Source organism: Desulfovibrio sp. SGI.133, assembly GCF_050313955.1.
Classification (GTDB): Bacteria; Desulfobacterota; Desulfovibrionia; order Desulfovibrionales; family Desulfovibrionaceae; genus Desulfovibrio.
Window position 1 is genome coordinate 1 of record NZ_JBNPMK010000011.1, and the last position, 49,409, is coordinate 49,409.

Sequence of the window (49,409 nt, forward strand, 5' to 3'; positions counted from 1 at the left end):
GACCGGATGGCGGCCGGAGGCCGTACCCGTTGGCGACGAAGGGAGCCTTACGGGCATCGACAGCAACGCGCGACCGAAAGGCGGCCCGCAGAGGGCTTGTATTGTCGTTTACAGATAGGGCGAAAACAGCCAGCAGGCGGCGTCACGCAATTTGAGGATCAAAAGGCGTTCCTGCAGGTCCTTCAGGGTCACTTCGCGGCTGCGGGCGATGGTCATGTCCATGTGCAGGGCCATGGCGGTATGGAATTCGGGATCGAAGACTTCCATGTTCAGCTCAAAGTTCAGGCGCATGCTGCGGGCGTCCAGGTTGGCGGAACCGATCTGGCAGTAATAGCCGTCTACGGCCAGCAGCTTGGTGTGGGCAAAGGGCGGCGGCTGGAACCACACGCGCACGCCCGCTTCCAGCAGGACGGGCAGCAGGCGGAAGCTGGCCCAGTGGACGAAAGGCAGGTTGTTTTTGCCGGGCAGGACCACGCGCACGCTGACCCCGCGCTGGGCCGCGCTGCGCAGGGCGGCGATAAGCTCGTGCGACGGCAAAAAATAGGGCGTCATGATGCGCACCGTATGCTGGGCGCTGCCGATGACCCCGCAATACAGGTCATTGAGCGGATCGGCTTCGGTACCGGGGCCGTCCAGAACCATGCGGCACAGACTGTCCCCGGACATGATGTTGCTGCTGGGCAGCAGACTGCGCTGGTCGAATTTGCCGGTGGCAAAGCCCCAGTCCAGCAAAAAGGCCCGGCGCAGCTGGTCCACGATGGGACCTTCGCAGCGGAAGTGCAGGTCCTGCACACAGCCGGGATGCTTGCTGAGGATGTGGTTGTCCGCGATGTTCATACCGCCGGTAAAGGCCGTATCATCGCAGATGAGCAGCTTGCGGTGGTTGCGCAGGTTCAGGCTGAGGCTGGGCGGAAAAAGGCGGGGCGGCAAAAAGCGGGCCAGCTGGCCGCCGGCCTGGGGGATGCGCTTCCAGGGTTTGCGCAGCGAATAGACGGCACCGCCGAAGCCATCCACCAGCAGGCGCACGTCCACGCCGCGCCGGGCGGCATGGCACAGGGCTTCGGTAAAGCTTTCACCCACGCTGCCGCCGCGAAAGATATAGGTGGAGAGGAAGACTTGCTTGCTGGCCCGGTTGATGGCGTGCAGCATGGCCGGATAGGCCTCGTTGCCGTTGCGCAGGGGCAGGATGCCGTTGCCGCTGCACAGGGTCTGGCCTGTCAGGCGGCGGCCCAGGATCTCCAGGGGCCATTCCTGCGGCGGCGCGATGGCCGTGCGGTGGCAGACGACTTCGGGATGATGGGCGTAGTCAGGTTCGATGGCGGCCATCTTGCGCATAAGGCGGGCCGCCAGGCTTTCGGCACGGCTGATGCCGAACAGGCAGTACAGCACGATGCCGACGCCGGGCAAAAAAAGGACCGTCACGATCCAGCCCAGCGCCGAGCGCGGGTCGCGCTTGTGGAGCAGGGCATGGCAGACGGCCCCCCAGGACAGAAGGTGCGCTGCCACAAGGCCTAAAGTTCCCAGTGTCAGCACGGCGGATCGCTAACGGCGGACAGCCAGCAGCGGAATGTCGGTATTGCGCAGCACGCGCTCGGTGATGGAACCGATGAGCATGTCGGCCAGGCCGTCACGGCCGTCGGTGTACATGACGATCATGTCCACGCCTTCTTCATGGCCCACGGTGACGATGGTGTCGGCGGCCAGGCCTTCACGCACGATATAGCGGCAGGCCACGCCTTCCTTTTGCAACGCATCGGCCAGCGGAGCCAGCAGGGTCTCGGCCTTGGCGGTATTGGAACGTTCCAGTTCGGTATGGGCAGCGCCGCCCACCAGGTTGGGCAGGGCTTCGGTCACATGCAGCAGGATGATCTCGCCGGAGCACAGGGTCTTGGCATGGCGCAGAGCCTTGGCAGCGCGTTCGCCGGAATTTTTGCCGCTCACGGGTACGAGGACACGTTGGTAGATCATGTGGGCTCCTTGGATTGGAATGACATTGCCCCAGAGGGCATCTCAGCGGACTATTTTCGCACGACAGGACGATTTGTGCAAGCCTGCCGGGACACCACGCCGCCACCAAAAAAAGCCCGTTCCGGGGAACAGGCTTTTTTGATGGCGATGGGGCGGCAAAGGCCTACTGGCGGACGACCAGCACGGGCAGCGGCGTGCTGCGCAGCACATGCTCGGTGATGGAACCGAACAGCTTGTCGGCCAGGTCGTCATGACCGTCCGAGAACATGACGATGGCTCCGGCGTCCATTTCCTGGGCTGTCCTGACGATGGTCTCCACAGGCAGTCCGTGGCGGATGACGGTCTGATGGACGATGCCGGCATTGTCCAGCTCGGCGGCGAGAGGCGCCAGGAGGGCTTCGGCCTTGACGGTGACGTCCTGCTTGTCGCTCGTGAGGTTGGGCATGGGGGATCCCACGCTGGGCGCCACAGCGTGCAGCAGGATGATCTCCTTGGGATCCAGCTTCCTGGCCTGGCTCAGGGCCTTGAGGGCGCGTTCTCCGGAATGCTTGCCGCTCACGGGCAGAAGGACACGTTCGTAACTCATGTGGACTCCTTGCATAAAATAAGAGATGGCCCTTGTGGGCGTTGAAGATTTAGTCTGGCACGACTTGCCCCTTTGTGCAAGGGGGGCCTGTTGCGGCCTCCGCGCCGGGGCCGGAACGAAAAAGGGCCGGTCAGCAGGACCGGCCCCGGTAAACGTATCAGGAACCCATGGAGATGCGGTGGCGCTCCACCGCCGTAGCCAGTTCGGGCAGCAGGTCGGTCACGGCCTGCAGATCCTTGGCGCGTCCGGCGCTCTCCACACAGCGGGCCATGCGGCCCAGTACCCGGAAACCGTAGCTTTCGGCCTCGGCGGCCAGGCGCCCGGCGGCGTCGGCCACCAGATGCAGACGCCGCTGTTCCAGGGCATAACCGGCCTCCGCCAGATATTTGTCCATGCGCCACATGAGGGCGGGCAACGGGTCCTCGGGGTCGTCCGGGGGCTGGGGCCGCTGGGGCATGGGCGGCACGGGCATGCGCGGCGTGGGGGCCACGGGCCGGGGCGCTGTGCGGCGCTCGATCCAGGGATTGGCCGTGGCGGGGATGTCCGCCGTGGTCCCCGGCGTCTCTTCCCGCGGTGCTTCCTTCTTGGGCATGGGGCGGGGGGTGCCCTGCCGTTCCTGCGCGGTCGCGGCCGGAGTCTGCGGGCTCGTGGCTTCTTCCTTGTCCTGGGGCTGGCTGTTGCCCGTGTGGAAACGGGAAAGGAAGCGCATCAGGGTATTGGCCGCAGCTCTGGTCCGGCTGGTTTCTTCCCGGCCGCTGGCAAGAAGCGTGGTGCTGTCCGGCGTCATGTCCGGCAGGCTGGAAACGTCCTTGCTGCCGGGTACGGCCTGGGGCGTCTCTTCCACAGGCGCGCCGGGGAAGGCAGGCTGCGTTCCGGCGGCGGGGCCGGTATTGCTGCTCTTGCGGGGCTGCGGCGTGATGAGGGCCGATTTGTCCGTGGGCACCAGGCTGGGCTTGCCCAGCTTGCGGGCGATCTCGTCCGGGCTGACATCCCGGCGCAGGGGGCGGACCGTGACGACGGTCTCCACCGGAGAGGATACCGTTTCCTCCTGCCGGGGGGCAGGACGGCTGACCGGGGTGCCGATGGGCATGGGCTCTCCGACCCATTCACCGGCATGGCGCAGGCTGGGACTTACATAGCCACCGGCAAGGGGACTGGCGGTCGCCTCGACAGACGGGAAGGCAGGGGCCCTCGTGGCAGAGGCGGCCTGTGCATCGGAGACCGGAGCTTCCGTGCGTTCCTTTTCGTCGACCGTGGATCCCGTCGCGTCATCGGCCGGGGCAGCAGCGGCTGCATCCGCCGTTTCCTGCGGGAGCAGGGGCTCTTCCTGCGTCATACCGGCTGCCGATGCGGTGGTCTCTTCTTCCTTCGCCGGGGTTTCCGACATGGCAGTCTCGTTCGTTTCCGCCGTTTCCGCCACCGGCACGGACGGGAAGTCCGGTGCCGCAGGCGCGGGGGCCGGGACGACGTCTTCGGCCGCCTCGGGAGCATTTTCGTTTTCCTGCACAGGGCTGTCCGCGGACGCGGCTTCCTCCGGCTGCGCAGCATCGGACACCGGCGCTTCGGCAGCATCCGTACGCGCGTCGCCGGTCTGTACGTCGTCAGCGGGCAGGGCCTGTTCGGCCGCAGCCTCCCGGGCCGGAGCCGGGGACACCTCGGCGGCCTCGTCCTGTGCGGCGGGCGTCACGTCAGCGGCATCATCCGCATCCGCACCAGCTTCATCCGTGCTGTCCATTTCATCGGACAGGGCTTCAGCAGCGGCGTCGGCCGGGGCAGCGGCTGCATCCGCCGTTTCCTGCGGGGGCAGGGGCCTTTCCTGCGTCATACCGGCCGCCGGTACGGCGGTCTCTTCTTCCTTCACCGGGGCTTCCGACATGGCAGTCTCGTTCGTTTCTGCCGTTTCCACCGTTTCCGCCACCGGCACGGACGGGAAGTCCGGCGTCGCAGGCGGCGTGGGAGCCGGGACGACGTCTTCAACCGCCTCGGGAGCATTTTCGTTTTCCTGCACAGGGTTGTCCTCGGACGCGGCTTCCTCCGGCTGCGCAGTATCGGACACCGGCGCTTCGGCAGCATCCGTACGCGCGTCGCCGGTCTGTACGTCATCAGCGGGCAGGGGCTGATCGGCCGCAGCCTCCCGGGCCGGAGCCGGGGACACCTCGGGGGCCTCGTCCTGTGCGGCGGGCGTCACGTCAGCGGCATCATCCGCATCCGCACCAGCTTCTTCCGTGCTGTCCATTTCATCGGACAAGGCTTCAGCAGCGGCGTCGGCCGGGGTATCAGCCGCCGCTTCCTGCTGGGGCAGGGGCTCTTCCTGCGTCATACCGGCCGCCGGTGCGGCGGTCTCTTCTTCCTTCACCGGGGCTTCCGACATGGCGGCATCGTGCGTTTCCGCCGTTTCCGCCACCGGCACGGACGGGAAGTCCGGCGTCGCAGGCGTGGGGACCGGGACGACGTCTTCGGCTGCCTCCGGAGCGTTTTCCTGTACGGAACTGACCGTGATGGCAGGCTCCTCCGGTCGCACAGCATCGGTCGCAGGCCGGGCGGTCTGTGCTGCGGGCGTATCGAGGCGCATGTCGTCCGTCAGGGTGAGGGGGGCCGCCTGGGCCGTACCCGCTGCAGCGGCCGCCGGAGCGGCGAACAGATCCGGCAGATCCTCGCTTGCCGCGGCAGGAGCGGCCGGGGCCGTCCGCTGCGGGATATCATCGGTGGACAGGAGCAGGTCGGCCACATCGTCATGGCTGCCCAGGATCTCGAGCACGGTCTCGCGCAGGGCATCTTCCGAGACGGGCAGGGTCAGGGCATGACTGAAACCGGCGTGGGCCAGCGCATCCCACTGGCTCTGATCGGGTGTCAGGGCCACGGCGCCGAAGGGGCCGGTCCTTTCGGCAAGGCTGTGGTAGCGGCGCAGCAGCGGCGCGGCATCCACGGAAGCCTCGGGGCCGCAGATCAGCAGCACTGAGGCAGGTGTCCGGCCCTTGCGGGCCCCGGCAGCCAGGCCGTGGGCCAGGGTGCCTGTCTCGTGGCAAGTGCAGGGCAGGTCACGCAGCATGGCGCCCAGTTCGTGACGGGTAGCGGCATCGGGAGCGCAGACCAGGACCGTGGGCAGGGCCTCGTCGTCAGAAGCTTCCGGGAGATGCAGCTGCAGGGTGAAGATGACGGACGTGCCGCGGGGGCCGCTCTCCACGCCCAGGAAACCGCCGTGGGACGAAGAGAGTTCCCAGATACGGGCCAGGAGCTGCGCGGAACGCTGTTCAGGGGGCAGGCCCGTGCCCGTGTCGCGCACCTGGAAGAGCAGATGTCCGGGGTGCTTGCTGTCCGGTACGTGGCGCACGGCAAAATGGATTTTGCCGTCCTTGGTAGCCCGTATGGCATCTTCCAGCAGCAGGCGGAGGACGTCTTCCAGTTCCCCGGCGGGACCTTCATAGAGCTGTTCGAGGTCGGCCGGGACATGCCAGCCCAGGGCGATGCCGGATTTTTCCGCCAGCGGGCGGCAGGTGTCATGGGTCTGCCGCAGGGTCTTGGGCAGATCGAAGACACGCTTCGTCGCGCGGGCCGCAGCCGCGGGAGCCGGTGCCGCAGGTCCGGCGGCATCCCCGGCCGGGTCGTGCAGCAGGCGCAGGGCCTGCTGGGCACGGCGGCCCATGCTCTCCACACGGGAGCGGACATCATGGGGCAGGGAGCCCTGTTCCAGCTGATGGATCTGTTCCACGATCTCGCGCAGGGGCGCGGCAAGGGCCTGTTCCAGACACCGGATGGCCGTGGCGGAGGCGCTTTCGGCTTCCACTGTGGCCGGTGCGGGGGCAGGCTGGCTGAGGCCGGTCATGAGCGGCAAGGTGTTGCCGTCGGTATCCAGCAGGCGCAGGTTGGGGTCCGTAATGGTCTGGTTCTGGGCGGGGCGGCCCGGTGCCAGGGGATCGGCCGGGGCGGCGGAAGTGCCCGTTTCACGGCCGGGGGCCGTCATGCCCGCGATGATCAGGGCGCTGAGGGCCGTCCCCCACAGGGGCAGGGTGCCCTGGACGAAGGGCGGGAGCAGCGTCCCGAGGTCAAGGACGGCCAGACCGGCCCCCAGTGCGGCCACGAGGCAGCCCAGCAGAAAACGGCGGGCTCCCGGCACGCCCATGAGCCAGGCGCCGAGCGTGGTAGGCACGAAGATCAGGGCCAGCATGGGCCAGAGCGGCAGGAAGCGCCCCAGCCAGCTGAAGTCGGGCCAAAGAGGCAACAGGGCCAGCACGGCGCCGGGCAGGGAAAGCAGCAGGTACTGGATGTCCAGCAGGCGGGAATGGCTGGCGGTCTGCATCAGGTGCCGGGCCAGATGGGCCAGGAACATGAGGGCCAGGCCGGGGGCCATGGCGCTGACGGCATCGGCGGGCGTGATGTTGCCGGCACCCAGGTCAGGCCCGCCCAGCACGGCATGGGTCAGGGCGGCGCCCACATACAGGGCCGTCCAGAAACGCCACTGGCCGCGTTCGGTGATGCCGCGCAGCAGGGCCAGCAGCATGACCACGGCCAGGGCCAGCATGACGCCGGGGCCGAGCAGGCTTTCCGGCGCGCTCGCCAGATTGTCCAGGCTGCGCAGGGTGGGCGCGAACCAGAGGGGCGGCTGTCCGTCCAGACGGATGAAACAGACCTGCGGTGTTTCCGCGGGCAGGGGCAGCGGCAGCAGGTTGCGCCAGTTGGCCTGGCTCTCCCGCCAGGTGGTCTGGCGGGAAAGCGGGTCGATGTCGGGCGTATAGAGGACGGCTCCGGCCGGGACACCCTGGCCGAGGTCGAGCATCAGGGATTCGGCGCGCTCCGTCCCGGCGGCGGGGATCTCCAGACGCAGCCAGGTCACGCCGCTGCTGCGGGGCAGGGTCCTGGGATGCAGCGGCTGGAAAGAGGGCATCATGTCCTGCGTGGCCACTTCTTCCACGCTCATGTCGCCGTCCGTATCCAGAAAAGCCGAAAGGTAGGGCAGGATGCCCAGCTGTCCCGCTGCGGTGCCCTGGGGCGTCGCGGACAGGCTCACGGGCAGGGCGGGCGTGGGCGCGGGGGCCGGGGGCGGTGTCGGGACCGCCGGACAAGTGGCGGCCAGGCACAGGACGAGCAGGAGCGGGATGACGATCAGGGCCAGCCTGCGGGAGCCGGCCTGTAGGGGAAGAAGGGGGTACGTCATGCTTTTTTACCTTGAGGGACATCTCCGCCACGGGGGAGACGGCCCGGAAAATACCGGGACAGCAGCGGGGACGGGAAGAGCGGACCGGTGGTCTGCGGACCACGGAAGGCACAGGGGCCGGTGGGCTGCCCCGGCCCGGGGGCGGGGCAGCCGGAACCGGATCAGTGCAGATGCTTGATCAGCTCCGAGACGGGCGTCCCGTCAGGGGCGTGGGCGTTGGGATCGGCGGCCAGCAGCTTGCGCCAGGCGGCTTCGGCCTCGTCTTTGCGCTTGAGGTCGTAATAAAGGACGATGCCCTGATTGAACAGGGCGTTCCTATGCCCGGGCTGGACGCGCTCCGCCTCGCGGAAGGCCTTGAGGGCATCCTCGAAGCGGTGGAGCTCGCGGTACATGATGCCCAGATCGGTCAGGACGTTGGCATTGCCGGGCTTCAGGCGCAGGGCGTTCTCATAGGCCGTGACGGCCGCGGAGGGGTTCTGGTTGTCGAACTGGAAGTTGCCCAGCTTGATCCAGTTCTCCGCTTTGTTGGGTTCCTTGACCACGGCTTCCTGCAGTTTGAGCAGGGCGCTGTTCAGTTCGGGGGAAAGGCTGGCCTTGGCCTGCTGCCGGGGCGCCGCCTGCTGTTGCGGTGCGGGCTGCTGGGCCGGGGCGGCAGCCTGGGGCCGGGGAGCGGGGGCCTGACGGCTGTCCATGAAGCCGGGCAGCATGCTGCCGATGCACAGGCCCAGGGCAAGGGCCACCACCACGCTGACCAGACAGGTGGTGAGGGAAACGGTGGTGACTCGGGCCGGGGCCGCCGTCTGGGCCTGATCCTGTGCGGGGGCCTGGGGCTTGTCCTTGACCGGCGCGGGCTGCTGGGAAGTCTTCTTCTTGGCCATGATCGCTCCTCTGCGTGCATGAAAGTGCCGCCGTCACGGCGGCTTCGTCCTGTGCGCTGTTCCTTGCGCTGTGAAAGTGGGGGCAAGAGTAGCCGCAGGCAGGTAAAGAGGCAAGTCTGCCCTGCCTGCGGCCCTGTCCGGCATTTGTGCCGGGCCTAGTTGAAACTGAGGGTCGCCCGGCCCTGTTTGAGCATCATCCGGGCCAGCGGCAGGTCGCGCCACCACAGGGCGGCCTCGTTGCCCGCAAGGCCGGTCTGGCGGCTCTGGCCGCTGAGCAGGGCCGTGATGTCGCTGATGTCGTCCAGTACCAGACTGTGCGCCGGGTCGGGGACGGCGGGCAGCAGGCAGCGCAGACGGGGCGCCATGTGCAGGCGGCCGCCTGCCATGCGGCCCAGCAGGGCGCCCTGCCAGGTAAAGCCCTGCGGCAGCAGCAGATCGGCATGGGCCGGGATGAAGCGTACCTGCTCGCCGTAGATGCGTGCCTCACCGGCGGGCAGACGGTCGGGATCGCAGCAGGGCCCGGCCAGGGCGCTGCGGGGCACCACCTGGCCCTGGGGCAGGGCCGGACGGGCATCGCGACGGTTGCGGCCGCGGGCCGCGTTGCGGGCGGCCGTGCGGGCATCGGGCTCGGCGGAGAGGGGCGGCAGTTCGGGCAGGGGGGCGTCCGCTGGCTTGCGCAGCAGGGCCACATAGAAACCCTGGGCCGCCGAGCGTTCGCCGTCCACGCGCAGGGTGCCCTCGCCGCCGGGGCGCTGTTCCCAGACGAAGCCCTCGAAGGGAGTCAGGTGCTCGCGCACCAGTCCCAGTTCTTCTTCGGCAAAGCGCACTTGCGCTTCGTTCTCGTCATCGTTGGTGGTGCAGGTGGAGAAGACAACGCGGCCGCCGGGGCGCAGCAGGCGCGCGGCATGAGCCAGCAGCAGCTGTTGCAGGCCCACTAAGCCCTTGAGCTTGTCGCCCTGCCAGAGCTTGAGGACCTGGGGGTTCTTTTCCACCGTGCCCCAGCCGGAGCAGGGGGGATCCAGCTGGATGGCGTCCCAGGTGCCGGGCGTCAGGGGCAGGGCCTGGCCCTCGAAGGAGCAGGTGCCCACATGCGGCAGGTTGCAGGCGTGCAGGTTGGCCCGCAGGGTGGCCAGACGGGCGCGGGAAAGCTCGTTGCCCAGCACGAAGCCCTCCGGGCCGGTGAGCTGGCCCAGGAAGCCCGTCTTGCTGCCCGGGCTCGCGCACATATCCAGCACGGCCTCGCCCTGCCGCGGAGCGAGGGCCAGGGGCGGCAGCATGGAAGACCTGTCCTGGATATAGATGTAGCCGAAAAAGGCGGCCAGCGAAGAGCCCAGCGGCCGCGGTTCGCACAGCAGGCGGCGGCAGAAGGGCGAGAACGGCTCGGGTTCGAACTCATAGCCCTGGGCGCGCAGCAGGCTCTCCACCTGCGGCATCTGCTCCGGCGGGCAGACCAGACGAAAAGAACGCCCCGTGGGGCGGGAAGGATTGGCGGTACTCATGGGCCTTTCTTATCTGTTCCGTCTGGAGGGGGCAAGAGCGTCCGCGTAAGGGAAGCGCAGGCCCGCGCCGTAACAGCGGATACGGCTTTCAAGTTGCGCGGCAGGCCAAGTGTCGCTATAGTTCCGGTGCCGCAGGCTGTACGGTCCCCGCCGCGACAGCGGCAGATCCTCCGGCCGGGGCAGGCCCTCCTTTGTGAGGGCGGTCGACGTACGCAGAGAACTGCAAGGAGATTTTGAATGAAATTTGCCATGAAGCTGGCGTTTGCCGCCTGCCTGATGCTGGTGATGGGCCTCCAGGCCCAGGCTGCCCAGGCAAAGTCTTTCGTGCTGCTGCCTTTTGAGGTGCATGCGCCCCAGAACTACAGCTACCTGTCCAAGGCTGTGCCTTCCACGCTGATGGGTCGTCTCAGTGCCACGGGCGCTACGGGCACCATGGGCCCCCGTGCGGCCGGCTCTGCCGCCGAAGCCCGCAAGTTCATCGGCGGTGCCGACTATGCCCTGTGGGGCACGGTGAGCGTCATGGGCAATGACTGCACCATCGTCCTCAACAGCGTGGACAAGAAGGGCGCCACCTGGACCAATACGGCCCAGGGCCCCATGAGCGCCCTGAACGCCACCGTGCAGCGTCTTGCGGGTGCCTTCTCTTCCGAGGTGCTGGGCGTCGCCGGTGCCGCTGCTGCCAGCCGTGGCGGCCGTTCGGACATCATCCGCAACGAGACCGGCCAGACGGAATCCTACCTGAACCCCCAGTTCCGCTATCAGGGCAACTCCGCTGACGGCTCCCGCATCCGCAGCCAGCGCCTCAAGGACGAGATGGTGGACATGGCCGTGGCCGACTTCAACGGTGACGGCCGCAACGAGATCGCCATCCTGCACGACCACCGTCTGGTCATCTACAAGTGGGGCAATGACGGCCGCCTGGGCAAGCTGGGTGAGATCACCGTTTCCCGCAGCAACCTGAACTTCTCCATGCGTGCCATCGACCTCAACCGCGACGGCGCCAAGGATCTGGTGGTGGCCACCTTCGAAGAAGAGAGCAACCGCCCCTACACCTACTTCTACGGCTTCCGCGGCAACAAGTTCACGGAAGTGGCCAAGCGCTGCTCCTACTTCGCCAGCGTCGTCAACCTGCCGCCTTCCTACCAGCCCACGCTGGTGGGCCAGGGCTGGGACTCCATCAAGCTGTTTGCCCCCGGCGTGCATGTCATGGTCAAGCAGAACGGCACCTATGTGCTGGGCCAGCGCGTCAACCTGCCCAGTGGGGCCAACGTCTTCAACGTGGCCTGGATCCCCGGCAAGAACGGTGACCAGCTGGTCATGCTGACCGACGACGAACGCCTGAAGATCTTCCAGGGCGCCAACCAGACCCTGATCCACACCACCATGGAACGCTTCTCCGGTTCCGCCACCGGCATGGAACATTACAAGGGCATGCCGGGCCTGGGCGTGGACCGCAACTACCAGATGCCCAGCAAGTACTTTGCTCCCATGCGTCTCATCGTGGCCGACATCGGCCATACCGGCGAATACACCCTGCTGGTCAACAAGCCTATTTCCACGGCGGCCCAGATCTTCGACCGCTACCGCTATTTCCCCCAGGGCGAAGTGCACGCTCTGTTCTGGGATGGCGTGGGCCTGGGCCTGAAGTGGAAGACCCGCCGCATCCGCGGTTCCGTGGCGGCCGTGGACCTGGCCGACTTCAACAACGACGGTATCCTGGACCTGGTGGTGGGCCTGAACACCTCGCCCGACCTGGGTGTGGGCAGCCGTCAGTGCCTCGTCACAGCCTATCCGCTGGACGTGTCGCAGATGAACCCCAACGCTCCTGCCGACCTCAGCGACTTTGAAGTGACCCCCAACTACTAACATGTAAGAGGGTGCAGCCCCGTTCCGTGTCGCAGCGGCGCGGGACGGGGCTTTTTCAGCAGCTCCGGCTGCCGGAAAGTTTTCCGTATGTCTATTTTTCAGGGAGGAGAGGTTGTGCGCATCCTGGTTATCGGTTCTGGCGGGCGTGAGCACGCCCTGGTGTGGAAGCTCAAGCAGAGCCCTCGGGTAAGTGAAGTTTTTGTGGCCCCCGGCAACGGCGGTACGGCCCGTGAGGGCGCCATCAACGTGGCCGTGGACGCCGGAGACCTGGACGGTCTGGTGGAACTGGCCCGCAAGGAAAAGATCGACCTGGTGGTGCCCGGTCCCGAACTGCCCCTGACCAAGGGCATCACCGACCGCATGCGTGAGGCCGGCATCCCCTGCTTCGGCCCGGATGCCTACTGTGCCCGTCTGGAAGGCAGCAAGGCCTTCGCCAAGGACGTCATGAACCGCGCCGGTGTGCCCACGGCCCACAGCCAGGTCTTCACCGATCCCGATAAAGCCAAGAACGCCGTGGTCAAACTGGGCGCTCCCCTGGTGGTCAAGGCCGACGGCCTGGCTGCCGGCAAGGGCGTGGTGGTGGCCATGACCACCCAGGAAGCCCTGGATGCCGTGGACGACATCATGTGCAAGCGTGCGCACGGTGCCGCCGGCGCCAAGCTCGTCATCGAGGAATTCCTCGTGGGCGAGGAAGCTTCCTTCCTTTGCCTGTGCGACGGCAAGACCGCCGTGCCCCTGCCTTCCGCCCAGGACCACAAGGCCGCCTATGACGGCGACCAGGGCCCCAATACCGGCGGCATGGGCGCCTACAGCCCCGCCCCCATCCTGCCCTACAACGAGGCCGAAGCCATGGCCGATACGGTCATCCGTCCCATCCTGGCCGCACTGGCCAAGGACGGCCATCCCTTCGTGGGCGTGCTCTATGCCGGTCTGATGATGACCGAGAACGGTCCCAAGGTGCTGGAATACAACACCCGTTTCGGTGACCCCGAATGCCAGCCCCTGCTGATGCGCCTGGAAGGCGATCTGGTGCAGATCATGCTGGACTGCATCGAGGGCAAGCTCCGTCCCGAAAGCCTCACCCACACCTCCCAGACCGCTCTGGGCGTGGTGGTGGCCGCCGAAGGCTATCCGCACGCCTATCCCAAGGGCATGGTCATCGAAGGCCTGGATGAGGCCGACGCCCTGCCCGGCGTCAAGGTCTTCCACAGCGGCACCACCATGGACGGCGACAAGACCCTTTCCAGCGGCGGCCGCGTACTTTGCGTGACCGCGCTGGGCGATACCCTGGCCGACGCCCAGGCCCGTGCCTATGAAGGCGTGAAGGCCATCCGCATGGACAAGAGCTTCCACCGCAGCGATATCGGCCAGAAGGGCATCCGCCGTCTGGAACAGCTGGCGCAGGAAGAAAAGTAAGCAACCGCGGCCCCGTGCCGCCATAAAGGAACATCTATGGCTCAAGTCGTCATCATGATGGGCTCCAAGTCCGATGAAGAAAAGGTCAGCCCCTGCGTGGACGTGCTGCGTTCGCTGGGCATCTCCTATCTCTTCACGGTCAGCTCCGCCCACCGTACCCCCGAGCGCACGGAGAAGATCCTGCGCGAACAGGAAGCCGCCGGCGCCAAGGTCTTCATCTGCGCCGCCGGCATGGCCGCGCACCTGGCCGGTGCCGTGGCCGCCCGCACCACCCGTCCCGTCATCGGCATCCCGGTCTCCGGCGGCCTGATGGGCGGCATGGACGCCATGCTCGCCACTGTGCAGATGCCTCCCGGATTCCCCGTGGCCACCGTGGCCATGGACAAGGCCGGTGCCCGCAACGCCGCCTGGCTGGCCGCCCAGATCCTGGCCGTGGCCGATCCCGCGCTGGATGAAAAGATCCGCGCCGCCCGCGCCAAGATGCAGGCCGGTGTGGAAGAAGCCGCCGCCGAGATCGAAGCCAAGTACGGCTGCTAGCCGGCCGGTACATCAGCAAACAAAAAGCCCTCCGTTCGCGGAGGGCTTTTTGTTTGGCAGCGGTCTGGCTGCGTCACATATCCTGAAAAAGAAAATCCCGGAGACGGGGACCTGTCTGCTTTCCATACCTGGCCGTTATACCGAATCAACCCTGTCCATGCCCGGATGTCGGCTCCTCCCAGTCAGTGACGGGGACCGGCCGGTCAGACCGGGAAAAGGTTTTTTCGGGGTGGGGGAGAGTTTGAAAGGGGTAGGGGCAGTTTTTGCCCAAAAAACGCCCCTCCCCCTCTCAACTCCTAAAAACAGCACTTGCCGTCCAGACCGCAGGCAGCCCCCTGGGCGACGGGGCTTTCGCGGACACCGCGCAGGGCATCGTCCAGCTTGGCCCGGACGCCGGCGTAGTCGCTGTAACCGCGGGCCAGCAGGGTGCGCTGGCCGTCGTGCTCCAGATACAGGGTCGGATACAGGAGAAATTCGCCCATGACCTCCTCGGCTTCGGCGGCGTCATGCCGGGCGGCGCTTTGGATGGCGGGATCCGCCATGGCGGCGGCCAGGGCGTCGGCGGGCGTCCCTGCAGGCAGCCAGGCGGCCGCGATGGCAGCCTGTTCTCCGGCGGCCATGACATCACGGCCCTGGGCATAGAAGGCCATCTGGAAGGCCTCCATCTGTTCCAGCTCGTGGCCGGGGGCCAGATGGCGCAGGGCAGCCAGGGGCAGGTTCATGGCCGGGGAATGCATGAGCAGATCCGGGCCCGTACCGGCCACAGCCTGTTCCAGTGCCTGACGGAAATGTTCCGTGGACTGGCCGGTGGTCTCCTGCAGGCGGGCGAAGAATTCCCGGATGGTGGGGTATTCTTCCAGCATGCCGGTGAGGGTCTGGGGCTCGTCCATAAGGTTGCCGCCCAGCACGCGCACGGGCAGTTCGGGATGTTCCGCAGCCAGGCGGCGCATGACCGGCGCGAAGCCGTAGCACCAGGGACAAAATACGTCGGTGAGATAGAGGAGGTTCATGGCCGCAGCATACGCTTTTGGCCGGGGAAGGAAAGTCCGGCCGGGAGCCGTGCGGGCAGGGAAGGAGGGTGGCCCTTTGCCGTGGTGGGGAGATGAAAAAACTTTTTTGATTTTTTTGTTGACAGAGGGGCTGCTTTTTGGCAATGTGCCTTCTTGCCGAGGGGCTGTAGCTCAGTTGGGAGAGCGCTTGAATGGCATTCAAGAGGTCAGGAGTTCAATTCTCCTCAGCTCCACCAAAAAGGGAATCAGGGTTTGCGGAAACGCAGACCCTTTTTTCGTTTCTGGCCACGGAAGCACAGACAGCAAAAAAGCCGGGGCTCATCAGAGCCCCGGCTTTTTCGTATCCGGCTGAAAGCGCCTTCCGTACGCGTATGCGCTACAGCGCATGGCAGTTCTTGTCTGATACCCTTTGCAAGTCCATCGGCAACCCGGCAGAAGGGGGTAGAGTGTGCGTGCGCGCACACTTGATTCATGCGGCTTTGCTGGCCTATCAGGAGCGATTCTTACTTGTCAAAAAAACAGGGCTGTGCTAGGGTATGCAGCAGCTTCGTGCCGGGAAAGGCACGTTCTTTCATGCAAGGAGACCCCATGCCCCGCAAGAAAAATACCTGTATGTATCTCGTGGCCGCCCTGCTGTTCCTGGGTGGTCTGGGCTATCTGGTCTTTTCCGGCCTGTCGGAGAATACCGTCTATTTCCTCAACGTCTCCGAAGCCCGGGCCGCCACGGCCGACAAGTTGCAGGCGGCCCGCCTGTTCGGCACCGTGGCCCCCGACAACCTGCTCAAGAACGTGGACGGCCCCGGGGCCAGCTTTTTGCTGCAGGACAAGGACGATGCGGGCCTGACCCTGCCCGTGGTCTACAAGGGCGCCGTGCCGGATACCTTCAAGGCGGGCGCCGAGGTCATCGTGGAGGGGGGCCTGCAGCCCGACGGCCGTTTCATGGCCAAGACCCTCATGACCAAGTGTCCTTCCAAGTACCAGAAGGAAAACCGCAAGAGCTAGGGCGGCGCAGGCCGTACCCTTCCTGACGCACGGCCGGGCCTCATAGGCCGGTCGCGTCCTCACCGGAAATGTGCCGCCATGGCTGGTCGTGGCGTGCCCAAAGGAGCCCCATGTATTTCATTGCCTATGCCATGCAGCTGCTGACCCTGATCTGTGCTCTGGGCGGCAGTGCGCTGGCGCTTCTGCAGCTCTGGCAGCAGCGCGGCGACGCCCTGGCGCTGATCGAAAAGGTCCACTGGGCCATCACCGGCGCCCTTTCCCTGGCGGCGGCCCTGCTGCTGCACGCCCTGTTCTGGAACGACTTCAGCCTGGTCTATGTGGCCAGCTACACGGACCGTGTGCTGCCCGCCTTCTACCGCCTGACGGCCTTCTGGGCCGGGCAGCCGGGCTCCATGCTGTTCTGGGCCTTTTCCGTGGCCATCAGCGGCAGCATCTTTGCCCTGACGCCCGCCTACAAGCGCCTGACGCCCGCCACGCGGCTCTGGTACTGGGGCTTCTTCTACGCCATCATGGCCTTCTTCGCCCTGATCCTTTCCTGCTGGAGCAATCCCTTCGAGATGCAGTCGCCCGTGCCGCCGGACGGCAACGGCCTCAATCCCCTGCTGCAGAATCCCGGCATGATCTTCCACCCGCCGCTGCTTTTCCTGGGCTACGGCGGCTTCACCGTGCCCGCCTGTCTTGCCCTGGCCCAGAGCCTTTCCGGCGGTGAGGGCGAGGACGGCTGGCACCGTGTGACCCGCCCCGTGACCCTGCTGGCCTGGGCCTTCTTGACCGCGGGCATCATCCTGGGCATGTGGTGGGCCTACATGGAACTGGGCTGGGGCGGCTACTGGGCCTGGGACCCGGTGGAGAACGCCTCCCTCATCCCCTGGCTCATCAGCACGGCGGCCCTGCACACCCTCATCGTGCAGGAGCGCCGCAACAAGCTGCATCGCGTGAACGTGGCCCTGATGTGCCTGACCACCATCTCCGCCTTTTTCGCCACCTATCTGGTGCGCAGCGGCGTGGTGCAGTCCGTGCATGCCTTCGGTGACGGCAGCGTGGGCACGCCCCTGACGGTCTTCGTGCTGGGGGGCCTGCTGATCTCCTTCTGGGCGGCCTTTTCCGTGCCTGCGCGCGGGCGCGAGCTGGCGGGCATCGTCAGCCGCGAAGGTTTTTTGGTGATGGTCTGCTGGCTGCTGCTGGCCCTTTCGGTCATCATCCTCGTGGGCACCATGTGGCCGGTCATCAGCCTGCTCTGGACGCCGGAGCCCCACGGCCTGGACGCCAATTTCTACAACCGCGTCTGCGTGCCCCTGGGCATGCTCATCATGCTGCTGCTCATGGTCTGCCCCTGGCTGCGCTGGGACGGCGGCCTGCGTGACGCGCCGCGCTTCTGGCTGGCTCTGGGGGCCTTCGTGGCCTCGGGCGCCGCTTTCTTCTTCCTGGGCTACCGCCAGCCCGTGGCCCTGCTGGCCGCGGCGGGCTCCGTGGCCTGTCTGGCCGGGCTGCTGGCCAGCCTGCCTTCCCTGCCGGGCAAGGGCGGCTGGCGTGCCGTCGGCGCCGCGGGCCTGCATGTGGGCCTGGCGGTGCTGGTGCTGGGCATGGCCTTCTCCGGCCCCTACAAGCAGGAATACGACCTGCTCTTCCAGAACGGCAAGGGCGTGCAGCAGGCCGGTGCCTACCGCGTGGAGCTGCTGGAGGCCCAGCAGGGCCGCGCCGTGGACCATGACTATCTGGAAGCGCGCCTCAAGATCTATGAAGGCGACACGCTGCTGGGCGAGCTCAAGCCGCAGCGCCGCATGTACGACAAGTTCGGTACCATGCAGTTCTCCGAAGTGGACGTGGTCCCCGGTCTGGGCAACGAGCTGTATGCCTCCTTCCTGGGCCTGGACGAGAACGCCTCGGTGCTGATCCGCTTCAGCGTGGAGCCTCTGGTCAACTGGATGTGGATCGGCGGCACGCTCATGTGCATGTTCCCCTTCCTCATGCTGGCCCGCGGCCGCAAAAAGCAGACGCCCGAAGCGGGGAGCGACGCTCCCGCCGACAACGGGCCGCAGGCCTGAGGCCGCCATCATGCTGCGTCTTGAGAACCTGGCCAAGCTCTACGGCCTCAAGGTGGTCTTCAAAGGGGTGAGCTGCCGCTTCACGGCGGGCAGCATCACCCTGCTGGCCGGGGGCAACGGCGCGGGCAAGAGCACGCTGCTGCGCATCATCGCCGGCCTGTCCCGTCCCTCGGCGGGCGAGGTCATCTTCGACGGCACGGGAGCGGGCGGCGTCGCCCGTGAAGACGGGCCGCGTCTGGCCTATCTGGGGCACGCCACCTTCGTCTATCCGGGCCTGAGCGCGCTGGAGAACCTGCAGTTCTGGGCCCGGGCCCACGGCCTGCGCCCCTCGCGGGCGGAGCTCCTGGCCCTGCTGGAGCATGTGGGGCTGGCCGCTCATGCCGAAGAGCGGGCCGGGGTGTTCTCGCGCGGCATGGCCCAGCGTCTGAACCTGGCGCGGGTGCTGCTGCTGGACGCGGACCTTGTTTTGCTGGACGAGCCCGGCACCGGCCTGGACGTCAACTCCATGGCCCTGGTGCGGCGCGAGATGCTGGCCGCCCGGGAGCGCGGGGCCTGCGTCATCGTGGTCAGCCACGATTTGGCGGGCGACAGCCCCCTGGCCGACCGCCTGCTGCTGCTGGAGAACCGCCGCCTGGCCTATGACGGACCGCCGCAGGGCCTTGCCGCCGTGGATTCCGTGCTCAACGCGGCCACGGGGGATGTGGCCGCGCCCACTGCCGGGGAGGTTCCCGCATGATATCCTTTGCCTTGACCGTGGCCCGCAAGGACCTGCTGCTGACCTTCACCCGCGGCAGCGGGCTGGTGCAGGGCCTGCTGCTGGGCCTGTTGCTGCTGTTCGTGTTCAGCCTGTCGCAGGGCGTGGGCGAACGCATGAGCCCGCAGGGCGCGGGCGCCGTGTTCTGGCTGGGCTCGGCCTTCTGTCAGGTGCTCATCTTCAATACGCTCTATGCGCTGGAAGAGGCCAACGGCGCGCGTCTGGGCCTGTTGCTGGCCCCGGCCCCCATACAGGCCGTGTGGCTGGGCAAGGCCCTGGCCGGGCTGCTGCTGTTGCTGGTGGCCCAGATGTTCTTTTTGCCCGCCGCCGTGGTCTTTCTGTCGCAGGAGATCGGCGCGCTCTGGCCCGTGGGCCTCGGCATGCTGCTGCTGGTGGACGTGGGCATGTGCGCCCTGGGGTCGCTGTTGGGCGCGCTCTCGCAGGGCGGCGCGGCGCGCGAGTCCCTGCTGAGCATCGTGCTCTTCCCCCTGCTGGTGCCCCTGCTGCTGGCGGGGATCGGCGTGGCGGCCCAGGTGTTTGGTGCGCCCGCGCCTGACGGCCCGGCCTCGTGGATAGGGCTGGCCGCCGCCTTCGACGGTGTCTTTCTGGCTGCCGGACTGCTGCTGTTCGGCTTCATGTATTCGGGAGACGAATGATGCAACGCGCCTTTTCCGTGTGGCCCCTGCTGCTGGTGTTGCTGGGCGGTGCGGCCCTGGCCGTGTGCCAGTGGCTGATCTTTTTCTATGCCCCTGTGGAAGCCCAGCTGGGCCTGATGCAGAAGGTCTTCTATACCCATCTGCCGCTGGCCTGGTGGGCGCTCATCAGCTTTCTGGTGGTCTTCGTGGCTTCCATCGTCTACCTGATCCGGCGTTCCCCGGCCGCTGACCGCGTCTGCGCGGCCGCCGCCGAGGTGGGCGTGCTGCTGGCCGGTCTGGCCCTGGTCACGGGCATGATCTGGGCCCGCCGCTCCTGGGGCGTCTGGTGGACGTGGGATCCCCGCCTGACCACCACGCTGGTCATGTGGTTCATCTATGCGGGCTATCTGGTGCTGCGCGGCCTTGACCTGCCGCCCCAGCGCAAGCGCATGATCTGCGCCGTGGTGGGCGTGGTGGCCTTTTTGGACGTGCCGCTGGTCTTCCTTTCGGCCCGGCTGTGGCGCTCCATCCATCCGGCGGTGTTCGCCTCCAAGGGCGGCGGGCTGGAACCGGAGATGAAGCTGACCGCCATCGCCTGTGTGGCGGCCATGGGCCTGTTCTGGGCGGGCCTGGTGTGGCTGCGCACCCGCCAGCTGGGCCTGCGCGACCGGCTGGACAGCCTGCGCCTGCAGGCGGAAGACTGATTTTCGGTCCCCGGCCTGTCCTGCCCGCTGCGTGCGGCGGGATGACGGCCGTGGATGCGCCGCTCCCGGGGAGCGGACAGGCGGAGCCGTGCTCCGTCCGGGCTCGATGAGCCCTGTTTTCAACGGATACAAGCGGGATCCCCGCTTTCAAGGAGTGCCCTATGGACAGCAATTTCCTGTGGCTGGTGGCGGCCGGTGCCGCCGTCTGGCTGGGTCTGGCCGCGTACCTGGTCTTCATGGGCTGTGCCCAGCGGCGTCTGGATGCCCGTCTGCGCCAGATGGAGATCCTGCATGACTGATAGCCGTCTTTCCTTCACCGCCCGCGCCATCATCCTGCTGCTGGGCCTGAGCCTGCTGGTCATGCTGGGCGTCACCATCAAGGAACGTGTCAGCAATCCGCACTTGGTGACCGAACGTCCCACGGCCCCGCAGGGCATGGGACAGGAACAGAACCTGCTGGCCAGCCTGATGCAGAAGGTGGCCGCCGAGCCCACCAACAAGGACGCCCTGATGCATCTGGCCGAACACCTGATGGCCACTCAGGAATGGGACGCCGCGGCCACCTTTGCCCAGCGTGCCGTGGCTCTGGACGTCAACGATCCCCAGCCCCTCTACATGCTGGGTGTCATCCTGCACAACCAAGGCAAGCCGCAGGAAGCGGCCGCGACCCTGGAAAAGGTGGTGGCCCTGCGGGACGACGCCACGGTGCGTTACAGCCTGGGCGTGCTTTACAGCTACTTCCTGCAGCAGAAGGACAAGGGGCGTGCCCACTGGGAGGCCGGCCTCAAGGATCCGAAGATCTCGCCCGAGATGCGGCAGGCCATCGAAGAAGAACTGAAAAAATAACTTTCCCCGACAAAACAGCAAAGGGGCGCCTTTGGGCGCCCTTTTTTCATGACCCGAGCCCGGCAGGGAGGCAGGTCCGTTTGAAGGAAATCCCTCCGTACGTCTCGGTTACTGTCCGCCGCTCCCGCCTCCCTTCTCGCCCCATACCAGCCGAACGGCCCTTCATCCCCCGCCTTTTCCCGGTGTCCACCACGAAAAAAGCCGCTCTTCATGGAGCGGCTTTCCGTCTTTTTTTGCTGTCCTGTCCCTATATCCATGCCGAAACCCCATCGTCCTCCCAGCCCTCCAGACAGCGACGGAGACAGGCGACATCACCAGAACAAAAGTTTTTTCGGGGATGGGGGTGTGGGGGAAGGGGCAGTTTTTCCCAAAAAACGCCCCTTCCCCCACAACTTTCCCAAAAAACTTCCTCCCCGCCCGGCACTTAGCCGCGCAGCCAGTGGCCGGGATGGACCTCCCGCCACGTGCCGTCGCTTTCGTCATCAGGACAGGGCAGGATCTCCTTGCGCTGCTCGAACAGGGGATCCGGCACGGGCATGGCCGAGAGCAGGGCCCGGGTGTAGGCATGCAGGGGCCGGGCGAACAGCTCTTCCGTAGGGGCCAGCTCCACCAGACGGCCGTGGCGCATGACGCCCACGCGGTCGCAGAGGTAACGCACCATGGCCAGATCGTGGGCGATGAACAAAAAGGTGAAATCGTGCCCCTGCCGCAGATGGCGGAACAGGGCCATGATCTGGGCCTGGATGGAGACATCCAGCGAGGCCACGGGCTCGTCGGCCACGATGAAGCGCGGCTCCAGGGCCACGCTGCGGGCGATGGCCACACGCTGGCGCTGGCCGCCGGAGATCTCGGCCGGATAGCGATCCAGGAAACCGGCATCGAGGCCCACATGCCCCAGCAGACGGACGACTTCTTCCCGGCGCTGGCGGGCATCGCGGAAGACGTTCTGGATGACGAAGGGCTCGGCGATGATGTCTTCCACGCGCATGTGCGGGTTCAGGGCCGCGGAGGAATCCTGGAAGATGATCTGCATCTGGCGCCGGCGCTCCTGCCGCAGATGCGGGGCCGGGTCATGGATGTCGTGCCCGTCGAAGAGGATGCGGCCCGTGGTAGGCGGATACAGGCCCATGACGGCGCGGGCCAGCGTGGACTTGCCGCAGCCCGACTCCCCCACCAGACCGAACATCTCGCCCCGGCGGACGGCAAGGTCGAGCCCGTCCACGGCCCGGACGGTCAGGCCCCTGCCGGGACGGAAATGCAGACGCAGGTCCTGCAATTCCAGCAGGGGGCGGCCGTCATCGTCGGGGACGTGGCCGTGCGCATGGTCCTTTGTGGCTGCCGCGGCTGTTCCCTGCTGGGCGGCCAGACGGTCATGCAGGCGCTGGTGGCCCTCCCCGAAGGCATAGCGGCTGTCGGACATTTCCAGCGCATGGGCGCTGTCGGTCCAGCACAGGCTGGCACTGCCCCGGCCCGGCGTGATGTGCAGGGGGGGCTCCACTTTGGGGGCCTGGGGGTGCAGCAGCCAGGTGGCGGCCTTGTGCCCGGGGCTGACCTCGAAAAAGGGCGGCATGCGCTGGTAGTCCACCTTCATAGCCCAGGCGTTGCGCTCCGCGAAGGCGTCGCCCGGCGGCGGGTCCAGCAGGCTGGGCGGCATGCCGGGGATGCCCCGCAGCTGCCCGCTGCGCACGGCCAGCGCGGGCAGGGCCCCCAGCAAGCCCCAGGTGTAGGGATGCCGGGGATCGTAGAAGACATCGGCGGCGCTGCCGGTCTCCACCAGACGGCCCGCGTACATGACGGCCACCCTGTCGGCCACGCGGGCCACCACACCCAGATCATGCGAGACGAGGATGATGCCCACGCCGGTCTTGCGCTGCACGTCACGCAGCAGATCCAGCATGCGGGCCTGCACGGTCACGTCCAGCGCGGTGGTGGGCTCGTCGGCCAGCAGGATGCGCGGTCCCAGGGCCAGGGCGATGGCCAGCACGCAGCGTTGCCGCATGCCGCCGGAAAAATAGTGCGGTTGCAGGCGCATGCGGGCTTCGGGATCGTCGATGCCCACCAGCTCCAGCAGTTCGAGGGCCCGCTGCCGGGCCTGCTCCGGGCGCATGCGGCGATGGCGGCGCAGGGCCTCCATGATCTGGTCGCCCACGGGCAGGGTGGGGTTGAGGCTGGCCATGGGATCCTGGAAGAGCATGGCGGCCTGAGGGCCGCGCACGGCGCGCATCTGCCGCTCGCTGCAGGGCACGATGTCGCGGCCTTCCATCAGGATGCGGCCCGAGATGCGGGCATTGTCCGGCAGCAGGCGCAGGATGGAACGGCACAGCACGGACTTGCCGCAGCCCGATTCGCCTACGATGGCCAGGGTCTCCCCGGCATGCAGTTCCAGATCGACACCGCGCACGGCCTGAACCTGTCCGGCGGGGGTAGCGAAGGTGATGTGCAGGTCTTCCAGTTGCAGCAGGGGCGTCATGGCAGGCAAGGGGTTGAGGTTGGAGAAGGGCGGTCGGACACCGTACGGCGCGGGAACGGCCGCCGCGCCCGCGTCTTTCCCGGTGGGCCATCCGGCCGGTGCGGCGCGTCAGGTTCGGGACAGGAGGGCGCAGGACGGCAGACGACGGGGGCACCGCGTCCGCCCTGCGGACGACGGCACCCCCGTCAGAAGCATTTTCCCGCGGCGCCTAGCGCTGCAGGGTCCAGTCTTCGATATTCCACATGACGCCCACGGCATGATGCCCCAGGACGCGGGTGGTATCCAGCCCCTTGAGAGCGGCCACGCTCACATAGTTGCCGTGCAGGTAGACCAGGGGCAGTTGCGCGGGCATGGCGGCATAGGCCACTTCAAAGGCCTGATAGGCGGCCTTGCGCTTGGCGGGGTCCTCGGTGGCGCGGCCCTCACGCAGCAGCTCGTCCACCTTGGGGCTGGAATAGGCCATGTTGTTGTCGCTGGCGCCGGTGACGAAGCTCTTGAACACGCCGTCGGGGTCGAACTCGGCCGCGAAACCGGCCAGATAGCCGTTGTAACCGGCCTTCCAGTCGAAGCGCGTGACCAGGGCGATGTTCATTTCCACCCCGGCTTTCTTGAACTGGCGGGACAGCACGTTGATGATGTCCACGCGCTCTTCTTCGTAGTCGCGCACCTGGATGGTGAAGGAGAAGCGCTCGCCGTTGCGGGCGTAGATGCCGTCCGGGCCCTTTTTCCAGCCCAGGCGCTCCATCTCGGCCGCGAACTTTTTCAGGTCATAGGGATAGACGTCCGCAGCGGGGTTGCCGCCCAGAGGGCTGGTCTGGATGGGGCTGAAGGCCGGGAAGCCCTGGCCCGCCAGCACGCCGTCCACGATGGCCTGCTTGTCCACGGCGTAGTTGAGCACCGCGATGGAGTCCTTGTTGCGCTGCCAGAAGGGCGTGTGGAAGTCCATGGCCACCGTGCGCAGGTCGGCGGTGGTGAAGTCCACGGTGGTGAAGCCGTCCTTGCCGCGGAAGGTTCGGGCATACTTGGCATTGAGCCAGGCCAGATCGGCTTCGCCGGAGCGCAGCATGAGGGCCTTGGTGCTTTCCACGGCCACGGTCTTATAGACGATGCGCTCGATGGACGGCACCTTGCCGTAATAGTCCGTGTTGCGCTCCAGCACGATCATGCCGCCGGCCGTGTCCCAGGAGACGAACTTGAAGCGGCCGGTGCCCACGGGGGCGTGGTTGGCGGGCACGGTGTTGATGTCATGCCCTTCATAGATGTGGGCAGGCAGGATGCCCATGCAGAAATTGTCCAGCATGGCCGCATTGACCCGCGCCAGCCGGATGACCACGGTGCGCTCGTCCGGAGCGGAGATCCGGCTGATGTCCTGATAGTTGCTGGTGATGGTGGAGGTCAGGGTCTTGTCGCCGGTCAGGGCCGTGTAGGTGTAGACCACGTCCCGGGCGCTGAAGGGCGCGCCGTCGTGCCATTTGACCCCGTCGCGCAGGTGGAAGGTATAGGTCAGGGTTTTGGGATCATAGTCCACGCTTTTGGCCAGGTCGGGCACGGGCAGGCCCTTGGCGTCGAACTTCATGAGCCCGGAAAAGATGATGGTGGGCAGTTCCTGATGGGGGCTGAGCACAGGGTTGATGGTGTCCTCGTTTTCGCCGGCATAGACCAGGGTGTTGGCCATGTCGGCGGCCGGGGCCGGATGGGCGGTCAGCAGGGCCAGAGCCAGCAGGCAGCAGGACAGCAGGGATCGTTTCACGGCGGGGTTCCTCGGCGGGCCCGGGGCCCGGGTTGAAGGTTCTCGGCGGACGGGGGAACGGAGATGCCCTCAGGCGGGCGGCATGTATCCGGGGCAGGCGGGGCCTGCCGGTGTTCAGAGATTGCTGGGGCCCCGGACGCTGTTGCGGCGGAAGTGGTGGCCCAGGCTGGTGATGCAGAGCAGGGCCGTCACCAGGAACAGGCCGGGGATGAGGATCACCCACCAGGTATTGAGCAGCAGGGCCTTGTCGGCCAGGGCCAGCATGCTGCCCCAGGAAAGTTCGTCCACAGGCAGGCCGAGGCCCAGGAAGCTGAGGGTGGATTCCATGGCGATGCTGGTGCTGACGGCCGAGATGACCACAAAGAGGATGGCCGAGACCACATTGGGCACCAGATGGCGGCGCATGATCCAGCCAAAGCTGCCGCCCATGCAGCGCGAGGCCAGGATGTATTCGCTGTGGCGTATCTGGCGCACCTCGCCGCGCACGATTCGGGCCAGGGCGAACCAGCCCGTGACGCCGATGAGCAGGGCGATGCTCAGGGCGTTCTGGGGGCCCAGCAGGGAGACGGCCAGCAGCAGCACCAGCAGCACGGGGATGCTCTGGACGAGCTCCACAAGGCGCATGAGCAGGGCGTCGGTACGGGCCGGGGCGATGCCGGACAGGCAGCCGTAGGCCACGCCCAGCACGGTGATGACCGCGGCGCTCAGCAGGCCGATGAGCAGGGAGGCCCGGCCGCCGAACCAGATGATGGAATAGATGTCCCGGCCCAGGGAGTCGGTGCCGAAAAAGAACCGGCTGCCGGGCGGGGTGTTGCGGTCGGCAAGGTAGAACTCGGCGGGGTCGTGGTTGGCCAGCCAGGGCGCGCACAGGCAGCCCAGCACCAGCAGGAGCAGCAGGCACAGGGGCAGCAGGGGCAGACGGGCCAGGCGCTGCCGCCAGCCGGGACGGCGCAGGGCCGGGCGGTGTTCCCGCCAGCCCGCGCCCACCAGCTCGAAGGCATCGTCGGGGAGGGCCTCCTCCGGCCGGGTCACGGCGCTATGGGGGGCCGTACGGGGATCGCCCATCAGCAGACCACCTCACCGCTCTTGATGCGCGGGTCGATGGCCTCGTTGATGCTCTGGGCCAGCAGGCTGCTGATGATGACCATGGCTCCGGTAAACAGGACCATGAGCATGAGCAGGTTGTAGTCGTGATACTTGGCGCTGGAGATGGCCAGCAGGCCGATGCCGGGATAGTTGAACACGGCTTCGGCCACATAGGTGCCGCTGAGCACATGCGGGATGGAGATGGCCATGATGCCCACCACCGTGGGCATGACGTTGCGCAGGCAGTGGCTCCAGAGCACGCGGGTGCGGCCCAGGCCCTTGGAGCGGGCCAGCAGCACATAGTCGCGGCGCACTTCGTCCAGCAGCTTGTTGCGGATCATGTAGGCGTAATACCACAGGTGGCTGGCCACCATGACGGCCAGCGGCAGCACCAGATGGCGGGCGCGGTCGGCGATGTCGCCGGCCTTGCCGTAGCTGTAGGCGCCGCTGCTGGGCAGCCATTCCAGATTGACGCTGAAGACCAGCACCAGCAGCACGCCCAGCCAGAAAGCCGGGACATAATAGGCCGTGGTGCCCACCCGACAGATGAGGCGGTCCAGGGCGCTGTGCTCGAAGCGGGCGCAGAGCAGGGCCAGGGCGATGGCCAGCACGAAGACCAGCGCGTAGGCCAGCCCGCCCAGCAACAGGGTGTTGCCCAGCAGGGGCAGGACCACGTCCACCACCGGGCGCTTGTATTTGAGCGACATGCCGAAGTCGCCGTCCAGTACGTTGCCGGCCCAGCGCCGGTACTGTTCCCAGATGGGGCCGTCCAGGCCCAGGCGCTGGCGGGCGGCGTCCAGCTCGGCGCTGCTCATGGATTGCACGGCATCGCCGTAATAGGATTGCAGGGGATCGCCGGGCGTCAGGCGCGAGATGTAGAAGACCGCCAGCGAGAGCGCCAGCAGCATCAGCACCAGCAGCGCTGCCTTGCGCAGCAGGGAGGCTATGAGGGTCGGCATGACATCCTCCGGTCGGCCTGACGGTCGCATCCGGTTTTTGGTGTTACAAATTGCAAATCCGTGTCACGGCTATTTAGGGCCATAAAAGCTGCCGTGTCAAGGCAGGGGCCGGAAAAAAGCGGACATGGCGTGCTTTCGCGCCATCCTGCGGACAGGAGCGGCGTGCGTGTCCGGCTGTCTGTTGCCGCTGCCCGCCGCCTGAGGGGATGGTCACCAAAACGTGGAAAAATCATTCCTGATTCTGCCAAAAACGTGACAAGAGCCGGGAAATGTCGTATGCCTTGCGCAGTCTTCGCGAGACGTTCAGCCCCTAAAGAGAGCCGCCGCAGTGTCCCATCTGACCCGAGAAAAACTGGAAGCCCTTTCCCGCTGCTGGGAGCAGTGGGAAGCCGAGGCCGCCACGCCCCAGCGCAAGGTGGCGCGTGCCCGGCTGCATCTGTTGTTCCTGCTGCTGCGCTACGGCGGCCTGCGCCTTGGCGAGGCGCTGGAGCTGGACGCCCGCAAGGATGTGGACACCGTGACCGGTATGGTGCATGTTCCGGGTCCCAACAGCCGGGACGTACTGCTGCCCCTGAGCGCCATGCGCCATGTGCGCCGCATCCTGAGCCTGCCCGAGGCCGAGAGCATGGGCAGGGACTTTTTGCACTTCGACCAAGGCTTCATCCGCAAGAGCTTTTATGCCGTGGCCCAGCCGCTGGGGCTGGACAGGGCCATGGTGGGGCCGCGCGCCATCCGCTACGCCCGCGGGCTGGAGCTTCTGGACCTGCATGTGCCGGTCAACCTGGTGCAGAAATTTCTGGGCCAGCAAAAGCCTTCGCAGATCGCGGCCTTCCTCAACTTCTCCGACGGCGCCGCGCGGCGCATGGTCCAGAACAAGACCCTGGGGCCCTCGTCCGGCACGGACCCGCTCTGCAATTCCTTTCTGGGCATCGTGGAGGACATCTCCGTGGGCATGCGCATGGCCTCGGTGAGCGTGCGCACCTTCGGCGACATGCGCCTTGGCGTGCAGTGCAGCACGCGCCAGTTCGTGCATATGGAGATCCACGTCAACCAGGTGGTCACCGTGCTGGTGGACCCGGAACAGATCGTGCTCTCGCGCAGCCGTGCCACGCTCAGCATGGGCAACTGCCTGCCCTGTACGGTGCAGAGCATCCACCAGGACCAGGTGGAGTCCTTCGTCTCGCTGGAACTGGGCGACGGCTCGCGCCTGTGCGCCACGGTGGAGACGCCGGGCCTGCTCCGGGTGGGCATCTACGAGGGCCAGAAAGTCTACGCCCATTTCCCGTCACGGGCCGCGCGCCTGTGTCTGGACTGATATTTCCCGCAAGGGGCCGCCGTTCCGAACCGGCGGCGCATCATCAACCAATCAAGGAGTCGCATCATGAAAAACCTGAAGAAACTGTTTCTGCCCGTGCTGGCCGCCGCCTTCCTGGCCGCTCCGGCCCAGGCTGCCGACACGCTGATGATGGCCACCACCACCAGCACCCAGGATACCGGCCTGCTGGAATTCCTGGCCCCCACCTTCCAGAAAGAGACCGGCATCGAGCTGAAATGGGTGGCCGTGGGCACCGGCAAGGCCCTGGAGATCGCCAAGAACTGTGACGCCGACGTGCTGCTGGTGCACGCCCCCGCCGCTGAAAAGGAATTCGTCAAGGCCGGTCACGGTATCGACCGCCGTCAGGTGATGTACAACGACTTCGTGGTGGTGGGCCCCAAGGCTGACCCCGCGGGCGTCAAGGGCAAGGACACCGCCGCCGCCCTCAAGACCATCGCCGACAAGAAGGCCTCTTTCGTGAGCCGCGGCGACCAGTCCGGCACCCACAAGGCCGAGCTCAAGCTGTGGAAGCAGTCCGGCCTCAACCCCGACAAGGAAGCCTTCTACATCTCCGCCGGCCAGGGCATGATGGCCACCCTGAACATGGCCGCTGAAAAGAGCGCCTACACTCTGACCGACCGCGGCACCTGGATCAAGTTCAACGCCCAGCAGGGCGCCAAGAACCCCCTGGCCATCGTGGTGGAAGGTGACAAGGCCCTGTTCAACCAGTACAGCGTCATCACCGTGAACCCCAAGCAGTGCCCCAAGACCAAGGCCGACCTGGGCAAGAAGTTTGAAGACTGGTGGGTGGCCCCCTCCACTCAGAAGCGCATCGCCGAGTTCAAGCTGGAAGGCAAGCAGCTCTTCTTCCCCAACGCCGGCAAGTAGCGTTTTCCGTCCATTGGCGGGGACGGTCTCCGGGCCGTCCCCGTTTTGTTTTTCGACCTCCCTCCACGGATTCCCTCCGTCGCATTCCTGGTGATCTATGGACTATCTGGTCAACGGCTTCTGGGCGGCCTTCGCCCTGCTGGCCAATATGGACGACGCCACCTTTTCGGCCATCACGGCCACGTTGGTGTCCACGTCCTACGCCATGGCGGCCTCGCTGCTCATGGGCCTGCCCATGGGCTTTGCCCTGGGCTATTGTGATTTTCCCGGCAAAAAGTTTTTGCGCCTTATCTCCGACACCCTGCTGGCCTTCCCCACCGTGCTCATCGGCCTGCTGGTCTATGCCTTCATCACCTATCGCGGCCCGCTGGGCGAATGGGGCCTGCTCTTCACCCTGCCGGGCATGGCCATCGGCCAGACCCTGCTGGCCCTGCCCATCGTGGTCTCGTGGGTGGCCCAGGCCGTGGAGGGCCTCGACCCCCGCTGCCGTCAGACCCTGCTGACTCTGGGCGCCCGGCCCCTGCAACTGGCCTGGCTGAGCCTGTGCGAAGTGCGCTTCGCCATCGCCATGGTCTGCCTGACCGCCTTCGGCCGCGTCATCACCGAGGTGGGCATCGCCATGATGCTGGGCGGCAACGTGCGCTACCATACCCGCACCATGACCACGGCCATCGCCCTGGAGACCAGCAAGGGCGAGTTCGCCCAGGGCATCGCACTGGGCCTGGTGCTGCTGTTCATGGCCTTTGCCATCAACGTGCTCATGACCTTCATCAAGCACCGGGGGCGCATATGAGCCTTTTGTACGAAATCCGCGGCCTGGTGCGCCGTTACGGTCGCGTGACCGCGCTGGACCTGCCCGCCCTGGGCGTGGACGAGCTGTGCATCCACAGCGGCCAGGTGCTGACCCTGGTGGGCTACAACGGCAGCGGCAAGTCCACCCTGCTGCGCCTGCTGGCCTTTCTGGAAGAGCCCGACGAGGGCCGCATCATCTATCATGGCGGCGAGGACCCGCGCCGCGAGGTGAGCCTGCTGCTCCAGGAGCCCTATCTGCTTAAGACCACCGTGTTCGAGAACGTGGTGCTGGGTCTGAAGCTGCGCGGCCGCCGGGACGGTCTGGAGGAAGCTTATCAGGCCGCCATGCGGCAGGTGGGCTTTGATGATCCCGACGCCATGCGCCGCCGCGGGCCCAACGCCCTTTCCGGCGGGGAGCGCCAGCGCGTGGCCCTGGCCTCGCGTCTGGTGCTGCGTCCGCGCGCCCTGCTGCTGGACGAACCCACCTCCAACGTGGACGTGCGCAGCGCCCGCGCCATCGCCGCCGCCGTGGCCCGGTGCCGGGCCGAGGGCGCGGCCATCGTCTGTTCCACCCACGATCCCGCGCTCATGCAGGCCCTGGGCGGGGAACAGCTCAAACTGGGCCAGGGCTGGAGCCTGGAAGGCTAGAGGCCGGACACGCTTTCGGACGGGGAAGACGGGTGTGATCCGTACCATTTCCTTGTCCGCCCCTCAGCGCTGGTAGTTCTTTTCAAGGATCGTGTACCGCTATTAAAAACACGCTTTTGTCACTGATTTGAATATCGGCAGGCAAAAGCGTGTTTTTTGTCGTGTTTTATGAAATTTTTTTAAGGATCAGCGCTTCAATGGCCGCATCCCTGCCGGAAGCGTGTCCGTTTTGGGGAGGGGCAGGGCCGGAAGCGTGTCTGTTTTTCCGTTTTCTTGACCAAATTTTTTCTGGGGGACTAAGGTGGGGCAAACTGGATGGATGTACTGCTGAACTGCCTTGTTTTGCATCAATCAAAGGAGAGTCTCATGTTCCGTTTCCTGCGGGTCAACATGGCCACCAAGACCTGTGTGTTTGAAGATATCCCTGAAGAATACGCCGGTCTGGGCGGTCGTGCCCTGACCTCCACCATCGTGGCGCGCGAAGTCAACCCCATCTGTACGCCGCTGGGCCCCCACAACAAGCTGGTGTTCGCTCCCGGCCTGCTGGGCGCCACCAACAGCCCCAACGGCAACCGTATTTCTGTGGGCTGCAAGAGCCCCCTCACCGAGGGCATCAAGGAAGCCAACTCCGGCGGTCAGCCCGGCGGCCATCTGGCCAAGCTGGGCATCATGGCCATCATCGTTGAAGACATGGCCACCGAAGGCGAATGGTGGCAGCTGGAACTGAGCAAGGACTCCGCCAAGCTGGTGCCCTCCACCGTGGCCGGCCTCAACAACTTCGACGCCGTTGCCAAACTGGTGGAGACCTACGGCGACAAGTGCAGCTATGTGACCATCGGCCGCGCCGGTGAGTTCAAGCTGACCGCCGCCAGTATCGCTTTCACCGACCGCGAGCTGCGTCCCATGCGTCATGCCGGCCGCGGCGGCGTGGGCGCCGTCATGGGTTCCAAGGGCCTCAAGGCCATCATCATCAACCCCGAGGGCGGCAAGAACCATCCTCTGGTGGATGAAAAGGCCTTCCGCGAAGCTTCCAAGCGCTTCGCCAAGGCTCTGACCGAGCATCCCATCACCGGCAAGGGCCTGGCCGAATACGGCACCGGCGTGCTGGTGAACATCCTGCACGAAGCCGGCGGTCTGCCCACCGCCAACTTCTCCGTGGGCCAGTTCGACAAGCACGAAGGCGTGTCCGGCGAGACCATGAACCGCCTGACCAAGGAACGCGGCGGCGAAGGTGCCGTGGCCCACGGCTGCATGAGCGGCTGCATCATCCGCTGCTCCGGCCTGTTCCCCGACAAGCAGGGCAAGTTCCAGAGCAAGTGGCCTGAATACGAGACCCTGTGGTCCTTCGGTCCCCACAGCGGCATCAGCGACATCGACGCCGTGAGCCGCTTTGACTACATGTGCGACGACATCGGCGTGGACACCATCGACGTGGGCGTGGCCGTGGGCGTTGCCATGGCCGGCGGCGGCATCCCCTACGGTGACGTGGAAGCCGTGAAGGCCGCCATGCAGGGCATCAGCGACGGTACCCCCCTGGGCCGCATCATCGGCTGCGGTACCGCCACCACCGGCCGCGTGTTCGGCGTGCGCCGCGTGCCTTGCGTCAAGGGCCAGAGCCTGCCCGCGTACGATCCTCGCGCCGTCAAGGGCGTGGGCGTGACCTACGCCACCACCCCCATGGGCGCCGACCACACCGCCGGTTACGCCGTGACCGCCAACATCCTGAGCTGCGGCGGCAAGGTGGATCCGTTGAAGCCCGAAGGCCAGGTGGAACTGTCCCGCAACCTGCAGATCGCCACGGCCTCCGTGGACTCCGTGGGCCTGTGCCTGTTCACCGCCTTCGCCATCCTGGACATCCCGGATGCCCTGGCCGCCATCGTGGACATGCTCAACGCCAAGTACGGCTGGCAGCTGACCGGTGACGACGTGGTCACCCTGGGCCAGCGCATCCTCTCCACCGAAATCGACTTCAACCGTCGTGCCGGCATCACCGAAGCCGCCGACCACCTGCCCGATTTCTTCGTGGACGAGCCCGTGGCCCCGCACAACACGACCTTCGACATCTCGCACGAAGAGCTGAAGACGGTCTTCAACTGGATCAAGAAGTAGCATAGACTGAGACCGGGCCCGCCTTTGGGGCGGGCCCGGATCGTCACACTTTTTCTTGACCGGCGGACGCCATCATCGGAGGCAGCATGAGCATACTCATCAAACTGAGCACGACCCTGCGGGACTATGTACCGGGATATGACCCAGAAGCGGGGATAACGCTTGATGCGCCCGAAGACGCCACGGCTGCCGATGTGGCAAGGATGGTGGGACTGCCGCTGGAAGAGATAAAAATCGTCATGATCAACGGGCGTCAAAAAGAGGTCCAGAGCAAGATATGCGACGGTGCTCGTGTGGCCTTTTTTCCTGCTGTCGGAGGAGGTTAGACGCCCGTTGATCATGACACCCATCACATCGCCATCCCCTGGGGAAGGGGAATGTTCCGCGGCGTTCCTGCCCTGGACAGCGTCCGGGATACGGGAGCGCCTCGGCGCGTTCCTGCACGGTGGCTCGCTGGCCTCATGGGCCGGGCCGCATGTGCTGCGCCGGGCTGCGGACGGTACGCCCTTCGTCAGCGGCACTGCCATCCGGCAGCTGGCCGCAGGGGCCGTCCTTCCCGAACGGGAGGTGATGGTCGCGCTCCTGCAAGACGGCATCTGGCCGGAACGCTTCCGTAGAAACTACGGTGTTTTTTCCGCTGATGCAATGGTTCGTCTGTTGCAAACTCGTGTCTTCGTGCTGGGCTGCGGTGGTCTGGGCGGGCATGTGGCCTCCCTGTTGGCGCGGCTGGGCGTGGGAGGCATGCGCCTGTGCGACAGCGACATCTTTGAGGAGAGCAACCTCAATCGTCAGTATTTCTGCACGGAAAGCACGCTGGGCCAGCCCAAGGCCGTGGCTACGGCGCGCGGTTTGCGCGATATGGCAGGCTATCTGGCCCTGGATGTGCGGCATGTGGAAGCGGACGAAAAAAATTTGCCGGACATGCTGCAAGATGTGGATGTGGCCCTGGATTGTCTGGACGACCTTGCGCTGAAAATGCTATTGGAAGAACGTTCCGCTGCGGCGGGGGTGCCGTTCGTACACGGCTCCGTGCTGCGGGCCGAGGGTTTCGCACGCGCGGCCCGTTCCGGGCGCCTGCATCTGCGGGAGCTCTACGCTTCCGGGCTGACCAGCGAGGAAGCGGGCAGCGCCCGCCACGAAGGCGTCATCGCCACGGCCCCGGCCGGGGTGGCCTGTCTGATGGTCTCCCTGTGCCTGCGCCTGCTGCTGCGGCCCGATGCCGGGGATTCGGCCCTGTTCCATGCCGATTTTTCCGTGCCGGAACTGGAACGCTTTGAATTTTAGTGCGCTCTGCCGGGCATCTCTTGTGGAGACGACCTGACAGCGCACACCATATTTCTCCACAGCCGACTACCTGCGCCCGACGCACAGGCGGGCAGGCAGTGCGGGGCTGCCTTGGGGGGCGGCCCGGCCGGAAGAATTCTCCTTCTTCCGGCCTTTTTTGTTTTTGTGGGGGAAGGGGCGGGTCGCCTGCGCGGCGGGCGGCAAGGATCGCAGTGCACAGGGACCGGACAGTCCACATGCGTGGGGCAACAGTTACTGGATCCTGGGCCGCTGTGAGATCCTGCAGGCACTCTACGTCTTATAGGAATGTCCTAGAGAACGACGCATGACAGGCCGCCTCGTCAGGGACGGCCTGTCTGGTAAAGCGCGCTGGGGAAGGGGAGGGGAGTTTGAGGGGAGGGGGAACCCCTCTCGCGCTAGGCGAGGGGTTCCCCCTCCCCTCACAAAACATCATCCTAATCATCGCCATCATCGCGTGGACGGAACAGGCGGCCGCGCTGGACGGCCTGCTTGCCGAATTTGTCTCGCAGGTTGTCCAGGGCGGCGTCCAGACGGCGGCGCCGAGCCTCCTGTTCGGGATCGCGGCCCTGCACGCCGCGGAACACGCCGGGCAGCAGCTCCTGGGTGGGGGCGTTGCCGAAACCGGACACGCCCAGGCCGATGAGCCGCACCGGCTGGGGCAGGGCTTCGGCTTCCAGCAGGGCGGTACCGGTCTCGTAGATGGTCTCGGTGCTGTTCGTGGCTTCGGGCAGGGTGCGGGAACGGGTGATCTGGCGGAAATCCGAAAACTTGATCTTGAGGGTCACGGTGCGGCCGCGCAGGCCGTGACGGCGCAGCGAGGCTCCCACGCGTTCGGCATGGCCGAGGAGCATGGTCTTGAGGAATTCCCGGTCGCGGGTATCGCGGGCAAAAGTGGTCTCGGCGCTTTCGCTCTTGGCCTCGTGTTCGGGCACCACCGGCCGGGGATCGATGCCCCGGGCCCGGGCGTGCAGCTCCCGTCCCCATTTGCCGAAACGCTGTTCCAGAAGCTCCGGGCTGTAGCGGCGCAGCTGTTCCACGCGGCGGATGCCCAGGGCCTCCAGCTCGGCCACCATGCGCCTGCCCACGCCGGGCAGACGGCGCACGTCCAGCCCGCCCAAAAAGCTGTCCACGTCGTCCGGGCGCAGGATGTAGATGCCGTCGGGCTTGTTGATGTCCGAACAGATCTTGGCCAGGAACTTGACCGGCGCCGCGCCCACGGAACAGGTCAGACCGCCGGTGACCTCGCGCACGCGGGCCTTGATGGCCGGGATGAGCTGCTCCACAGGGCCGAACAGGCGCTCCAGCCCGGTGGCGTCCAGATAGGCCTCGTCGATGCTGGCCGGTTCCACCAGCGGGGAAAAATCCTGCAGGGCGGCCATGATGCGGCCGGATATCTCCACATAACGCCGGCGGTTGCCGCGCACGAAGATGGCCTGCGGGCACAGCCGCCGGGCCGTGGTCATGGGCATGGCCGAATGCACGCCGAAGCGTCGCGCTTCATAGGACGCGGTGGAGACCACCCCGCGCGTCTCGCCGCCGATGATGACCGGCTTGCCGCGCCATTCCGGGTGATCCATCTGCTCCACGGAGGCGAAGAAGGCATCCATGTCCAGATGCAGGATGATGCGGGGGAAAGGATCAGGCAAGGACCGCATGGGGCATCCTTTGCCGGGCCGCCGGCAGGACGGCCCGGCGGCGATCAGCGTTTTTGCGTCGCGGGGCCTTCGTCGAAGACTTCGCGCACGCGTTCCAGTTCCGCTTCCAGCCCGGTACGTCCCACGCCCAGATCGTCCAGCAGGAAGCGGGACATGCTCAGGGCCACCTCGCGTTCGCCGCTGAAGGCGCCAGCCACGCCCATGTTGCGCAGGCTGTCGGCCTCGCTGGCAAAGGGCGTGTTGACGAAGATGCGCAGATCCGGGTTGATGGCACGGGCGATGGGCACCACTTCCCTGGCCGGGATGGCCGGGGCCGAGAGCAGCAGGGCCTGCGCCTGTTCCAGGCCGGCTTCGCGCAGCACTTCGGCCTGGGTGGCGTCGCCATGGACGGCCGGACGCCCCAGCCCGCGCAGGCGGCGGACCGTATCGATATTGGCCTCCACCACCACAGGCAGCATGCCGTGCGCCCGGACGATGCGGCACAGGCTGCGGCCCACGGGGCCAAAGCCCACGACCACCACACGCGGCAGGCCGTCGGCATCGGCCTGCCCGTGCTCCATGCGGGGCAGGCGGGCGCCCAGGCCCAGGCGTCCCAGCAGGCGGGTCAGGGCACCCGCGCGCCGGAAGAGCAGCGGGTTGAGCGTGATGGAGAGCAGGGCCGCCGGGATGACGGCGTTGCTGATGCTGCTGTCGAACAGGCCGAAGCTGACCCCCAGCGCCACGAGGATGAAGGTGAACTCGCCTATCTGGCCCAGCGAAAGGCCCACGGAAACGGCCAGACGCAGCGGTTTGCGGGCCACGAGGCAGACCAGGAAGGCCAGCAGGGGCTTGAGCAGCACGATGACGCCCAGGGCCAGCAGGAAGAGGGGCCATTGTTCCAGCAGGGCGGCGGGGTCGAAAAGCATGCCCACGGACACGAAGAACAGCACCGCGAAGGCATCGCGCAGGGGCAGTGCCTCGGCGGTGGCACGGGCGCTGAAATCGGACTGGCCCACCACCATGCCCGCCAGGAAGGCCCCGAAGGCCATGGACGCGTCGAAGAACAGGGCCGAGCCCACGGCGATGCCCAAGGCCAGCACGATGACCGCCAGCGTGAACAGGTCACGGGTGCCCGTGCGCGCCACATAGCCCAGCAGGGCGGGGATCAGGCGCTGTCCGGCCACGAGGGTGAAGGCCGTGAGCGCGGCCAGCTTGAGCAGGGTCTTGCCCAGTACCCACCAGATGTTGCCATCCCCGGCGCCCAGGATCACGGGCAGGAGCACCAGCAGCAGGATGGTGAACAGGTCTTCCACCACCAGCCACCCCAGGGCCACATGGCCGGCAGGAGTATGCAGCACATGGTTGTCGGCCAGGACGCGGGTGAGCACCACGGTGCTCGCCACGGAGACCGACATGCCGAAGACCGCGCCCGCCCAGAGGGAAAAGCCCCAGAACTGGAGCAGGAACATGCAGGACAGGGTCGTGAGCGTGATCTGCACGGTAGCCCCGCCCAGGGCGATGCCGCGCACGGCCAGCAGGTCTTTGAGGTGGAAGTGCAGGCCCACGCCGAACATGAGCAGGATGATGCCGATCTCGGCCAGTTGCGAGGCCAGCCCCGCGTCGGCCACGAAGCCCGGCGAATGCGGCCCCACCAGGATGCCCGCCAGCAAGTAGCCTACCAGAGGCGACAAACGGAGCTTCTGGGTCACGAAGCCCAGGACGAGGGCTGCGCCCAGGCCACCGGTGAGGGTCAGGATCAGGGAGATGTCGTGCGGCATGCTCATGGGCGCGTGCCGTCCTCCTCACCGGGGAGCCACCGGGCCCAGAGCGTGCGCTGCCGGGGACCGTCGCCTTCGCACAGATAGACGGACTGCCAGCGGCCCAGCTGCAACTGGCCGTCCTCCACGATGAGCATCAGGCTGGGGCCGTGCAGGGTGGTCTTGATGTGGGCGTCGCTGTTGCCTTCGGCGTGGTCGAAGCCCGCGTCCTGCGGCACCATGGCGCTGAAAAAGCGCACCATGTCGCGGCGGACGTCGGGATCCGCGCCTTCGTTGATGGTCAGGCCGCAGGTGGTGTGCGGCGAGAAGAGCAGCAGGGCACCGTTGCGGCGGCCCTGCCGGCGGCCGCGGGCCACCAGCTCCCTGACCTGGGCGGTGATGTCGCGCATTTCGCAGCGGCTGCGCGTGGCCACGGACAATGTCTCCATGATGGCTCCTTGTCTTTCCTGAGGGATGGGCTTAGGGTCTGGACGTATCTCCCGCCTGCCGCACGGCACGTCCCGGTGCTTCGCGGCCGGCGTGTCCTTGGAGCCTGTCCCGGTGGGGACAGGGGCCGCGTTTTGCGGCCGTCCCGGCATTTTTTACCCGAACACTCCCATGCAAATCAATGATCCCGAACGTACCCGGCAGGCTGCGCCCGATCCGCACCTGGATGCTCCCGAAGCCGACGACTTCACGGAACACCCTTTGAGCATGACCGGCGAGGCCCCGGCCGGCAAAAGCGCCCGCGGCAGCAAGGGCGCCGCGGCTGCGGCCCCCTCCTTTTCCTGCTCCGCGTCCTGCCCGCTTTCGCATGTGCCGCAAAAGGCCTGGCTGCACCTTTTCCGGGTGCCTTTCCGCAAACGTCACCCTGTCATTTTCTGGGGCCTGCTGATCCTGCTGCTGGGCGGCGTCGCGGCCTTCCTGGTCTCCCAGGCCACCGGTCTGGGCAGCGAGCGCATCGCCCTGGTGCGCGTGACCGGCCCCATCATGGACATCGACGCCCAGCTGCGCTGGATCGACAAGCTGGGCCGTATGCCCGGCGTCAAGGGCGTGCTGGTGCGTGTGGATTCCCCCGGCGGCGGGGCCGCTGCCTCGCAGGAACTGTATGAGGCCCTGGCCCGGCTGGGCAAGGACAAACCCATCGCCGTCAGCATGGGCAGCACGGCGGCCTCCGGCGGCCTGATGGTCAGCATGGCGGGCAGGCGCGTCTTCGCCAATGCCTCCACCGTGACCGGCTCCATCGGCGTGCGCATGGACATCCCCCAGATCCGGGGCCTGCTGGACAAGCTGGGCCTCGGCCGCCAGACCCTGACCACAGCGCCCTACAAGGACGCCGGTTCCATGCTGGAACCGCTCACCGCCGATGAAAAGGCCTATTTCCAGGGCGTGCTCAAGGACATGCACGAGCAGTTCGTGGACATCGTGGCCCAGGGGCGCCATATGGATCGCGCCCGCGCCGCTCGCCTGGCCACGGGCAAGATCTTCACCGGCCGTGAAGCCGTGGAGCTGGGCCTTGTGGACGAGCTGGGCGGCCAGCAGGCCGCGCACCGCTGGCTGGCCGATACCTGCAAGGTCCCCGTGGACCGGCCCCTGCTGACGCCCCCCAGCGAAGACGAATGGTGGGAAAAGAGCCTCAAGACCTGGTTCGGCCTTGATGCCGATGCCCTGCTGGGCCGTGAGGCCCCGGCTTTCCTGTACAGCTTTTAGGAAAAACGGGACGGTGACAAGGCCTCGGAAAAGCTCTGCTGCCTGCCGCCGGTAGTCCGGTGAACGCAAACGGCCCTGCCTCCAACAGAGGCAGGGCCGTTTTATCATCTGTAGCGGTCGTCATGGAGCCTTGCTGATGCCAGAGGGCGCCCTGCTTTCCCCATTCCCCAATAAAACGCGCTGGGGAAGGGGAGGGGAGTTTGAGGGGAGGGGGAACCCCTCTCGCGCTGGCAGAGGGGTTCCCCCTCCCCTCAAAAAGAACTCACCGTTCCGGTCAGGGCCGGGCGAAAAGGGCCATGTATTCCTGGTTGCCCTTGGGGCCCTTGATGGCGGCGGGCAGCACGCCCCGGCTTTCCAAATGCAGGTTCTCGGTGCAGAAGCGGACGATCTTGTCCACGGCACGCTGGCGGGCGGCCTCGTCGCGTACCACGCCCTTGACGGTTTCGCCGGGGCCCAGTTCGAACTGGGGCTTGATGAGCACGGCGGCCAGACCGCCGGGCTTGAGCCAGGTCATGCAGGGCGGCAGGATGAGCGTCAGGGAGATGAAGGACACGTCGGCCACCACCAAGTCCACGGGCTCGGGGATGAGCTCGGGCGCGGCGGCGCGCAGGTTGACGCCTTCCAGATTGATGACGCGCTCGTCGGCACGCAGCTTCTCGTGCAGCTGGTTCTTGCCCACGTCCACGGCATAGACGCGCGTGGCGCCGTGCTGGAGCAGACAGTCCGTGAAGCCGCCGGTGGAGGCACCGGCATCAAGACAGACCATGCCGCTCACGTCGAGCTTGAAATTGTCCAGGATGGTCAGCAGCTTGTAGGCGCCGCGACTGACGAAGCGCTCCTGCCCCAGCAGCTCGAAGACCGTGCCCTCGGGATAGGGATGCCCGGGCTTGTCCACCTTTTGGGGCGGGGCGCCGGGGGGCAGTCCTTCGGAGGAGAGCGCCACCTTGCCGGCCATGATGAGACGGCGGGCCTGTTCACGGCTTTCGGCCAGGCCCTGCATGAAGACCAGTTGATCCGCGCGCTGGCGGGCGATTTTTGCACACATGGCCGCACTGTAGCCTGTCGGCCCGGCGCTGGCAACCGGCCCCGGGCGGAGGGGCCGGCCGGGCCCGCCGACATGGGCGGAGCGTATCCGTTTTTTCGGTGGGTATTACCGGCGTGGGCCCCGTGTGACGGGATCGGCGGTGGATGTCCCTGCCCCCATCTTCGTCTGGATGGTCTCCATCGTGCCGTGGAGTCCTTCCGGCTGTGCCTGCCGGGGCACGAGCTTCGCCTGTTGTCGGCTGTCCGCAGCAAACGTCCTTATCTTCGGGCCCCTGCCGTGACGGACGGTCCGGCCTTGCCCGGAGCGGGAAAAAACTCCGGGAAAACGTCCTTCCGCCGGGGCAGGGGACTTGCCAAAGCTGCGTTTATGGGCTATTGATTTGGGCCCTGATGCGCAAAAGCCGCGCAGAAGACGACTATTGACGGCATATGCCGTTGCCATACGAGGTAAGGATCATGAAGAAAGATATCCATCCCAAGGTGTTCAACGCCACCATTACCTGCGCTTGCGGTAATCAGGAACAGGTGCTCTCCACGAAGGGCGAAGAAGTGCACGTCGAAGTGTGCTCCGCCTGCCATCCCTTCTTCACCGGCAAGCAGCGCTTCCTGGATACGGCCGGCCGTATCGACCGCTTCCGCAAGAAGTACGCCAAATTTGAAAAGAAGTAGGCGCTGCCGCGCAAGCGGTGTGCTGCCCCGCGTCTGCTGGACGCGAACGTTATCCCACCTCTGGCGGAGGCGTTGGAATCTTTGGTTTCACGCTCCCGCCGGAGGCTTGGCGTTTTTTTGAGGGAGTCTATGCGCCTGTCCCGTCTTGTTTCCCTGATGCTGACGGCCGGCTGCCCCACCGTGGGCGGGCAGGCTGTTCTGGAAGGCGTCATGATGCGCAATGGTGACGCCTACGCGCTGGCCCTGCGCCGTCCCGACGGCGAGATCGTGGCCCGGCGCATGCCCTGGTTCTCGCTGACACGGCATCCCTGGCTGAAAAAGCCTTTCGTGCGCGGCTTTCCCGTGCTCATCGAGACCCTGGTCAACGGCATCAAGGCGCTCAACCGTTCCGCGGAACATCAGGCCGAAGGCACCGAGGAAGAGCTCAAGGGCTGGCATCTGGTGCTGACCCTGCTGCTTTCCCTGGCCATGGCCGTGGGCCTGTTCGTGGTCGTGCCGCACCTGCTGTCGCTGCTCATGCAGTGGCTGGAGCTGGGCGGCGGGGTGGAAGGGCTCACCTTCCATCTGTGGGACGGCCTGTTCAAGTGCCTGATCTTCATGGGCTATATCTGGGCCATCTCCTTTGTGCCCGATATCCGGCGCGTGTTCCAGTATCATGGCGCGGAGCACAAGGTCATCCATGCCTTCGAAGCCGGGGGCGACGTGGACGCCGCCACGGCGGCCCGCATGAGCCGCCTGCATCCCCGCTGCGGCACCACGTTCCTGCTGTTCGTCATCAGCATCTCCATCATCCTGCATGCGGTGCTGGTGCCCCTGCTGCTGTTCATCTACTGCCCGGAAGGGGCGGTGGCCAAGCAGGCATTGACCATCGTGTTCAAACTGCTGCTCATGGTGCCCATCAGCGCGCTGGCCTATGAGCTTATCCGTTACGCTGCCCGCATGCCCGACGGCTTCATGGCCACGCTGCTGCGGGCCCCCGGCCTGACCCTGCAGCGCATGACCACGGCCGAGCCCGACGAGCGCCAGCTCGATGTGGCGGTGGTGGCCCTGCGCGAAGCCCTGGGCGCCCAGGCGGGTGACAATATCATCACGGCTCCCTACCGGCGCGACGCCTAGTCGCCCCGGCGGGGCCATACATTTTCTGGAGTTCGCATGTTTGCCAAGCTGGAAGGTCTTGAAAAAAAGTATATGGAGCTTGAACAGGCGCTTGCCCAGCCTGACGTCTACAACGACCAGGATCAGTACCGCAAGCTGACCAAGGCGCATGCGGACCTGCGCGACGTGGTGGAACTGTTCCGCCGTCATCGCAGCCTCACGCAGGAACTGGAAGAAAACAAGCAGCTCCTGCACGACAGCGATCCGGACATCAAGGCCATGGCGCAGGAAGAGATCGCCGCCGCCGAAGCCGAGCTGCCCGAGCTGGAGCACAAGATCAAGGTGTTGCTGCTGCCCAAGGACCCGCTGGACGAAAAGAACACCATCCTTGAAATCCGCGCCGGTACCGGCGGTGAAGAAGCGGCCCTGTTCGCCGCCGACCTTTTCCGCATGTACACCCGTTATGCCGAAATCAAGGGCTGGAAGGTGGAGATCATGAGCGAATCCCCTTCCGACAGCGGCGGCTACAAGGAAATCATCTGCCTCATCTCCGGTGACCGCGTGTACAGCCATCTCAAGTTCGAGGCCGGTACCCACCGCGTGCAGCGCGTGCCCGCCACCGAGACCCAGGGCCGCATCCATACTTCCGCCGCCACCGTGGCCGTGATGCCCGAAGCCGAGGAAGTGGACGTGGAGATCCGCCCCGAAGACCTGCGCATCGACATCTACCGTGCTTCCGGTGCCGGCGGCCAGCACGTCAACAAGACCGAGTCCGCCGTGCGCATCACCCACATCCCCACCGGTACCGTGGTGACCTGCCAGGACGAACGCTCGCAGCACAAGAACAAGGCCCGCGCCATGAAGGTGCTGGCCTCCCGTATCCTGGCCGCCGAGCGTGAGCGCCAGAACAGCGAACTTTCCGCCGACCGCAAGGCCCAGGTGGGCTCCGGTGACCGCTCCGAGCGCATCCGCACCTACAACTTCCCCCAGGGCCGCTGCACGGACCACCGCATCAACCTGACCCTGTACTCTCTGGACCGCATCATGGAAGGCGAAGTTGAGCCCCTGTTCGAGGCTCTGGCCACCGCCGCCCAGACCGAGGCCCTCAAGGCCGAGGCCGAAGCCTAGGCCCGCAGACGATTTTCCGAAAAGAGAGAACGGCCCGTCGGATGCTTTCCGGCGGGCCGTTGCTATTGGAGGCAGGGGCCTGTGCAGGTTTTCCGGCGCAGGGATGCCCGGGCCTGCTGCGGATGCCCCGCCCTAGCGGCAGAAGAACGTCGTGTCGCGGGCATATCTCCCGTAGCCGTGGTGCCGGGTCATGTCGTAGGCCGCGACGGCCGCGACCAGCAGGACGGCCGCCACCAGCAGGGGGACCACCAGCGAGCGCATGCCCAGGTAATGGCGCAGGGGCTTGCTGTTGATGCCCATGTGCAGCAGGGCCGCTACCATGAAAGCCACGCCGAAATATTTGTGCAGATGCATGACGGTGCGCGAATCGAGGTGGAGCAGGATCAGCCCTCCGGTCAGGATGAGCACGACGGACGTGATGAGAAGAGCGATGCTGACTATCTGTCTGTAGTTGTTCATGGTCTGCCCCCATACTGGCTTGGATGCCGGATGCTACATCAATGCGGATGGCGGGTACAGGCTTTCGGTTGGGCCCGGGGCACGGTCCGACAAGCGGTCGCGCGGGGGATTCCGCGCGCATTCGGTTGGTCCGGCGGCCGTGTGTGGCATCCCCGTAAAAGTCCGGCAAGGCGGGCAGCGCAGATAGCCTTCCCGGACAGTTCCTGCCCTGCGGCACGGCCGTTTCCCCACAAATCTCTTGACCTTTGGCCCGCAACAGGCTATTGCCTGCCGCCATATGCCTGCGCTTTTGACTTCATGCCGCAGGCTTGCTATCATTATTTGTTGCGTATGACCGAACAGACTTCCACCGCCGCACGCAAACCGGCGCCGCTGCCCCAGCTGGACGGCGTCCTGGTGCTCAACAAGCCTTCCGGCCCCACGTCGGCCCGCTGCCTCTCGGCGCTCAAGCGCCTGGGCCAGCGCAAGATCGGCCACGCGGGCACCCTGGACCCCATGGCTTCCGGCGTGCTGCTGGTGCTGCTGGGACAGGGCACCAAGATCGCCTCGCACCTTTTGGCCGACGGCGGCAAGGTCTACAGCGGCCAGTTGCGCCTGGGCCTCACCACCGATACCTGGGACATCCAGGGCGAGGTGCTGACGGAATCCCCGTGGCAGCAGGTGACCGAAGCCGATGTGCGCGCCGAGGTGGCCCACTGGCTGACCCTGCATGAGCAGGAAGTGCCCGCCTATTCCGCGGCCAAGCACGAGGGACAGTCCCTCTACAAGCTGGCGCGCAAGGGCAAGGAAGTGCCCAAAAAGGTCAAAAGCATGGAAATTTCGCAAGCGGACGTGCTCGAGGTCGAGCTGCCGTTTGTACGCTTTCGGGTCGCATGCAGTTCCGGCACCTATATACGCTCCCTGGCCCACAGCTTGGGGATGCGACTGGGATGCGGAGCCGTGCTCACGGAACTGACCCGGGAGTACAGTCACCCCTTCGGTCTCGAAGTGGCCTGCGGACTGGACGAACTGTCGGCCGATCCGGGCCTGCTGGTGAAGCACCTGCGCCCCCTTGCCGAGGCGCTGCCCCACTGGCCGGTGCTGGAGCTGGACGAAGCCGCCGAGGCCCGCATCCGTAACGGCATGGCCATCCCCTGCCGCGACGATGTGGGCGACAAGGCGCTTTTGCAGCGTCAGGGCATGCCCCTGGCTCTGGCCCGTCGTTCCGAAACGCCCCAGGGTCCCTGCTGGACTGTGCTGAGGGGCCTCTGGAATTAACTTACATCCGTAAAGGAGAACTGCTGTGGCTATGGACGCTGAACAGAAGAAAGTGGTTATCGACGCTCACGCCAAACACGAAGGCGACACCGGCTCCCCGGAAGTGCAGGTGGCCCTGCTGACCGCCCGCATCGAAGGCCTGACCGGTCACTTCAAGGTGCACAAGAAGGACTTCCACTCCCGCACCGGTCTGCTGAAGCTGGTTGGCCAGCGCCGCAAGCTGCTGAACTACCTGAAGAAGAAGGACATTCAGCGTTACCGTGCGCTGATCGCCAAGCTCGGCCTGCGCAAGTAATTACGATGGTTTGAGAGGGGGGGCCAAGCCCCCCCTTTTTGCAATCTCACCTCACGACAACATTTAGCAGGAAGGGGGGTCCGGGAAGACCGGGCAGCACCCGTGGCCCAAGGCCGCACAGCGGGGCGCTGTTGCCCGCTTTTGCCGGAATCCCCTTCATACGAGGTCCACATGAACCAGGATATCTTCAATCCTACCCGCGTCACGGCCACCGTGGGCGGCAAGGAAATCATTTTCGAGACCGGCCGTCTGGCCAACCAGGCTCACGGCGCCGTCTGGGTGCAGTGCGGCGGCACGGTGGTGCTGGTGACCGTCTGCTCCCAGCCTCTGGAGTTCGACAAGGGCTTCTTCCCCCTCACCGTGGAATATTCCGAAAAGATGTACGCCGCCGGCCGTATCCCCGGCAGCTTCTTCCGCCGCGAGATCGGCCGTCCCTCCGAGCGTGAGACCCTGGTCTCCCGCCTCATCGACCGTCCCATCCGTCCCCTGTTCCCCAAGGGCCTGAACGAAGACGTGCAGGTGCTGGCCAGCGTCATTTCCGCCGACCAGGAGAACGAGTCCGACGTGCTGGCTTTGACCGGCGCTTCCGCCGCCGTCATGCTCTCGCCCCTGCCGTTCGAAGGCCCTGTGGCCGGTGGCCGCATCGGCCGCATCGACGGTCAGTTCGTGCTCAACCCCACCTTTGAAGAGCAGGAGCGCAGCGACCTGAACATCGTGTTCGCCGCTTCGCGCGATGCCCTGACCATGGTGGAAGGTGAAGCCACCTTCGTGCCCGAAGACGTCATCATCGACGCTCTGGAATGGGGCCGCAAGGAGATCCAGCCGCTCATCGACGCCCAGCTCAAGCTGCGTGAACTGGCCGGCAAGGAAAAGATGCCCTTCACCCCCCATCAGGACGATCCGGTGCTGGTGGCCCGCGTGCAGGAACTGGCCCGCGAGGCCGGCATTGAAGAAGCCCTGCGCGTGCCCGAAAAGCTGGCCCGCAAGGACGCCCGCAAGGCCGTCAAGGACAAGGTCATGGAAGCCCTGCTCAATGACCCCGCCTGGGCCGAGAGCGAAGCCCTGAAGGAAGTGGGCGAGATCATCGGCGACCTGGAAAAGAAGATCGTGCGTGCCCGCATCGTCAACGAAGGCGTGCGCATCGACGGCCGCGACACCAAGACCGTGCGCCCCATCCAGATCCAGACCAGCGTGCTGCCCCGCGCCCACGGCTCTGCCATCTTCCGCCGCGGCGAGACCAAGTCCCTGGTGGTGACCACCCTGGGCTCCTCCACCGATGAACAGCGCATGGACAGCCTGAGCGGCGACGTGACCAAGCGCTTCATGCTGCACTACAACTTCCCGCCCTTCAGCGTGGGCGAAGTGAAGCCCGTGCGCGTCTCCCGCCGCGAGATCGGCCACGGCGCCCTGGCCGAGAAGTCCCTGCGTCCCGTCATGCCGGCCGACGCCGACTTCCCCTTCACCGTGCGCGTGGTCTCCGAGACCGTGGAATCCAACGGTTCCTCTTCCATGGCTGCCGTGTGCGGCGGCTGCCTCTCCCTCATGGATGCCGGTATCCCCATCAGCGCCCCTGTGGCCGGTGTGGCCATGGGCCTGATCAAGGAAGGCGACAAGTTCATCGTGCTTACCGACATCCTGGGCGATGAAGACGCCCTGGGCGACATGGACTTCAAGATCGCCGGTACTGCGGAAGGCGTCACCGGCGTGCAGATGGACATCAAGATCACCGGCCTGACCACCGACATCATGCGTCAGGCCATGCAGCAGGCCCACGAAGGCCGCCTGCACATCCTGGCCGAGATGGCCAAGGCCCTGCCCGAGCCGCGCAAGGAACTGTCGCGCTACGCTCCCCAGCATGCCGAGATCTTCGTCAATCCTGACATCATCCGTCTGATCATCGGCCCCGGCGGAAAGAACATCAAGGCCATCACCACCGCCACCGGCGCTTCCGTGGACATCGAAGATTCCGGCCGCGTGTCCATCTTCGCCCCCACGGCCGACGCCCTGGAAAAGGCCCGCGAGATGGTCACCTACTATGACCAGCGTCCCGAACTGGGCAAGAACTACACCGCCAAGGTCAAGAAGATCATGGAGATCGGTGCCATCGTCGAAGTGCTGCCCAACGTGGAAGCCCTGGTGCATGTCTCCCAGCTGGACGTGAACCGCGTGGAACAGCCCGGCGATGTGGCCCGTCTGGGCGAAGACATGGTGGTCAAGGTCATCGAGATCAACGGTGACCGCATCCGCGCCAGCCGCAAGGCTGTGCTGCTGGAAGAACAGGGCCATCCCTGGAACCCCGAAGAGACCGCCCGTCCCCAGCGCGATCGCGGTGACCGCGGCAATCGTGGTGACCGTGGCGATCGTGGCGGCCGTCGTGAACGCGGTGACCGTGGCGATCGTGGCGGCCGTCGTGAACGCGGCGACCGTGGCGACCGTGGCGGCAGGGGCGACCGTCGTTAATCGGAGGCACGAGCCATGACCAAGAAGAGCAAGGCCGAACAGGTCGAAGAAAAAGTGCAGGACGCTGCTCCCGCTGCCGAACAGGCGGAACAGATGGAAGGCGCCGACGCTGCCCGTCAGCCCTCGGAAGAAGAGCTGAAGGCCATGCTGCGCGGCGAGAACCGCCAGCATGACGAGGCCCTGGGCGATGCTTGGGCCGTGCTGCTGGGCCAGAACCCCATGGCCGTCATGCCGCAGGTGGTGGGCACGGTGCTGCACGATGGCGGTACCCGCCCTGCCTGGCAGTGGAAGCGCAGCGGCAAGGAATACGTGCTCATGGCCTGGCCCAAGGACCAGCCGTCGCGTGCTGCCGTGCTCATGCAGGCTGACGAAGGGGAAAAGTTCAAGCCCCTGTCCGCCGTGCCTTTCCTGGAAGGCCTGCCCAATGACCTGACCGTGGAAGACATCCATCCCTGGAGCCAGGGGGGCGGTGCCAACGTGGCCGTGAGCATGATCGAGGGCAAGAACCCCATGTGGTTCTATGATCCTCTGTATCTGCGCGACAAGGACGACCTGACCCCCGGCGTCACCCAGACCTTCCTGCTGTCCGGTCTGGCCATCGCTCTGCGCAAGGCCCTGCTGGATGACGTGAACATCACCCAGGGGCCCCAGTATGAAGCCTGGGCCGCCCAGTGGCTGGCCGAGAATCCCGGCAAGACCCGTCTGGACGTGCCGCCTCTGAAGATCTCCATGACCGGCCGTCAGCTCATCATGCCCGGCCGCCGCTTTGCCGAATACCAGGTGCGCACCAAGGTGGAGCGCGTGGACGACGTGAAGCTGGAAAAAATGGACATCAAGGTCCTGTACGTGCGCTTCCCCTTCGACCAGCGCCCGGACATGGTGCTGCCCATCTACGCCAGCAAGATGGTCCTGCGGGATTACGAGCCCCAGGAAGGCGATGAAGTGGATGCCTATGTCTGGCTGCAGGGCCGTGTCATCGACATGGATGAAAGCCCCGCGCAATAATCCTGCCCCCTAGGAACTGATGAAGGCGCCCTGCTGCAAGGCAGGGCGCCTTTTTTATATGCTTGGCGAGAGTCCTGAAAACTGTGATATCGTCAGAAAAATCCATGTGTTCCAGTAGTCCTGGAGTGCTTCGTGAACACGGATGCACAGGCAGAGAAAGAGAGGGATATGCCAATTCAGGCATGGCGGCTGTCCACACCGGCAGGATACGGGCTTGCCTGTGGCAGCAAGAGGACTTCATGGCTGTGGCGCGCATCTCGGATTGTCTGAAAAAGCTCCTTCCGTACTATTCGGCTTTTGACGGCTGCCCTTCTGTTGTTTGCAGGATGCTGACACTTATTTCATATCATAATGTTTTTATTTGATTTATCCGTACCGTAAATATATTGTATGAAAAATGTCATGAAGTGCTTTACTTTTTCTGGGGGAAGACGTACTGTCACAAACAGCTGGTTGAAAAACAGAGCTGCACGACGCGGAAGCGCCTTTTTGACGGTTCGAAAACATTTTTTCGATTTTTTGCGGAAAAATGCTTGACGATGGGATCGAAAAGGCGCATAAAGCCGTTCGCGCCAACGAGCCGGCCACGTCCGAAAGGGCGACGGGAAAAGGAATTTTCCCGGATGGCAAAAAAGTTCTTGACGCGGGTTTGAAAATGAGACATAAGTCTCCCTCG

At 65.9% G+C, this 49,409-nt stretch carries 42 protein-coding genes and 1 tRNA gene; 26 read left to right on the forward strand and 17 right to left on the reverse strand.

The features are described 5' to 3' along the window. Positions 1–108: 108 nt before the first annotated feature. The 6 genes from ACQRBR_RS11470 to ACQRBR_RS11495 all read right to left on the reverse strand — a co-directional run bounded on the left by ACQRBR_RS11470 (position 109) and on the right by ACQRBR_RS11495 (position 10,083). Positions 109–1,506, reverse strand: coding sequence for a phospholipase D-like domain-containing protein (locus ACQRBR_RS11470; RefSeq protein WP_321031047.1), 1,398 nt, complete (start codon positions 1,504–1,506; stop codon positions 109–111). Between the two features lie 36 nt (positions 1,507–1,542). After that, entirely contained in the window at positions 1,543–1,968 is a 426-nt protein-coding gene (locus ACQRBR_RS11475; RefSeq protein ID WP_303880554.1) for a universal stress protein, read from the reverse strand. A gap of 163 nt (positions 1,969–2,131) precedes the next feature. Then, the gene (locus ACQRBR_RS11480) at positions 2,132–2,554 is read right to left on the reverse strand and encodes a universal stress protein (RefSeq protein ID WP_301967624.1); all 423 of its coding nucleotides are present in this window, start codon (positions 2,552–2,554) and stop codon (positions 2,132–2,134) included. A 157-nt stretch (positions 2,555–2,711) separates the two neighbouring features. Further along, a complete protein-coding gene (locus tag ACQRBR_RS11485) occupies positions 2,712–7,706 on the reverse strand; it encodes a 7TM diverse intracellular signaling domain-containing protein (RefSeq protein ID WP_427813016.1) in 4,995 nt (1,664 codons plus the stop codon). A 161-nt stretch (positions 7,707–7,867) separates the two neighbouring features. Then, the gene (locus ACQRBR_RS11490; RefSeq protein ID WP_303880560.1) at positions 7,868–8,584 is read right to left on the reverse strand and encodes a tetratricopeptide repeat protein; all 717 of its coding nucleotides are present in this window, start codon (positions 8,582–8,584) and stop codon (positions 7,868–7,870) included. Between the two features lie 155 nt (positions 8,585–8,739). Beyond that, positions 8,740–10,083: an RsmB/NOP family class I SAM-dependent RNA methyltransferase gene (locus ACQRBR_RS11495; protein WP_303880562.1), complete on the reverse strand. Its 1,344-nt coding sequence runs from the start codon at positions 10,081–10,083 to the stop codon at positions 8,740–8,742. A 237-nt stretch (positions 10,084–10,320) separates the two neighbouring features. Here ACQRBR_RS11495 and ACQRBR_RS11500 point away from each other — a divergent pair, with 237 nt between their 5' ends. The 3 genes from ACQRBR_RS11500 (at position 10,321) to purE (ending at position 13,902) form a co-directional block, all read left to right on the forward strand. Next, entirely contained in the window at positions 10,321–11,949 is a 1,629-nt protein-coding gene (locus tag ACQRBR_RS11500) for an FG-GAP repeat domain-containing protein (protein ID WP_303880564.1), read from the forward strand. 114 nt (positions 11,950–12,063) lie between these two features. Beyond that, positions 12,064–13,365, forward strand: coding sequence for a phosphoribosylamine--glycine ligase (gene purD, locus ACQRBR_RS11505; protein WP_303880566.1), 1,302 nt, complete (start codon positions 12,064–12,066; stop codon positions 13,363–13,365). A 36-nt stretch (positions 13,366–13,401) separates the two neighbouring features. Continuing rightward, positions 13,402–13,902 (forward strand): 5-(carboxyamino)imidazole ribonucleotide mutase, encoded by a 501-nt coding sequence (gene purE, locus ACQRBR_RS11510; RefSeq protein WP_006006731.1) that lies wholly within the window; start codon positions 13,402–13,404, stop codon positions 13,900–13,902. Between the two features lie 296 nt (positions 13,903–14,198). On the opposite strand, the gene ACQRBR_RS11515 is transcribed toward purE, so the two are convergent. Beyond that, positions 14,199–14,912 (reverse strand): DsbA family protein, encoded by a 714-nt coding sequence (locus ACQRBR_RS11515; protein WP_427813017.1) that lies wholly within the window; start codon positions 14,910–14,912, stop codon positions 14,199–14,201. A gap of 160 nt (positions 14,913–15,072) precedes the next feature. Here ACQRBR_RS11515 and ACQRBR_RS11520 point away from each other — a divergent pair. The 8 genes from ACQRBR_RS11520 (at position 15,073) to ACQRBR_RS11555 (ending at position 20,898) form a co-directional block, all read left to right on the forward strand. After that, a tRNA-Ala gene (locus ACQRBR_RS11520) sits at positions 15,073–15,148 on the forward strand. 352 nt (positions 15,149–15,500) lie between these two features. Then, complete coding sequence (locus ACQRBR_RS11525; protein ID WP_168935077.1) at positions 15,501–15,914, forward strand: cytochrome c maturation protein CcmE; 414 nt, start codon at positions 15,501–15,503, stop codon at positions 15,912–15,914. Positions 15,915–16,024: 110 nt separating this feature from the next. After that, on the forward strand, positions 16,025–17,959 hold the full coding sequence (locus ACQRBR_RS11530; RefSeq protein ID WP_427813018.1) for a heme lyase CcmF/NrfE family subunit: 1,935 nt from the start codon (positions 16,025–16,027) through the stop codon (positions 17,957–17,959). A 10-nt stretch (positions 17,960–17,969) separates the two neighbouring features. After that, a complete protein-coding gene (ccmA, locus tag ACQRBR_RS11535; RefSeq protein ID WP_204675068.1) occupies positions 17,970–18,695 on the forward strand; it encodes a heme ABC exporter ATP-binding protein CcmA in 726 nt (241 codons plus the stop codon). Then, positions 18,692–19,369 (forward strand): heme exporter protein CcmB, encoded by a 678-nt coding sequence (locus ACQRBR_RS11540; RefSeq protein WP_287438273.1) that lies wholly within the window; start codon positions 18,692–18,694, stop codon positions 19,367–19,369. Before ccmA ends, ACQRBR_RS11540 begins: the two co-directional genes overlap by 4 nt. Then, positions 19,366–20,052: a cytochrome c biogenesis protein gene (locus ACQRBR_RS11545; RefSeq protein ID WP_168935084.1), complete on the forward strand. Its 687-nt coding sequence runs from the start codon at positions 19,366–19,368 to the stop codon at positions 20,050–20,052. The genes ACQRBR_RS11540 and ACQRBR_RS11545 overlap by 4 nt, the downstream gene beginning before the upstream one ends. 161 nt (positions 20,053–20,213) lie before the next feature. Further along, positions 20,214–20,351 (forward strand): CcmD family protein, encoded by a 138-nt coding sequence (locus tag ACQRBR_RS11550; protein WP_006006716.1) that lies wholly within the window; start codon positions 20,214–20,216, stop codon positions 20,349–20,351. After that, a complete protein-coding gene (locus tag ACQRBR_RS11555; protein WP_168935086.1) occupies positions 20,344–20,898 on the forward strand; it encodes a tetratricopeptide repeat protein in 555 nt (184 codons plus the stop codon). Before ACQRBR_RS11550 ends, ACQRBR_RS11555 begins: the two co-directional genes overlap by 8 nt. 424 nt (positions 20,899–21,322) lie before the next feature. Here ACQRBR_RS11555 and ACQRBR_RS11560 read toward each other — a convergent pair whose 3' ends face one another. The 4 genes from ACQRBR_RS11560 to ACQRBR_RS11575 all read right to left on the reverse strand — a co-directional run bounded on the left by ACQRBR_RS11560 (position 21,323) and on the right by ACQRBR_RS11575 (position 27,163). Continuing rightward, entirely contained in the window at positions 21,323–23,368 is a 2,046-nt protein-coding gene (locus tag ACQRBR_RS11560) for a dipeptide ABC transporter ATP-binding protein (protein WP_427813019.1), read from the reverse strand. Positions 23,369–23,576: 208 nt separating this feature from the next. After that, positions 23,577–25,118 (reverse strand): ABC transporter substrate-binding protein, encoded by a 1,542-nt coding sequence (locus tag ACQRBR_RS11565; RefSeq protein WP_427813020.1) that lies wholly within the window; start codon positions 25,116–25,118, stop codon positions 23,577–23,579. A gap of 114 nt (positions 25,119–25,232) precedes the next feature. Beyond that, positions 25,233–26,183 carry an ABC transporter permease gene (locus ACQRBR_RS11570; protein ID WP_427813021.1) on the reverse strand — a complete coding sequence of 317 codons (951 nt, stop codon included), beginning with the start codon at positions 26,181–26,183 and terminating at the stop codon, positions 25,233–25,235. Beyond that, positions 26,183–27,163 (reverse strand): ABC transporter permease, encoded by a 981-nt coding sequence (locus ACQRBR_RS11575; protein WP_204626544.1) that lies wholly within the window; start codon positions 27,161–27,163, stop codon positions 26,183–26,185. The genes ACQRBR_RS11570 and ACQRBR_RS11575 overlap by 1 nt, the downstream gene beginning before the upstream one ends. 328 nt (positions 27,164–27,491) lie before the next feature. Here ACQRBR_RS11575 and ACQRBR_RS11580 point away from each other — a divergent pair, with 328 nt between their 5' ends. The 7 genes from ACQRBR_RS11580 (at position 27,492) to ACQRBR_RS11610 (ending at position 34,199) form a co-directional block, all read left to right on the forward strand. Then, positions 27,492–28,478, forward strand: coding sequence for a TOBE domain-containing protein (locus ACQRBR_RS11580; RefSeq protein ID WP_303880574.1), 987 nt, complete (start codon positions 27,492–27,494; stop codon positions 28,476–28,478). A gap of 66 nt (positions 28,479–28,544) precedes the next feature. Then, positions 28,545–29,366, forward strand: a complete 822-nt coding sequence (locus tag ACQRBR_RS11585) for a substrate-binding domain-containing protein (protein WP_006006696.1) — start codon at positions 28,545–28,547, stop codon at positions 29,364–29,366. 97 nt (positions 29,367–29,463) lie between these two features. Continuing rightward, complete coding sequence (locus ACQRBR_RS11590) at positions 29,464–30,159, forward strand: ABC transporter permease (protein ID WP_006006694.1); 696 nt, start codon at positions 29,464–29,466, stop codon at positions 30,157–30,159. Next, the gene (locus ACQRBR_RS11595; protein ID WP_427813022.1) at positions 30,156–30,806 is read left to right on the forward strand and encodes an ATP-binding cassette domain-containing protein; all 651 of its coding nucleotides are present in this window, start codon (positions 30,156–30,158) and stop codon (positions 30,804–30,806) included. Before ACQRBR_RS11590 ends, ACQRBR_RS11595 begins: the two co-directional genes overlap by 4 nt. A 366-nt stretch (positions 30,807–31,172) precedes the next feature. Further along, entirely contained in the window at positions 31,173–32,915 is a 1,743-nt protein-coding gene (locus tag ACQRBR_RS11600; RefSeq protein ID WP_040369641.1) for an aldehyde ferredoxin oxidoreductase C-terminal domain-containing protein, read from the forward strand. Between the two features lie 86 nt (positions 32,916–33,001). Beyond that, positions 33,002–33,241, forward strand: coding sequence for a MoaD/ThiS family protein (locus ACQRBR_RS11605; protein ID WP_300706137.1), 240 nt, complete (start codon positions 33,002–33,004; stop codon positions 33,239–33,241). A 13-nt stretch (positions 33,242–33,254) separates the two neighbouring features. Further along, positions 33,255–34,199: a HesA/MoeB/ThiF family protein gene (locus ACQRBR_RS11610; RefSeq protein ID WP_300706138.1), complete on the forward strand. Its 945-nt coding sequence runs from the start codon at positions 33,255–33,257 to the stop codon at positions 34,197–34,199. 455 nt (positions 34,200–34,654) lie between these two features. On the opposite strand, the gene ACQRBR_RS11615 is transcribed toward ACQRBR_RS11610, so the two are convergent. From ACQRBR_RS11615 to ACQRBR_RS11625, 3 genes are read right to left on the reverse strand one after another with little or no spacing between them, the layout of a single operon-like run. Further along, positions 34,655–35,875: a DNA polymerase IV gene (locus ACQRBR_RS11615; protein WP_427813023.1), complete on the reverse strand. Its 1,221-nt coding sequence runs from the start codon at positions 35,873–35,875 to the stop codon at positions 34,655–34,657. Between the two features lie 44 nt (positions 35,876–35,919). Next, complete coding sequence (locus ACQRBR_RS11620; protein ID WP_301967686.1) at positions 35,920–37,638, reverse strand: cation:proton antiporter; 1,719 nt, start codon at positions 37,636–37,638, stop codon at positions 35,920–35,922. Then, on the reverse strand, positions 37,635–38,060 hold the full coding sequence (locus ACQRBR_RS11625) for a secondary thiamine-phosphate synthase enzyme YjbQ (RefSeq protein WP_412390385.1): 426 nt from the start codon (positions 38,058–38,060) through the stop codon (positions 37,635–37,637). The genes ACQRBR_RS11620 and ACQRBR_RS11625 overlap by 4 nt, the downstream gene beginning before the upstream one ends. A gap of 169 nt (positions 38,061–38,229) precedes the next feature. Between ACQRBR_RS11625 and sppA the strand changes: the two genes are divergently transcribed. Beyond that, on the forward strand, positions 38,230–39,321 hold the full coding sequence (sppA, locus tag ACQRBR_RS11630) for a signal peptide peptidase SppA (RefSeq protein WP_427813024.1): 1,092 nt from the start codon (positions 38,230–38,232) through the stop codon (positions 39,319–39,321). Between the two features lie 274 nt (positions 39,322–39,595). Here the strand turns inward: sppA and ACQRBR_RS11635 are convergent, their stop codons facing one another. Then, the gene (locus tag ACQRBR_RS11635) at positions 39,596–40,366 is read right to left on the reverse strand and encodes a TlyA family RNA methyltransferase (protein WP_168935833.1); all 771 of its coding nucleotides are present in this window, start codon (positions 40,364–40,366) and stop codon (positions 39,596–39,598) included. 455 nt (positions 40,367–40,821) lie between these two features. On the opposite strand from ACQRBR_RS11635, the gene rpmE reads away from it, so the two are divergent. From rpmE to prfA, 3 genes are all read left to right on the forward strand, one after another. After that, the gene (rpmE, locus tag ACQRBR_RS11640) at positions 40,822–41,034 is read left to right on the forward strand and encodes a 50S ribosomal protein L31 (RefSeq protein WP_040369638.1); all 213 of its coding nucleotides are present in this window, start codon (positions 40,822–40,824) and stop codon (positions 41,032–41,034) included. A 129-nt stretch (positions 41,035–41,163) separates the two neighbouring features. Beyond that, the gene (locus tag ACQRBR_RS11645; RefSeq protein ID WP_239463937.1) at positions 41,164–42,150 is read left to right on the forward strand and encodes a DUF1385 domain-containing protein; all 987 of its coding nucleotides are present in this window, start codon (positions 41,164–41,166) and stop codon (positions 42,148–42,150) included. 36 nt (positions 42,151–42,186) lie between these two features. After that, positions 42,187–43,257, forward strand: coding sequence for a peptide chain release factor 1 (prfA, locus tag ACQRBR_RS11650; RefSeq protein WP_006006658.1), 1,071 nt, complete (start codon positions 42,187–42,189; stop codon positions 43,255–43,257). A 132-nt stretch (positions 43,258–43,389) separates the two neighbouring features. Here the strand turns inward: prfA and ACQRBR_RS11655 are convergent, their stop codons facing one another. After that, entirely contained in the window at positions 43,390–43,716 is a 327-nt protein-coding gene (locus ACQRBR_RS11655) for a hypothetical protein (RefSeq protein ID WP_204626445.1), read from the reverse strand. A gap of 330 nt (positions 43,717–44,046) precedes the next feature. On the opposite strand from ACQRBR_RS11655, the gene truB reads away from it, so the two are divergent. The 4 genes from truB (at position 44,047) to ACQRBR_RS11675 (ending at position 48,733) form a co-directional block, all read left to right on the forward strand. Next, positions 44,047–44,973 carry a tRNA pseudouridine(55) synthase TruB gene (gene truB, locus ACQRBR_RS11660; protein WP_006006655.1) on the forward strand — a complete coding sequence of 309 codons (927 nt, stop codon included), beginning with the start codon at positions 44,047–44,049 and terminating at the stop codon, positions 44,971–44,973. A 25-nt stretch (positions 44,974–44,998) separates the two neighbouring features. Then, the gene (gene rpsO, locus ACQRBR_RS11665; RefSeq protein WP_040369636.1) at positions 44,999–45,268 is read left to right on the forward strand and encodes a 30S ribosomal protein S15; all 270 of its coding nucleotides are present in this window, start codon (positions 44,999–45,001) and stop codon (positions 45,266–45,268) included. A 171-nt stretch (positions 45,269–45,439) separates the two neighbouring features. Next, on the forward strand, positions 45,440–47,728 hold the full coding sequence (gene pnp / locus ACQRBR_RS11670; protein WP_427813025.1) for a polyribonucleotide nucleotidyltransferase: 2,289 nt from the start codon (positions 45,440–45,442) through the stop codon (positions 47,726–47,728). A 15-nt stretch (positions 47,729–47,743) separates the two neighbouring features. Continuing rightward, positions 47,744–48,733, forward strand: coding sequence for a hypothetical protein (locus tag ACQRBR_RS11675; RefSeq protein WP_303880591.1), 990 nt, complete (start codon positions 47,744–47,746; stop codon positions 48,731–48,733). Between the two features lie 341 nt (positions 48,734–49,074). Here the strand turns inward: ACQRBR_RS11675 and ACQRBR_RS11680 are convergent. Then, on the reverse strand, positions 49,075–49,409 hold a 335-nt coding region (locus ACQRBR_RS11680), incomplete at its 5' end, for a hypothetical protein (RefSeq protein WP_427813026.1).

Bases quoted from the DNA above. Each gene is read 5' to 3' on its own strand.
- ACQRBR_RS11490 (WP_303880560.1), bottom strand. From the start codon at position 8,584: ATGGCCAAGAAGAAGACTTCCCAGCAGCCCGCGCCGGTCAAGGACAAG.
- ACQRBR_RS11525 (WP_168935077.1), top strand. From the start codon at position 15,501: ATGCCCCGCAAGAAAAATACCTGTATGTATCTCGTGGCCGCCCTGCTG.
- ACQRBR_RS11540 (WP_287438273.1), top strand. From the start codon at position 18,692: ATGATATCCTTTGCCTTGACCGTGGCCCGCAAGGACCTGCTGCTGACC.
- ACQRBR_RS11655 (WP_204626445.1), bottom strand. From the start codon at position 43,716: ATGAACAACTACAGACAGATAGTCAGCATCGCTCTTCTCATCACGTCC.
- ACQRBR_RS11620 (WP_301967686.1), bottom strand. From the start codon at position 37,638: ATGAGCATGCCGCACGACATCTCCCTGATCCTGACCCTCACCGGTGGC.
- ACQRBR_RS11560 (WP_427813019.1), bottom strand. From the start codon at position 23,368: ATGACGCCCCTGCTGCAACTGGAAGACCTGCACATCACCTTCGCTACC.
- rpmE (WP_040369638.1), top strand. From the start codon at position 40,822: ATGAAGAAAGATATCCATCCCAAGGTGTTCAACGCCACCATTACCTGC.
- ACQRBR_RS11570 (WP_427813021.1), bottom strand. From the start codon at position 26,183: ATGGGCGATCCCCGTACGGCCCCCCATAGCGCCGTGACCCGGCCGGAG.
- sppA (WP_427813024.1), top strand. From the start codon at position 38,230: ATGCAAATCAATGATCCCGAACGTACCCGGCAGGCTGCGCCCGATCCG.
- ACQRBR_RS11530 (WP_427813018.1), top strand. From the start codon at position 16,025: ATGTATTTCATTGCCTATGCCATGCAGCTGCTGACCCTGATCTGTGCT.
- ACQRBR_RS11615 (WP_427813023.1), bottom strand. From the start codon at position 35,875: ATGCGGTCCTTGCCTGATCCTTTCCCCCGCATCATCCTGCATCTGGAC.
- purE (WP_006006731.1), top strand. From the start codon at position 13,402: ATGGCTCAAGTCGTCATCATGATGGGCTCCAAGTCCGATGAAGAAAAG.
- prfA (WP_006006658.1), top strand. From the start codon at position 42,187: ATGTTTGCCAAGCTGGAAGGTCTTGAAAAAAAGTATATGGAGCTTGAA.
- ACQRBR_RS11495 (WP_303880562.1), bottom strand. From the start codon at position 10,083: ATGAGTACCGCCAATCCTTCCCGCCCCACGGGGCGTTCTTTTCGTCTG.
- ACQRBR_RS11500 (WP_303880564.1), top strand. From the start codon at position 10,321: ATGAAATTTGCCATGAAGCTGGCGTTTGCCGCCTGCCTGATGCTGGTG.
- pnp (WP_427813025.1), top strand. From the start codon at position 45,440: ATGAACCAGGATATCTTCAATCCTACCCGCGTCACGGCCACCGTGGGC.
- ACQRBR_RS11480 (WP_301967624.1), bottom strand. From the start codon at position 2,554: ATGAGTTACGAACGTGTCCTTCTGCCCGTGAGCGGCAAGCATTCCGGA.
- ACQRBR_RS11585 (WP_006006696.1), top strand. From the start codon at position 28,545: ATGAAAAACCTGAAGAAACTGTTTCTGCCCGTGCTGGCCGCCGCCTTC.
- ACQRBR_RS11675 (WP_303880591.1), top strand. From the start codon at position 47,744: ATGACCAAGAAGAGCAAGGCCGAACAGGTCGAAGAAAAAGTGCAGGAC.
- ACQRBR_RS11475 (WP_303880554.1), bottom strand. From the start codon at position 1,968: ATGATCTACCAACGTGTCCTCGTACCCGTGAGCGGCAAAAATTCCGGC.
- ACQRBR_RS11645 (WP_239463937.1), top strand. From the start codon at position 41,164: ATGCGCCTGTCCCGTCTTGTTTCCCTGATGCTGACGGCCGGCTGCCCC.
- ACQRBR_RS11515 (WP_427813017.1), bottom strand. From the start codon at position 14,912: ATGAACCTCCTCTATCTCACCGACGTATTTTGTCCCTGGTGCTACGGC.
- ACQRBR_RS11550 (WP_006006716.1), top strand. From the start codon at position 20,214: ATGGACAGCAATTTCCTGTGGCTGGTGGCGGCCGGTGCCGCCGTCTGG.
- ACQRBR_RS11605 (WP_300706137.1), top strand. From the start codon at position 33,002: ATGAGCATACTCATCAAACTGAGCACGACCCTGCGGGACTATGTACCG.
- ACQRBR_RS11485 (WP_427813016.1), bottom strand. From the start codon at position 7,706: ATGACGTACCCCCTTCTTCCCCTACAGGCCGGCTCCCGCAGGCTGGCC.
- ACQRBR_RS11555 (WP_168935086.1), top strand. From the start codon at position 20,344: ATGACTGATAGCCGTCTTTCCTTCACCGCCCGCGCCATCATCCTGCTG.
- ACQRBR_RS11545 (WP_168935084.1), top strand. From the start codon at position 19,366: ATGATGCAACGCGCCTTTTCCGTGTGGCCCCTGCTGCTGGTGTTGCTG.
- ACQRBR_RS11575 (WP_204626544.1), bottom strand. From the start codon at position 27,163: ATGCCGACCCTCATAGCCTCCCTGCTGCGCAAGGCAGCGCTGCTGGTG.
- ACQRBR_RS11610 (WP_300706138.1), top strand. From the start codon at position 33,255: ATGACACCCATCACATCGCCATCCCCTGGGGAAGGGGAATGTTCCGCG.
- ccmA (WP_204675068.1), top strand. From the start codon at position 17,970: ATGCTGCGTCTTGAGAACCTGGCCAAGCTCTACGGCCTCAAGGTGGTC.
- ACQRBR_RS11590 (WP_006006694.1), top strand. From the start codon at position 29,464: ATGGACTATCTGGTCAACGGCTTCTGGGCGGCCTTCGCCCTGCTGGCC.
- ACQRBR_RS11635 (WP_168935833.1), bottom strand. From the start codon at position 40,366: ATGTGTGCAAAAATCGCCCGCCAGCGCGCGGATCAACTGGTCTTCATG.
- ACQRBR_RS11600 (WP_040369641.1), top strand. From the start codon at position 31,173: ATGTTCCGTTTCCTGCGGGTCAACATGGCCACCAAGACCTGTGTGTTT.
- ACQRBR_RS11595 (WP_427813022.1), top strand. From the start codon at position 30,156: ATGAGCCTTTTGTACGAAATCCGCGGCCTGGTGCGCCGTTACGGTCGC.
- truB (WP_006006655.1), top strand. From the start codon at position 44,047: ATGACCGAACAGACTTCCACCGCCGCACGCAAACCGGCGCCGCTGCCC.
- ACQRBR_RS11625 (WP_412390385.1), bottom strand. From the start codon at position 38,060: ATGGAGACATTGTCCGTGGCCACGCGCAGCCGCTGCGAAATGCGCGAC.